Consider the following 57,671-nt stretch of genomic DNA (forward strand, 5'->3'; position numbering starts at 1 on the left):
GACCGACGCGCGCATCGAGAGCTTGCCGGCGATCGGCGTGGCCGTGAAGCCGGGGGTGCCGGTCGGCACGAGGAATCCGCGGACCGCCCGCCCGCCCTCGCCGTACGCGGGGTCGTCGACGCGCGCCCAGACGACGGCGACGTCGGCGAGCGACGCCAGCCCGATCCAGCGTTTGGCCCCGTCGATGACCCAGCCGTCCCCGTCGCGCCGGGCGGTGGTGGTCATCGCGGCAGGGTCGCTCCCGCCCTGGGGCTCGGTGAGCGCGAAGCAGCCGACGGCCTCGCCCGCGGCCATGGGCGGCAGCCACCGCTGCTTCTGCTCCTCGGAGCCGTACTTCGCGATCGCACTCATCGCGAGCGAGCCCTGCACCGACACGAAGGTGCGCCAGCCGCTGTCCGCCGCCTCCAGCTCCAGGCAGGCCAGCCCGTAGGAGACGGCGCCCGCGCCCGCGCAGCCGTATCCGCTGAGGTGCATGCCGAGGAAGCCCTGCGCCCCGAGCTCGGGGATGAGTTCGCGGCGGAAATGCGCGTCCTCGAAGTCCTGCTCGATGACCGGGACGATGCGCTCCTGGGCGAACCTCCGTGCGCGCTGCTGCCAGTCGCGCTCCTCGTCGCTGAGCAGTGCGTCGAAGTCGAACACGGTGTCGATGCGGGGGGCGTGCGTCATGGGAGTTCCTCTCCGGTGAGCCAGGCGGCGGGATGCGCGTCGTTCAGGTCTGGGGGTGCGGTGCGGTAGACGGCAGGGGTGACGCCGAGGCCGATCGGGTTCGCGATCGTGCGCGACGCGCCGAGCGTGACGACCGGGTCCAGTCCGAGCCGCTCGGCGAACGCGATGGCCTCGGCGATGTCGTTCACGAGACCTGCGGGGATGCCGGCGGCGCTGAGCCGCGCGATCCAATCGGCCGCGGGGGCCGCGGCGAGCCGGCTCTCGAGCAGCGCCGTGAGCTCGTCGCGGTGGGCGACCCGGTCGGCGTTCGTCGCGAAGCGCGGATCGGTCGCGAGCTCGGGCCGGTCGAGCGCCGTGGCCAGGGCGCGGAACTGCTTGTCGTTGCCGACCGCGATGACGAGGTCGCGGTCGGCGGCGCGGAACAGTGCGTACGGGGCGATGGACGGATGCTCGTTGCCGAGGCGCCGCGGGGCCGTGCCGGTGGCGAGCGTGGAGGCGGCCTGGTTGGTCAGCGCCGACAGCAGGCTGTGCAGCAGGTCGACCTCGATGCGCTGCCCGAGGCCGGTGCGGTCGCGCTCCCGCAGGGCGAGCAGGATCCCGGCCACGGCGTTCTGCCCGCAGAGCACGTCGACGAGGGCGACGCCCGCCTTGGCCGCGGGGCCGTCCGGGGCTCCGGTGATCGACATCAGACCGCCGGCGGCCTGCACGAGCAGGTCGTAGCCGGCGAGGGTCGCTCCGGCACCGCTGCCGAAGCCGGTGATCGAGCAGTACACGACGGCCGGGTTGCCCGCCCGAATGGTCTCGTAGTCCAGCCCGAAGCGCGCCATCACCCCCGGGCGGAAGTTCTCGACGACGACGTCGGCGGATGCGGCGAGCCGCTGCGCCCGCTCCCGGTCGGCGGCATCGGTGAGATCGAGGACGATGGAGCGCTTGTTGCGGTTCACGCTGCCGAAGTACGTCGCCATCCCTCGCGCGTCGACCGGGGGGAGCCAGTGCCGCGTGTCGTCGCCGAGCGGCGGCTCGATCTTCAGGACGTCCGCGCCGAAGTCGGCCAGCGTCATCGTGGCGTAGGGGCCGGCCAGCACGCGGGAGAAGTCCGCGACGCGCACGCCGTCGAGGACTCCCTGTCGTCCGGAGTGCGCCGAATCCGTCATCCTCATCCGCCTTCGCATGTCGGGTGCCGCGCGTGCAGCAAATTGATCCTATATCGAATCTTTCTTGCCTCTCAAACGCAGGGCCGCCCTTCCGCTCGGCTATCGTGAGGGCATGGCCTCGAACCTCGGACCGGGAGTGCGCGCGGCGGTGTTCGCCCAGCTCGCCGATGCCGGCCGCGCCGAGCAGGTGGCGCAGCGCCTCGCCGACGGCATCGCCCTCGGCGTGCTGGAGGCGGGGGAGCGGCTGCCGAGCGAGCCCGAGCTCGTGCGCCGGTTCGGGGTGGCGCTGATCACGGTCCGCGAGGCGCTCGGCATCCTCCGTGCCGCCGGCGTGCTGGAGACCCGCCGCGGGCGCGGGGGCGGAAGCTTCGTCGTCGGCCCGGGGCTCGACCAGGACGACCTGCTCGCCGCACGGGTGCGCCGGCTGAGCCCGATGGAGCTCGCGGACCTGGCGCTCTTCTTCGAGGCTCTCGCGTCGGCCGCGGCCGTGGCCGCCGCCGAGCGCGCCACCGAGGATGAAGTAGCCCGGGTGGCGCGCTGGCTGGACGCCGCCGACTACTCGACGGCCACGACCGCGCGCATGAACCAGGGCGGCTTCCACCTGGAGCTGGCCGTGCTCAGCCAGTCGCCGCGGCTCGTGCGCGAGCAGATCCGGCTCCAGGCGGAGTCGGGCTCGGTGCTGCTGGCCGGGCTGGAGGATCAGGCCACGCGCGCCGAGGTCGGCGCGGCCGACCGGCGGATCCTGCGCGCCCTGCAGCGACGCCATCCGCGCGCCGCCCGTGCGGCGGTGGGGGCGCTGGCGGACGTCCTGCTGCAGCGCGTGCTGGCGCAGCGCATCGCGGTCGCGCGCGACGGCCTGGCCGATGCGATCGCATCCGTGCCGGCGACGATCCCGGGGAGGGTGGCCGATGGATCCGCGCGCTGAGGCGGCGGTGCTTGTCGACGACCTCTTCGGCGGCGTCGTCCGGACCCTGCAGGACTGGCGGGCGTCCGCCGAACCGGTGCTGGCGGCCGGCGGGGATCGCCGGTCCGAGCTCGACGCGTGCATCGAGTCCCTGGTGGTGCCGGAGCTGGCCCGCGCGGATCCGCTCCTGATCGGCGCGGGAGCGATCGCCGACGACGCCTCCGAGAGCGGGGGCGGGATGCACTTCGCCTGGTGGCTGGGCGCGCTGAGCACGAATCCCGCGCTCCGTGCCACGACGGAGCCCGCGCCGCTGGACCTGTCCGCCCGCGGGTACGTCGAGTACCTGCGCGACTTCCGTGACCGGGAGTGGTATCGGGTGCCCGTGACCACGCGGCGCGCCCATGTCACAGGCCCGTACGTGGACCACCTCTGCACCTGCGACTGCATCGTCACCGTGACCATGCCGCTCTCCGCGGGCGGGACGGACGGCGGAGACGTCGCCGGCGTCGTCGGGGCCGACATCGCCGTGACCACGCTCGAGCGCGAGTTGCTGCCGGGGTTCGCGGCGTCCGCGACTCCGCTGGCGCTGGTCGGCGCCGGAGGGCGCGTCGTGCTCTCCACGGCATCGGATGTCGTGCCGGGGTCGCGTGCGCAGTGGGATCCGGCATCCGCTCGGGAATGCCGGAACACGCCGTTCCTCGTCGTCGCGGATCCGAGGCCGGCGTCCGCGCGTTCCTGACGCCCGCGTCGTCGCCTTAATCATCCGGTGTAGATTCTTTTCTCGGGCGGGTGCGCGGATCGAGCGCATCGCGTCGAGAACCCCGCATGGATCAAAGGAGCACCATGACGTATGCAGTGACCAACCCGACGACCGGCGTGATCGAGCGGACGTACGAGACCATCGGCGACGACGCCCTGCGACAGGCGATCGCCGACGGGGAGAACGCGCATCGCACGTGGAGCAGGTCGTCCACGGTGGCCGAGCGTGCCGCGCTGATGCGGCGCGTCGCCGAGCTGCACGCGGAGCGGGCGCAGGAGCTGGGCGAGATCATCGTCCGGGAGATGGGCAAGCCGATCGAGCAGGCCGTGGGCGAGGTCGAGTTCGCCAGCGCGATCTACGCGTACTACGCCGACAACGCCGAGACGCTCCTGGCCGACGAGACGATCGATCTGCTGGCCGGGGAAGGGACCGCGTTCGTGCGGCGCTCGTCGCTCGGGGTGCTGCTGGGCATCATGCCGTGGAACTTCCCGTACTACCAGGTCGCGCGGTTCGCCGGCCCCAACCTCGTGATCGGCAACCCGATCCTGCTCAAGCACGCCGAGCAGTGCCCCGAGTCGGCCGCCGCGATCGAGACGATCTTCCGGGACGCCGGGTTCCCGCAGGGCGCTTACGTCAACGTCTACGCCTCGCACGAGCAGATCGAGACCGTGATCGCCGACCCGCGCGTGCAGGGAGTCTCGCTCACCGGCTCCGAGCGCGCCGGTGCGAAGGTCGCGGAGATCGCGGGACGCCACCTGAAGAAGGTCGTCCTCGAGCTCGGCGGATCCGACCCGTTCATCCTGCTCTCCACCGACGACCTGGACGCCACGGTCGACGCGGCCGTGCTCGCCCGCGTCGACAACAACGGGCAGGCGTGCAACGCCGCCAAGCGCTTCATCGTGGTGGAGGAGCTCTACCAGCCGTTCCTGGATCGGTTCACGGCGGCGATGGACGCCGTCGCCGAGGGCGATCCGGCTCAGGAGGGCACCGCGCTCGGTCCGCTCTCGTCGGCTCGCGCTGCGGAGATCCTCGCCGAGCAGGTCGATCGCGCGGTGGCGCAGGGGGCGACCCTGCACTCCGGCGGCGCGCGGCGCGGCAACTACTACCCGGCGACGATCCTGACGGACGTGGTCCCCGGCAGTGACGCCTTCCACGAGGAGTTCTTCGGGCCGGTCGCCCAGGTGTTCCGGGTGGCCGACGAGGACGCCGCCGTCGCTCTCGCCAACGACACGCCCTTCGGGCTGGGATCGTACGTGTTCACCACCGACCCCGAGCAGGCGCTGCGCGTCGCGGACGGGATCGATGCCGGCATGGTCTTCGTCAACGTCGTCGCGGCCGACGGCGCCGAGCTGCCGTTCGGCGGGATCAAGCGCAGCGGCTCCGGCCGCGAGCTCGGCCGGTTCGGCGCCGACGAGTTCGTGAACAAGAAGATGATCCGCATCGGCTGACGGGCGGGGGAGCGCCCGGGGATCCGCCCGGGCGTCTCACCGTCCTGTGCGTGATGCGGGCGCCCGGAGGACGCCCGGTTCAGGCCTTCATCAGCCTCTCCGAGAGCTCCACGACACCCAGCGCCGCCGCCTGCGCGACATCGGCCCTCTGGTCGCGGATCGCCGCGAACAGCTCCTCGTGCCGGTCGGCGCTCGTGCCGACGGCCGTCATCGAGCCCTGAGCGTTGCCGGAGACGGCGTTGTGCAGCGAGGAGTCGAAGCTCGCGTAGATGCCCGCGAGCAGGCTGTTGTGGGATGCCGCCACCACGCCGAGGTGGAAGGCGACGTCGTGATCCGTGAACGCCGCGGCATCGTTCCGGCCGGCCGCTTCACGGCGGGCGCGCAAGGCGGCCTCGATGGCTCGCAGATCCGCGGCCGTGCGGTTCTCCGCGGCCTCGCCCGCCGCCAGCGCGTCGAGCGCACGCCGCACCCGCATGACCTCTCGCGCATCCGCGTCCCGCAGCGTGCGGCGCAGGGCGACCTCGGTCGGATCGCTCGCGATGACGTAGGTGCCGTCCCCGGGGCGGGTCTCCAGCAGGCCGAGCTGCACGAGCGCACGCACGCCCTCGCGGACCGAGGGTCGGCTGACGCCGAGCTGGGCGACGAGGGCCGCTTCCGCGGGGATGCGGCTCCCGACGTCCCAGATCCCCGAGACGATCTCGGACTGCAGGCGGTCGACGACGGTGTCGACCAGGGAGCGGCGTCGAATTGGTTCCATGGTTCCATTTTCGGTCAGGTTATGAGTAGGGTGATCAAACGTCATACCATCTGATGTCTGACCGAAGATCAACCCCGCAGGCGAAGAAGCCGGACGAGGAGCAGGACCCGACATGACCGATGTGCACCCGCGCACCGCTCGCCCCGCGACCGCCGAAGGCATGCTCGCCGCCGCAGGGCTCGTCGACGCCCACATCCACCCCGACAAGACGAGCTGGGGCGACCGCTGGATGGTGCGCCGTCCGGCGGTGACGCTCGACGACCTGATCCGGAACAACATCCTGGCGCTCGACGAGTACGGGGCGAGCGTCGAGGACCGCGCCTTCGCGCTGATGTCGAACGCCCTGCGCAACGGCACGCTCGGCATGCGCGCGCACGTCGACGTCAGCACCGAGATCGGCCTGGCCCACGTCGAGGGGGTGCGCGCCGCCGCCGAGCGCATCGGCCCCGGCCTCACCGTGCAGATCGTGTGCTTCCCGCAGTTCGGCCTGCTCACGAACCCCGGCACGCTGGACCTGATGGCGGCGTCCCTGCAGAACGGCGCCGACATCGTCGGCGGCATCGACCCGCTCGGCGTCGAGAGCGACGTCGCCGGGCACCTCGACGCCGTCTTCGGCCTCTCCGAGCGATCCGGCCGCGACCTCGACATCCACCTGCACGACGGCGGGGAGGACGGGCTGGCGCAGATCCGTGAGATCGCCGCCCGCACCCGCGCCGCCGGCATGCAGGGGCGGGTCACCGTCAGCCACGCCTTCGCCCTCTGCGACGGATCCCTGCCCTCGCTGCGCGCGACCCTCGACGAGGTCGCCGCCGCCGGACTGTGGATCACCACCTGCGCCCTCGGGCCCGACCCCGTCCCCGACCTCGACCTGTTCGCCTCGCACGGCGTGCAGCTCGCCGCCGGCTCCGACGGCGTCCGTGACAGCTGGAGCCCGTTCGGCACCGGCAGCATGGTCGACCGCGCGCACCTCCTCGGCTACCGCACCGGCGCCATCACCGACGCGGACCTCGACCGCTGCTACCGGATCGCCTCCACCGAAGGCGGCCGCATGCTCGGCATCCCGGATCTGACCCTCGAGGTGGACGCCACGAGCGCCACCCGCCTCGAGTTCGACAGCCCGACCATCGCACAGCTCGTGGTCGACCGTCCCTCGCCCGTCCGTGTCCTCAGGCACGGACAGGTGCTCTGAGCATCCCCCACCTCCCATCACGCAGCCGTGCCACCCGGGTACGGCCATGAGCGATGACGCATCCCCCAGCACTCATCACCCGCTCACAACCCGAAAACACAGGAGTTTCTCGTGGTACTTCGCAAGACAGCACTCGGTGCCGCCGCCCTCGTGACGGTCGCCGCACTGGCTCTGGCCGGATGCAGTGGTTCGACCAAGGGGCAGACATCCGGCCCTTCCGCACTCTCGCTCGACCTCAACAAGCTCGCCACCACCACGACGGCGGGCACCGCGCCCGTGGACCTGGTGAAGTGGAACCTGCCGTACGAGCCGTCCTCGATCGATCCGATCTTCACCTGGAACTACGCGGAGAACACGGTCGACGCCAACCTCTGCGAGAGCCTGGTGAAGATGAAGCCGGACCTCTCGACCGAGCAGGGGCTGGCCACCAAGGTCGACCAGCCGAACGACACGACGGTGGTCTACACCATCCGCGACGGCGTGAAGTTCTGGGACGGCAAGCCGCTCACCGCTGACGACGTCGCCTACTCGCTGCAGCGCCAGATCGGCGCCGACACCAAGAGCTACTGGTCCGACTACTTCAAGAACGTCGCCTCGGCCGAGGTCACCGGACCCCTGCAGGTCACCGTGAAGCTCTCGCAGCCGGACGTGCTGTTCACGCAGGCGATGGGCTCGGCCGCCGGCGCGATCGTCGAGAAGGCGGCTGCGGTGGCCGGAGGACAGGCGTTCGGCACGCCGAAGGGCGACCTCCAGTGCACCGGCCCCTACAAGCTCGACAAGTGGGACTCGGGCAAGAGCCTCACGATCTCGCGCAACGACGCGTACTGGGACTCGAAGGTCAAGCCGATGGTGAAGCAGATCAGCTTCAGCTTCATCGCGGACGAGTCGACCGCCGTCAACGCCCTGCGCACCGGTGACGTCGACGGTCAGTTCTTCTACCTGCCGCCCGCGGGCCTGTCCCAGCTGCAGAAGAGCAGCAGCGTCACGACCACGTTCGGGAAGTCCTTCGTGTTCTGGACGCTGGCCGCGATCAACAAGGGCGGCGCGCTCGGCGACGAGAAGATCCGTCAGGCGCTCTCGCTCGCGATCGACCGCACGGCTCTCACCAAGGTCGTCTTCCAGGGTGCCGCCATCCCGGCCCCGACGCTCGCCAACCCTGCGATGTGGGGTTACGGGAAGGACGTCTTCGCGAAGGCCTACAAGAACTACGGCGTCTCGGCCGACCTCGCGAAGGCGAAGAAGCTCGTCGAGGAGGCGGGTTCGCCCAAGACCCCGATCGTCCTCGCGGTCCAGGGCAGCTCCGCGGTCCACGAGCAGACGGCCAGCGTCATCCAGGCCGCAGGCCAGGCGATCGGCCTGAACGTGCAGACCAAGGTCATCCCGGTCGAGCAGTTCGGCAACCTGTACTTCGACAAGACGGCGCGCGTCGGCCTGGACGGGTTCTTCACCACGAACTACTCGGACTTCGCCGACCCGCTGAACGTGTACAGCTTCTTCCAGACCGGCAACTCCCACGACTACATCGACTGGAACGGTGCGGACAGCGAGATCGCCAAGGCGCTGCAGACGACCGACGAGGCGAAGCGCGCTCCGATCGTCACGGACATCGAGCAGAAGGTCACCAAGGGCCTGCCGTGGATCCCGCTGGCCTACGAGCCGACCACGCTGATCCAGAACAAGCGGATCTCCGGCGCCGTGCCGTCGTTCGCCTACCTGTACGCACCGTGGGCGGTCACGATCGGCGGGACGAAGTAGTCGAATGTCCTTCGCGTCCTATCTTCTGAGGCGCATCGGGGGGCTGCTCCTGGTACTGCTCGTGACCTCGTTCCTCGTGTTCGGGTTGCTGTACCTGGCTCCGGGCAGCCCCCTCGCCTTCATCCTCGGTCCGCGCGGCGGCAGCGCCGCGCAGATCGCGGCCGTCACTGCGCAGTACCACCTGAACGACCCGTTCGTCGTGCGCTACATCGCCTGGCTGGGCGATGTGCTGCACGGCGACCTCGGTCGCTCGATCGTGTACCGCCAGCCCGTGGCGGATCTGCTGGCATCGCGTGCGGGGACGACGACTGCGCTCGTCGCCCTCGCCGCGGTCATCATCGCGGTCGTCGGCATCATCGCCGGCACCATCGCCGCCCTGCGCGGCGGCTGGGTGGATCAGGTCGTCTCGACCCTGTCCGCGATCGGCCTGTCCACCCCGGTGTTCGTGATCGGCGTCGCGCTGATCAGCCTGTTCGCGGTCGGCCTCGGCTGGTTCCCCACCTTCGGCGTGGGCTCCGGCGGGCTCGACACGCTCTGGCACCTGTTCCTGCCCGCGGTCGCGCTGAGCGTCGCGAGCGCGGCCTACCTCGCCCGCATCACGCGCGCAGCGGTGAACGAGGAGAGCGTGCGCGAGCACGTGCAGACGGCCACCGTCCGCGGCCTCGCCAAGGGCGTCATCGTCCGCCGGCACGTGCTGCGCAACGCGCTCATCCCGATCACGACCGTGCTCGGGCTCACGATCGCGACCCTCATCGCGGGCGCCGTGGTCGTGGAGAACGTGTTCGCCCTGGACGGGCTGGGATCGCTGCTGGTCAAGGCGATCCTGCAGCGCGACTTCGCGGTCGTGCAGGCCGTCGTCCTGGTACTGGTCGTGGCTTTCGTGGTCGTCAACGCGATCGTCGACGTGCTGTACACGTTCATCGATCCGCGCATCACCCTGGGGAGCAAGCGATGAGTGCCGGAACGACGACGACCATCGCGGTCGCGAAGGACGCCTCGCTGCGCCGGGGGGACACCCTGCTGCGCCGGGCCTGGGACCGCCTCGGCGTGATCGGCTCGATCGCGGTCGTGGTGCTGACGATCATCGTGCTCGCCGCCGTGCTCGCCCCGTGGCTGGCACCCGCGGACCCGAACGCACCGGATCTGCTCTCCGCGCTCGCCGGCCCCGGCGTCGACCACCTGCTCGGCGCAGACGCGCTCGGCCGCGACATCCTGTCCCGGCTGATGTTCGGCGCTCAGGTGACGCTGGCCGGTCCGGGACTCGTGATCCTGCTCTCCACGATCGTCGGCACCGTGCTGGCGCTCGTGGCCGCATGGAGCGGCGGCCGCGTGGACGCGGTGATCGTGTGGGTGCTGGACATCCTGTTCGCCGTGCCCGGGATCGTGTTCGGCCTCATCGCCGTCGCGATCTGGGGTCCGAGCCTGTTCACCGTGGTCTGCGGCCTCGCGGTCGCGTACGTGCCGTACGTGGCGCGCGTGGTGCGCGGCGCGGCCCTGCGCGAGCGGAACCTGCCGTACGTGTCCGCAGCCTGGCTGCAGGGGCACTCCGGGTTCGGGATCACGACCACGCAGATCCTGCGCAACGTGCAGCCGATCGTGATCGCCCAGGCGGTCTCGTCCCTCGGCTTCGCGGTGATCGATCTGGCTGCGGTCTCCTTCCTCGGACTCGGCGTGCAGCCGCCGACCGCGGACCTCGGTCTGATGGTCAAGAGCGGCTTCGACTCGACGCTGCGCGGGTACCCGGGCGAGGCGATCGCCGCGGGCGCGCTCATCGTCCTGATCGTCTGGTGCGTCACCGTGATCGGCGACCGCCTCATCTCGAACGCAAGGAGCATGTGATGGCGAAACCGCTTCTTCGGCTCGACGACGTCAAGGCCACGCTGCAGCTGCGCCGCAGCCGGCAGACCCTGCTCAACGGCGTCTCCTTCGAGATCGGCGAGGGCGAGGCCCTCGGCCTCGTCGGCGAATCCGGATCGGGCAAGTCGCTCACCACGCGCGCGGTGACCCGCATGCTGGATCCCGCGTTCCGGGTCTCCGGGACGATCGAGTTCGACGGGACGTCGGTGCTGGACATGTCCTCCGCCGCGCTCCGCCGCTACCGGCAGACGGACGTCGGGATGATCTTCCAGGATCCCCGTGCGCACGTGAACCCGGTGCACACGGTCGGCGACTTCCTCACGGAGGCCCTCGTGCGCGACAGGGGCGTGGACCGCAAGGACGCCGAGCGTCGCGCGGTCGTGCTGTTGGACGAGGTCGGCGTGCGCAACGCCGAGGCTCGTCTGCGGCAGTACCCGCACGAGCTGTCCGGCGGCCTGCTGCAGCGCGTCATGATCGCGAGCGTTCTGCTCGCCGAGCCGCGGCTCATCCTCGCGGACGAGCCGACCACGGCCCTGGACGTCACGGCGCAGTCGGACGTGATGGCGATCCTGGAGGAGCAGCGCAAGGCGCGCGGCCTCGCCCTGCTGTTCATCACGCACGACCTGGAGCTCGCCGCAGCCTGCTGCGACCGACTCGCCGTGATGTACGCCGGTGAGATCGTGGAGCAGGGGCCGGATGTCTACGACCATCCGCAGCACCCGTACACGATCGAGCTGCTGGGCGCCCGCCCGAGCATCGAGGAGCGGGTGGACCGGCTCCCCGTCCTCGCCTACAACCGAGAGATCCACGAGCAGCTGAAGGCACACGCATGAGCGCCGTCGCAGAACCGATCATCGTCGCGCAGAACCTCCGCAAGGTCTTCCCGGCTCCGCGCGGCTCGAAGGGCGGGCCGATCGTCGCCGTCGACGACGTCTCGTTCGAGCTGTACCCGGACGAGTGCCTGGCGATCGTGGGGGAGTCCGGGTCCGGCAAGACCACGGTCGCCCGCATGCTCGTGGGGCTGGAGTCCGTCACCGGAGGCGAGCTCGCGGTGCGCGGGGAGCCCCGCACCAAGGGCGTGCGACGCCTCGCCGATCGCCGGCGCTGGGCCAGGGAGGTGCAGTACGTGTTCCAGGACCCGTACTCGTCGCTCAACGGCCGCCAGCGGATCGTCGAGATCATCGCCTCCTCGGTGGCGCTGCACGGAACGGCCAAGGCGGGCACGCCGCGGTCCGCCGCGCAGGACATCCTCTCGAGCGTCGGGCTGGGGGAGTCCTTCTGGACGAAGTTCCCCCACCAGCTCTCCGGCGGGCAGCGGCAGCGCGTCGCCATCGCGCGGGCGCTCGCCGCGGATCCGGGCGTGATCGTGCTCGACGAGGCGGTCGCCGCGCTCGACGTCTCGATCCAGGCGCAGATCCTGAACCTGCTCGCCGACATCAAGGCGGAGCGGAAGGTCAGCTACCTGTTCATCTCGCACGACCTGGCCGTGGTCAACCAGATCTCCGACCGCATGATCGTGATGGAGCAGGGCGTCGTCGTCGACCAGGGCGTCACGGCGGAGATCCTCGCCGACCCGGTGCAGCCGTACACGCGCGCACTGCGCGCAGCGGTGCCCCGCCCGGGGTGGAAGCCGATGCGCCGGGAGCGGCTCGCGTCGTGACCGGGCGTGCTCATGGGCGCGGCTCTGCCGGGGTCGCGCCCATGAGGACGCTGCTCACCGTCGGCTTCGAGCCGTCCGGATCGGCGCCGTGAAGGCCCCCCCTCGGGGAACAGCCGGGGCCGCGCGGACGTTGCATCCGGGCGTGGACATCCTCGACAGCATCGTGATCGGCGCCGGCCAGGCCGGCCTCTCGGCGTCGTACCACCTGCGCCGCCTGGGCGTGCGGCACGTCGTGCTGGACGGGGACGACGCGCCGGGCGGGGCCTGGCAGCACCGCTGGGACGCGCTGACCATGCGGGACGTGCACCGGGTCGCCGAGCTCCCGGGCGACGAGCCTCCCGCGCACACCACCGAGCGCGCCAACCAGGTCATCCCGGCCTACTTCGCCGCGTACGAGCGCGAGCACGACCTTCCGGTGATCCGTCCCGTGCGCGTCGACCGGGTGACGGAGGAGGACGGGATCCTCGCCGTGCACGCCGGCGACCGGGTCTGGCGGAGCAGGACGCTGGTCAACGCGACCGGCACCTGGACGCAGCCGTTCATCCCGCACTACCCCGGCATGGAGACCTTCGTCGGCGAGCAGCTCCACACCGTCGACTACCCGGGCCCGGAGCACTTCCGCGGCCAGCGCGTGCTCGTCGTCGGCGGGGGAGCGTCGGCCGTGCAGTTCCTCGGCGCGCTCGCGCCGATCACGGACACCCTGTGGGTCACCCGCCGGGAGCCCGTGTGGCGCACGGACGACTTCACACCCGAGGCCGGCGCCGCGGCGGTCGCACTCGTCGAGCAGCGCGTCGCGCGGGGGCTCGCGCCGCAGAGCGTGGTCAGCGTGACCGGGCTCGCATTGCGCGCGCAGGAGCAGGAGGCGGCTCGGCTCGGGGCGTACGACGCCCGCCGGGAGATGTTCCAGCGGATCGAGCCCGACGGCGTGCGCTGGGCGGACGGCTCCTCCGAACCCGTCGACGCGATCCTCTGGGCCACCGGGTTCCGGCCCGCGATCGGACACCTCGCCCCGCTGCACCTGCGCAGCGAGCTCGGCGGGATCCAGCTGGACCGGAACGGCCGGGGGACGACGGCGGTGAAGGATCCGCGGATCCAGCTCGTCGGATACGGTCCCTCGGCGAGCACGATCGGCGCCAACCGCGCCGGCCGCACCGCGGCGCGCGGTGTCCGCCAGTACCTCGTGCAGCATCCCGCGCCGGTGACGGTGGGCTGAGGCCGGCGTCGAGCGGCCCGGTCGGTCCTCGGACGTTTTGGGGCGCGTGCGGCCGTTTCGGGGCGCGTCACGCACGGTCGACGTGCGGTAACGCGCCCCAAAGGGAGGGGCAGGCCGCCGAGTGACCCGCCGCGGCCGGTCCCGGGTCAGCGGATGATCCGGATCGATCCCGTCGGCGTCGTGAGAGCGATCGGGCGGGTGATCCGCAGTGCGTCGGCGAGCAGCGCGCCGACCTTCGTGCCGATGCACAGGCTCACGAACACCAGGGGAGCGGCGGCCAGCGCCTGGGCGTCGAACGACGCGAGGGCGACGAGCCCGACAGTGCCGGGGACGAGCAGCAGGAACGCCGGCTGGAACGACACCGTGGCCGGCACCGCGAGGGTGACCCTCTCCAGGACGCGCGCGGCGAGGAACAGCAGCCCCGCCGTGATCCCGGTCGCCGCCGTGCTGCCCGTGAACGGGCTCAGCAGCAGGAGCGCCCCGTAGGTGCACATCATCACGATCACGGTCGCGATGGTGAGCCGGAATCCGGATCCGAAGCTCAGCCCGATCCCGATCGCGAGCACGACGACCCCGACCCAGGACAGCCACAGCGGCGGCACCGCCTCCCACCCCGAGTGCCCGATGACGAGAGAGGTCTCGCCGACGAGCGCTGCGGAGTGCGGATCGACGCGGAGGCCGGTCACCGCGGCGCCGGTGAAGATCCCCGCGGCCATGAAGCCGAGCATGATCAGGCCGTAGATGAGCCGGGAGGCGCCGGTGACGATGTCGGCCGCGGTGAGCTCGAGCAGCGCGTTCGTGATCAGCGCCCCCGGCACGAGGAGCGCGACCGGCGCGCACACCGCGAACAGCGGGACCGCGCCGAAGTCCAGCCGGTCCGCGACGACCCCGACGATGAGCGTCGAGACGAACGAGGCGACGAACGGGATCACGGCCGCCGCGGCGCGGACCCGGTCGGTCACGACGACGATCGCGGCCACGAGCGCGCCCACGAACAGGGCGAGGACGACCGCCCACCACGGGCAGCGGAACAGCAGTGCGAGGCCGGACGCGAGCAGCGCCCCGCCGAGGGCGCGCTGCAGCGCCGGGCGGCGGCGGGTCAGCCCACGGATGTGCGCGATGTGCCCGGGGGTCTGATCGAGCGGCACCCGGCCGGCCTCGAGGCGGCGGGCCAGCTGGGACGCATGCGCGGTCTGGCGGAATGTCAGGTCGGATCCGTCGCCGGAGGCGATCGTCGTCGCGCCGGGCACCCCGGGACGGCTGACCAGCACGTGCTCGGGGAGCACCGCGAACGCCAGATCCTCGCCCGGGGTCGCGGCGTCGCGGACGCGCTCGAGGGTTCCGCGCACGTCGGTGACGGACACGCCCGCGTCGAGCAGCAGGGCGCCGAGATCGCCGAGGGCGACGTCGGGGCTGACGGGTTCGGTGGGGGACATCACCTGAAAGCGTAGGACCTGGGCGGTCCCGTCCGCGCACCGGACCCGTCCAGGTCGCGAACCTACCCTGGAGGCATGCGGATCGGACGGAACGGAAAGACCACCCCGAAGCGCCGGATCCTCCTCCCGACGGCCGTCGCCGCGCTGGGGTGCGTCCTCGCGCTCGCGGCCTGCGGGCCGGTTCCGACGGGCGGATCCGCGTCCTCGCCGCACCCGTCGCCCTCCCCGTCCCGGCAGCGGGAGTCACAGGAGCAGGTCGTGCAGCGGATCGTCGGGCGTATGGACCTGCACCGGCAGGCGGCCGCCGTGGTCATGGGGAACACACCCGGCACCGATCCCGCGGCGCTGAAGCAGTACATGAGCGGCGGGTACGGCGGGTTCATCCTGATGGGCTCGAACGTGCCGGACACCGAGGTGGGCCTGCGCACGGTCACGAGCGCGCTCGTCGCGGACCCGGCGCTGCCGCCGCTGCTCGCGACCGACGAGGAGGGCGGCGACGTCGCCCGGCTGTCGTGGGACGACCTGCCCGCCGCGGACTCGCTCAAGTCCCGGCCCGCGTCTGAGGCGCAGGCCGCCTTCTCCGCGCGAGGGCAGATGCTGCAGCGCGGCGGCGTCACGGTCAACTTCGGCGTCATCGCCGACGTCGCATCGGGCCCGGGCTCGTTCATCTACGAGCGCTCGTTCGGCACGGATCAGGCGGCGGCGTCCGAGCGGGTGGCCGCCGCCGTGCGCGGCGAGGCGCCGTACGTGCGGAGCACCCTCAAGCACTTCCCGGGGCACGGCGCCGCCGAGGGCGACTCGCACCACACGATCCCGGCCACCGGGATGGATCTCGCGACCTGGCGCGCGCAGGTCGCTCCGCCTTTCGCCGCGGGGATCAGGGCCGGGGCGCCGGTCGTGATGATGGGGCACCTCGCGTATACCTCGGTGGATCCGGAGCCGGCCTCGCTCTCGCCGCGCTGGCACCAGATCCTCCGTCAGGACCTCGGCTTCCGCGGCGTCATCGTGACGGACGACCTGAACATGCTCACCGACTCCGGCGTGCCCGCCTACGCCGACGTCGTGGCCGACGCGGTGCGCTCCGTGGCCGCGGGCAGCGACCTGGTGCTCGCGATCGGCGGCGCCGGCCCCGACACCGCGCAGAAGATCGCCGACGGCCTCGTCGCCGCCGTGCAGCACGGCGACCTCCCCGCAGCGCGGCTGTCCGACGCCGTGTCGCGGGTGGTCGCGCTGCGGCTGCAGATCGCTGCGGACCAGGGACGCTGAGTCGGCGCCGGCTCCAGGGTCCCGGTTTCGAGGCTCCGGTCGTCGAGCATCCCTCCCCAGTCGCTGTACGAGCCTTCCCCCGGGTCGTTGAGCGTGCCCTGTCCTCGGTCGTTGACCGAGTCCTTCCCGCGGTCGTTGAGCGAGCCCTTCCCGCGGTCGTTGAGCGAGCACCGAGCGCAGCGAGGAGCGAGACGAAACGTGGCGTCCGCTCACGAGGGCCGATTCGGTCGGAAAGTTCTGGGAAAACACTAGAACAAATCTTCGATTGTTGGTAGGATCGGAGCATGTCCAGCAGCCTCGCCCCACTCCTCGAAGCGGTCGCGCTTGTGCAGGATTCGTGGGCGGACGCACAGGGCGGGGGCGACCTCTCCCGGGCTCAGTTGATCGCGGTGAACGACGCGATCGGCCTGCTGCGCCGGACCACGGACGCGGTGCACGCCGAGGTGGCCGCGGGCCTCGCGCACGAGTCGCGGCGAGAGCTGGGGCCGGAGAGCCTGGCCAAGCAGCAGGGGTTCCGCAGCTCGGCGCAGCTGATCGCGACGACGACAGGCACGTCGACGGGGGATGCGGCGCGGCTGGTGAAGCTCGGCGAGGCGACCGCGCCGCGCACGAACCTGCTCGGCGAGGTGCTGCCGGCGAAGTTCCCCGTCGTGCGGGACGCGATGTGCCGGGGGCGGATCGCGGCGGCAGCGGCCGACGCGATCGTGACGTTCCTGGACCGGATGATCCTGAAGGTCGGCCGTGTCGTGGCGGCCCAGGCCGAGGGACTCCTGGTGGAGAAGGCGGCCGGCTTGTCGCTGGACGAGGTGCGGAAGCTGATCACCCGCACCGAGGCGCACCTGGATCCCGACGGCGTCGCGCCACGCGAGGAGGAGCTGCGCGCGAGGACGTCGCTGACGATGTTCCTGCGGGACGGCATGCTCCACCTGAACGGCGCCTTCGCGCCGGACAAGGCCGCGCCGCTCCTCGCTGCTGTGCACGGGTACGTCTCGGCGGAGTTCGCTGCGAAGCGTGAGGGCCGCGACCCGGCCGCCCCCGATGCCGACCGGCGCACGGTCGCGCGGATCCAGGCGGATGCCCTGGTGCATCTCGCGGAGCATGCGCTCGGTTGCGAGAGCACGGAGTCGCTGAACGGCGCGACGGTGGTCGTGCGAGTCGATCTGGCAGATCTCGTGGACGGTACGGGATATGGACTCATTGACGGGATCGAGCAGCCCGTCAGCATCGGCACCGTCCGGCGGATGGCCGCCGACGGCGGGGTCATTCCGTGGGTGTGCCGAGACGGCAGCGAGATCCTCGACTGGGGGCGAGAGAAGCGGTTGTTCACTCCGGCCCAGCGTCTCGCGTTGCGGGAGCGGGACGGCGGGTGCGCGTTCTGCGGGCTGCCGCCGGAGATGACGAAGGCGCACCACATCCGCTGGTGGGCGAGGGATGCGGGCCCGACGGATCTCAGCAACGGCGTCCTGCTCTGCGAGACCTGCCACCATCTCGTGCATGACAACGGGTGGGACATCCGCATCGAGGGGATCGGAGTCAGAGCGAAGGTCTGGATCCTGCCACCCCCGCACGTCGACCCGAAACGCACCCCGAGGCTGGGCGGCCGCGCCCGCACCGAGCTCGTCGCGTGATGCGTACTTCTGGTCGTTGAACGAGCCCCGAGCTCAGCGAGGGGGAGCGACGAAACGGCGCGATCCCGCGAGGAACCGCGTTTCGTCTCGGTCGTCCGCTGCGCGGCCGTCCTCGCTCAACGACCGGACCCAAGAGCCGGAGTCCGCGGCCGTCCTCGCTCAACGACCGGACCCAAGAGCCGGAGTCCGCGGCCGCGCTCGCTCAGCAACCGAGGTGCGGAACGCGCGTCAGCCCGCGTCCTCGCCCAGCCACGCCTCGAGGATCCGCGCCCGCAGCGCGTTGCCGCGGTCGGCGAAGCCGCGCTGGCGGCGCACGTACTCGGCCTTGCCATCGGCAGTCTCGATCGGCACCGGCACGACGCCCCAGTCGGACAGGTCGTAGGGCGCCGCCTCCATGTCGAGGATCCGGATGTCGCGGGCCAGCTCGAAGGCGTCCAGCAGGATCTCGCCCGGCACGAGCGGGCCGAGCTTCATCGCCCACTTGTACACGTCCATGCCGGCGTGCAGGCAGCCCGGCTGCTCCAGCGCGGGCTGCGTCTCCCGGGTCGGGGTGAGCCGATTGCGCGGCACGGCGTCGGGGGTGAAGAACCGGAAGGCGTCGATGTGCGTGCAGCGCAGCTCATGCCCCTCGACCACGGCGTCGGTGCCGGCCTGGCCGAGCCGCAGCGGCACCGCGTGCCGGTGCTCCGGAGTGCGATAGACCATCGCCCACTCGTGCAGCCCGAAGCAGCCGAACTGGCCCGGCCGCGCGGCGGTGCGCCGCAGCATCGCCCGCACGAGCGTCGCGAGCTCGGGCTTCTCCGCGGCGAACGCGGCGCCGTCCGGCATGACCGAGCCCTCGACCGGTCCGGCCGAGTACCAGCGCCACGCCGCGCGCTCGGGCGCGTCCTCGAGCACGACGTCCGCGCCGGGGTGCCAGCGGCGCAGCTGTCCGGGCTTGTAGCCGTAATAGGTGAAGAGGAAGTCGTGTACCGGGTGCTTCTCGCGACGGGCCTGCCGCTCCCGGTGCTCGGCGGTGAGGGCGTCCGTGCGCGCCTCGTGCGCGGCGGCACGCGCCGTCCAGGTCGCACGGTCGAGACGCGCCGGCCCCGCGAGGACGGTCATGGCCTCAGCGGACGACGCCGGCGGCGATGAGCGTGTCGAGGATCCCGGCGCCGTCCTCGGCGCTGACCCACGGCACGGTCGCCACGGCGTCGCTCTCGCTGCGGGATCCGGCGCGGCTGCCGGCGAGGACCGCCTCCGCGGGCAGCAGCCGGCGGATCGCGACGGCCGCCACGGACTCCGGGTGCTCGGTGAGGAACTGCCCGTAGATGGCCTCGTCGTGCTGCCCGTCGTCGCCGATGAGCAGCCAGCGCACGTGCGGGAACTCCGCGGAGAGCCGGTCGAGGTTGGTCAGCTTGTGCTCCCGGCCGCTGCGGAACCAGCGGTCGTGCGTCGGACCCCAATCCGTGAGCAGCATGGATCCGGCCGGGAACAGATGCCGGGAGAGGAACCGGTTCAAAGTCGGCGCGACGTTCCACGCCCCGGTGGAGAGGTAGATCATCGGCGAGCCCGGGTTGTCCCGCATGAGCCGCTCGAGCAGCACCGCCATGCCGGGGACCGGGGTGCGGGCGTGCTCGTCCACGACGAACGAGTTCCACGCCGCGATGAGCGGGCGGGGGAGAGCGGTCACCATGACCGTGTCGTCGACGTCCGACACGACCCCGAAGCGCACGTCGTCGGCGACCACGAAGATCCGCGCCGGGATCGGATCCTGATCCTCCACCGACATCGTCACCTGCTGCCAGCCCGACGGCAGATCCGCCTCGATCCGGCTGTCGATGACGCCGCCGCGGTCCGCGGTCACCTCGTGCGTGCGCCCGCCGACGGTGATCGTCACGGTCGAGAAGCTCACCGGGATCCCCACGAAACTGCGCCAGCCGCGCACGCTCGCGTCCTTGCCGCGGCCGCGGGTCTTCGGCAGGATCAGGACCCGGCCGACCACGCGGATCCAGCCCGGGCCTCCGTAGCCGGGGAAGGGCACGATCGTCGCGCTGCGCCCGCGCCGGCGGGCTCGCCGCTCCCGCCACGCGTGGAATCGGTGCTCCAGACGGGCGAACCAGTGGATCCGTTCCGGACGGCGGGGGGACGGCTGCTGAGCGGAGGGCATATCGCGTCTAGTCTCCCATGCCTTCCGCGTGTCGTGCGGCCGGACCGTCGCGGATGAGGATCCGGACACCCAGGCGCCTGGGATAATCTGGGACTTCCCCTGTTCGGGGGATGTTCCTTCTGCTTGCCGCAAGAGAGTGGTCGCCTGTTGTCTGAGAACCCGTCGCACACCGCATCCCCGACGCCCGTCGTCGACGAGTCGCTGTCGGTGCACGAGCTTCAGGCCCACCAGATCCAGCGGCTTCAGGCGAAGTGGCAGAAGTACTGGGCCGAGAACGACACGTTCCGCGCCGGTGGCGCCGAGGACGTGCGCCCGCGCAAGTACGTGCTGGCGATGTTCCCGTACCCCTCCGGCGACCTGCACATGGGTCACGCCGAGAACTACCTCTACTCCGACATCGTCGCGCGCTTCTGGCGGCACCGCGGGCACAACGTGCTGAACCCGATCGGCTGGGACTCGTTCGGCCTGCCCGCCGAGAACGCCGCGATCCGCCGCGGCGCGGATCCGCGCGAGTGGACCTACCAGAACATCGACCAGCAGAAGGCCAGCTTCCAGACCTACGGGGTCTCCTTCGACTGGAGCCGCGAGCTGCACACCTCCGACGAGGAGTACTACCGCTGGAACCAGTGGCTGTTCCTGAAGCTGTACGAGCGGGGCCTGGCGTACCGCAAGAAGAGCCCGGTGAACTGGTGCCCGAACGACCAGACCGTGCTGGCGAACGAGCAGGTCGTCGACGGGCGCTGCGAGCGCTGCGGCGCCGAGGTCGTGAAGAAGAACCTCACCCAGTGGTACTTCCGGATCACCGACTACGCCGACCGCCTGCTGGACGACCTGAACCAGCTCGAGGGCTTCTGGCCGCACAAGGTGCTGCAGATGCAGCGCAACTGGATCGGCCGCTCGGTCGGCGCCGACGTGGACTTCGTGATCGAGGGCCGTGAGGGCGCCGTGACCGTGTTCTCCACGCGTCCGGACACCCTGCACGGCGCGACCTTCATGGTCGTCGCCCCCGACTCCGACCTGGCCGCCGAGCTCGCCGCCGGATCGTCCGAGGACGTGCGGATCCGCTTCGAGGACTACCTGACGCAGGTGCAGAAGACGAGCGAGATCGACCGGCAGTCCGCCGACCGCCCGAAGACCGGCGTGTTCCTGGACCGCTTCGCGATCAACCCGGTCAACGGCGAGCGGCTGCCGATCTGGGCCGCCGACTACGTGCTGGCCGACTACGGCCACGGTGCGGTCATGGCCGTGCCCGCGCACGACCAGCGCGACCTCGACTTCGCCCGCGCCTTCGACCTGCCCGTCCGGGTCGTCGTCGACACCACCGCCCCGATCACCGGCGCCCTGCCCGTCATCGAGCTCGATGAGGACGGCGTTCCGATCGAGCCGGTCGAGGGCCTGGACGACCTGCATCCCGCGAAGACGGGGATCGCGCTGACCGGCGACGGCCGGATGATCAACTCCGGCGAGCTGAACGGCCTGTCCAAGCGCAACGCGATCGCCCGCGCGATCGAGCAGCTGGAGGCGGCCGGCACCGGCCGCGCCGCGAAGAACTACCGCCTGCGCGACTGGCTGATCTCCCGTCAGCGGTTCTGGGGCACCCCGATCCCGATGCTGCGCACGCAGGACGGCGACATCGTGCCGGTCCCCGAGGACCAGCTGCCCGTGCGCCTGCCGAGCATCGAGGGCCTGGACCTCTCGCCGAAGGGCTCCAGCCCGCTGGGCGCCGCCGAGTCGTGGGTGCGCACGGTCGACCCCGCGACCGGGGAGCCGGCGCTGCGCGACCCGGACACCATGGACACGTTCGTGGACAGCTCTTGGTACTTCCTGCGCTTCCTGTCGCCGAACAGCTCCGAGGTCGCGTTCGACCTCGACGAGGCGCGTCGCTGGGCGCCGATCGACTCGTACATCGGCGGTGTCGAACACGCGATCCTGCACCTGCTGTACGCGCGGTTCATCACCAAGGTCCTCTTCGACATGGGCCTGATCGACTTCACGGAGCCGTTCTCCAGCCTGATCAACCAGGGCATGGTGATCCTCGACGGCGCAAAGATGTCCAAGAGCAAGGGCAACCTGGTGCTGTTCCAGGAGGAGCTGGACGCGTACGGCGCGGACGCCCTGCGCGTGGGCCTCGCCTTCGCCGGGCCGGTCGAGGACGACAAGGACTGGAAGGACGTCTCGACCACCGGGGCGCAGAAGTTCCTGGCCCGTGCGCTGCGCGTCGCGCACGAGGTGGACAGCCCCGTCGACGTCGTGTTCGACGGCGGAGACGCCGCGCTGCGCCGCGCCACGCACCGCCTGCTGGCCGACGCGCCCGCGCTCGTCGAGCAGACCAAGTTCAACGTGCTGGTCGCGCGTCTGATGGAGCTCGTCAACGCGATCCGCAAGACGATCGACACCGGCGCCGGCGGATCCGACCCGGCCGTCCGCGAGGCCGCCGAGACGCTCGCCGTGATGCTCGACCTCGTCGCCCCGCACACCGCGGAGGAGATCTGGGAGCTCCTCGGTCACGAGCCGTCCGTCGGACTCGTGACCTGGCGGCAGGCCGACCCGGTGCTGCTCGTCGAGGACACGATCACGTGCGCCGTGCAGGTCAACGGCAAGGTCCGCGCGACGCTCGAGGTGCCCGCGAAGATCGGCGACGCCGCCCTCGAGGCGCTCGTCCGCTCCGACGAGAAGGTGCAGCGCGCGCTCGAAGGCAAGGAGATCGTGCGGGTCATCGTGCGCGCTCCGAAGATCGTCAACTTCGCCGTCAAGGGCTGACCGACCCGGCGGTCGCCCCCGGGGGGAGCGGCGCGCTTTCCCGGGCCTGCGCTCCGCCTGATCCTGCACAGCCGACGGATCGCGCGGGTTCCGCACGGGTTGCGGTATGCGGCCTTCCCGGGCGGCACCCGCCGCCTAGCGTCGGGGCGTGGGCGAGGACGCGGACTCCGAGGAACGGGCACCGGTGCGGATGCCGCGCGCGCCGAGACGGATCCGTCTCGGCCTCGGCGCGGCCGTCGTGGTGGCGCTCGTGGCCGTCTCCGTGACCGTCGGGGTCGGGCTGCTCGTGCGGTCTCCGACGGCGCCGGAGAGCGTCCCCGTGAGCCCGAGGGCGACCGCGGGGCGATCCGGGATCAGCGCGGGATCGCTGTATGTGCACGTGCTCGGCCAGGTCGCGCGCCCCGGGCTGTACGTGCTCGACGACGGAGCCAGGGTCGCCGAGGCGCTGGCCGCGGCGGGAGGCACGCTTCCCGCGGCCGACATGGGTGCCGTGAACCTCGCCCGACCGCTCGTCGACGGCGAGCAGATCCTCGTTCCCGCGGCGGGGGAGACCGCTCCGGGCGCGGCGGCCGGCGGGGCGTCGGGAGCGGGCGGCGGGGCATCGGGAGCGGGCGGCGGATCAGGGAAGGCCGGCGGACTCATCGACCTGAACACCGCCGACCTCGCGACCCTCGACGAGCTGCCGCGGATCGGTCCCGCCCTCGCTCAGCGCATCATCGACTGGCGCACCGCGAACGGGCGGTTCACGAGCGTGGACGATCTGCTCGGCGTGCCGGGGATCGGCGACAAGATGCTCGCCTCGATCCGGGATCTGGTGCGGGTGTGAGCACGCCGTCGGGTCCGGTGCGGCGGGCGGAGGAGGCAGAGGACCCGCCGCGGCAGCGTCTCCGCGATGTGCGGATGGTGCCGGTGGCGATCACGGCGTGGTCGGTGGCGCTGCTGGTGTCGTTCGTCCCGGGGGTCGCCGGTGCCGTGCCGGTCGTCTCCGTGGTCGTCGTGGTCGGGCTGGTGCTGCTGCGGATCGCGGTCACCCGCCGGGGTCCGCGGGATCCGGATCCGCCGGGCCGGGTTCTGCGCGTGCTCGCGGGTGCGGCCCCGCTCGCCGTGGTCTGCCTCGCCGTCGCTGCGGCGATCGGGGCGACCGCGGGACTGTCGGCCGGAGCCCGTGACGAGGCCGCCGCGCTGCAGGGCCACGCGGTGACGGCCGAGGTGAGCGTGCGCTCCCTGCCGTCCGTCGGGGCCGACGGCCGGCTCTGGGCCGATGCCGACACGCTCCGCCTCGGGCCGGGGAAGGAGCCGCGGCGGCTGCGGGTGCCCGTGCGGATCGGCGTCCCGGCGGATGCGCGTTCCACGACTCTCGGGCCGGGGACCGTGCTGCGCCTCACCGCGCAGACGAAGGGGACCGATCCCGGCGAGCGGGCCGCGCTCGTGCTCTTCGCCCAGGGCGAGGTCGAGCACCTGTCCCGCGGCGGGCCGATCGAGGTGCTGGCCGGAGACGTGCGCGCGGCGTTCATCGCCCGGTCCCAGCGGCTCCCCGAGCCCGGGTCCGAGCTCCTCCCGGGTCTGGCGGTCGGCGATGTCCGGGCCGTGAGCCCCGACCTCGACACGGCGATGAAGGCGAGCGGGCTCAGCCACCTCACGGCGGTGTCCGGCAGCAACCTCGCGCTCGTCGCGGGCGCGGGCTTCGGCGTGGTGGCGCTGCTCGGCGGAGGGCGCCGAATCCGGGTCTTGGTCGCCGCGACGGCCCTCGCGGGCTTCGTCGTGCTGGTCACACCGCAGCCCAGCGTGGTGCGGGCGGCGGCGATGGCCGGGGTCGCGATGCTCGCCCTGCTGCTCGGCCGGCCCCGCGCCGGGCTCTCCGTGCTGCTGCTCGCGGTGACCGTGCTGCTCCTCGCCGACCCGCGGCTCGCCGCTGCACCGGGGTTCGCGCTGTCCGCGGCGGCGACGGCCGGGCTCATCGTGCTCGCCCCGCCGCTCGCCCGGGGGCTGGCCCGATGGGTGCCGCAGCCGGTCGCCCTCGCGATCGCGGTGCCGCTGTCCGCGCAGCTGGCCTGCGGCCCGATCATCGCGCTGTTCGCCGCGCAGCAGTCCGTCGTCGCCGTGCTCGCGAACCTCCTCGCCGAGCCGGCGTCTCCGATCGCGACCGTGCTCGGGCTGTTCGCCTGCCTGGCGATGCCGATCCCGCCGCTCGCCGACCTGTTCGCCGCGGCGGCCTGGCTGCCGTCCGCCTGGATCGCGCAGACCGCGACCACGACGGCCGCGCTGCCGCTCGCCACGATCGAGGCGCCCGCAGGGATCGGCACGGCCCTGGTCGTCACCGCGGTGAGCGCCGCCGTGTTCTGGCTGATCGTGCCGCATCCGCCGCTCCGCCCCTGGCTGCGGGTGCCGGCCGGCGGGCTGATCGCGGTCGCGGTCGGCGCGGCCGGGGGATGGGCGGTGCTCGCGGGGCCGGTGACGCTGCTGCAGAGGCCGTCGGACTGGTCGATCGCGGCGTGCGACGTGGGGCAGGGGGATGCGGTCCTCGTGCGCAGCGCCGGGCGGACGATGCTCATCGACACCGGGCCGGATCCGGATCCGCTCCGCCGATGCCTGGACGGTCTCGGCATCGCGCGGCTCGACGTGCTGCTGCTCACCCACTTCGACAAGGACCACGCCGGTGCGGCGGACGCGCTGATCGGCGGCGCGGACGTCGTGCTGCACGGTCCGCCGGGCACCGCGTCACACGAGCGTCTGCTCGGCCGACTCCGCGCCGGCGGATCCCGGGTCGTCGATGCCGCCGCGGGCATGACGGGCCGGCTCGGCGGCGCGGACTGGCGGGTGCTCTGGCCCCGCCGCGACGAGCGGGTGTTCCCGCCGGGAAACGACGTCGGGGTGATCGTCGAGGTCGAAGGCGGCGGCGTGCCCCGGTCGGTGTTCCTCGCCGATCTCTCCGCCGCGTCTCAAGGCATGCTGCGGCGGATCGCGCATCCGCATGCGTACGCCGTCGTCAAGGTCGCGCATCACGGCAGCGCCGACCAGGATCCGCAGCTCTACGCCGATCTGCGGCCGGCGCTCGCGCTCATCTCCGTCGGGGCCGGCAACGACTACGGCCATCCGCGGCAGAAGACGCTCGATCTGCTCCGCTCCCTCCGTACCCCGATCCTGCGCACCGACCGGCGCGGCACGATCCTCGTCGGCCAGCACGACGGATCCCTGCGGATCTGGACCGAGCGCCCCGATCCGGGACCCGATCGGTCACCGAGACCGTCGGCGTCGGCCCGTGCTCCCTGATGCCGGCGGGCGCCCGTGAACGTCCCCGGCCGCCGGTACGCTGGATCCATGCCCGCACCGCGCTCGTCCTCCGCCGCACGACGCGGGGGGAAGGCGTCGAACATCCCGCAGGTGCCGTGGCGCGAGCCCCGGCCGGCGCCGATCGTGCTGGTCTCCGGGCCCGAGGAGATCTGCGCCGAGCGGGCGATCGCCGGCATCCGCACGTACCTGCGCGCGGAGGATCCGGCCGTCGAGGTCAGCGACCTGCGCGCCGACGACTACGAGTCCGGGAGCCTGCTCGCGCTCGCCTCGCCCTCGCTGTTCGGCGAACCGAGGATGCTGCGCATCGCCGGCGTGGAGCGCTGCACCGACGCGTTCCTCGCCGAGGCGGTCGCCTACCTCGAGCACCCGCAGGACGGCGCGACGGTCGTGCTCCGGCACACCGGGGCGAGCGTGCGCGGCAAGAAGCTGCTCGACGCGATCCGCGCGGGCACCGGGGGCGGGATCGAGATCGCCTGCCCCGCGATCAAGCGCGACGACGAGAAGGCCGACTTCGCGGCGGGGGAGTTCCGCGCCGCCGGGCGGCGGATCGTCCCGCAGGCGCTGCGGGCCCTGGTCTCGGCGTTCTCCGACGACATCACCGAGCTCGCCGCCGCCTGTCAGCAGCTCATCAACGACGTCGAGGGCGATGTCACTCCCGAGATCGTCGAGCGCTACTACGGCGGCCGGGTCGAGGTCTCGGCCTTCGTCGTCGCCGACACCGCGATCGCCGGGCGGCTGGGCGAGGCGCTCGTCGCGCTCCGGCACGCGCTGGCCTCCGGGGCGGATCCGGTGCCGATGGTGGCCGCGTTCGCGATGAAGCTGCGGTCGATGGCGCGGGTCGCCGGATCCCGCGAGTCGAACGCGGCCCTCGCCGCGCGCCTCGGCATGAAGGACTGGCAGGTGGACCGCGCCCGGCGCGACCTGGCCGGCTGGAACGAGCGCAGCCTCGGCCTGGCGATCCAGGCGACCGCGCGGGCCGATGCGGACGTCAAGGGCGCCGCGCGCGACCCGATCTTCGCCCTCGAGCGGATGATCACCGTCATCGCCACGCGCGCCCCCTACGGCGAAGCCGGGCGCTGAGGCCAGCACCCCCGGGTTCGGGGCGCATCCGCGCGTTTCGGGGCGCGTCAGGTCGTCGGATCACGGCGTGGCGCGCCCCAAACGGGAAATGGCGCCCCAAAACGATCGCGGTCCACGAGGAGTGACCAGGGCGGCCCCGGGGGACGACGAAGGCCCGCCCCAGCGGGACGGGCCTTCGACAGGTGAGGCTCAGCGAGCTCAGAGAGCGGAGACCTGCTTCGCGATCGACGACTTGCGGTTCGCGGCCTGGTTGGAGTGGATGACGCCCTTGCTGACGGCCTTGTCGAGCTTCTTCGTCGCCGTCTTCAGCGCGGTCTCGGCAGCGGCCTTGTCGCCGGCGGCGATCGCCTTGCGGGTGTTGCGGACGGCGGTCTTCAGCTCGCTCTTGACGGCCTTGTTGCGCTCGTGCGCCTTCTCATTGGTCTTGTTGCGCTTGATCTGCGACTTGATGTTCGCCACGGGTGAAACCTTCGTTCGAGTGATGGATGGTTGTGCCGCTGGCGAGAGAGGGGCGCCGCACGGCGGTCGTGAGGGAAGAACCCACACGCAAGCCAATCACCGATCTTATCAGGTGACCGGGGTGTTCTCCGAACCCGCCCGTCGGCGATCCGCCCCGCGCGTCGCGGGTGACGACGGACGGATTCCGGTGCAAGCTGTGCGGAGGACCCGAAGGAGTCGTCCATGACCGAACCCGCTCCGTTCGATCGCGCTCTTCTGCGCCGGCTGCGCTTCTCCGCCGCCACCGCCGCGTTCCAGATCGAGGGGGCGAGGGAGGCCGACGGGCGCGGCCGGTCCATCTGGGACGACTTCGTCGACACGCCCGACCGGGTGCGCGACGGCAGCACGGCGGATCCGGGCCCGGACAGCTACCACCGTGCCGACGAGGACGTGGCGCTGCTGCGCCGGCTGGGCGTGGACCGGTACCGCTTCTCGATCTCCTGGGTGCGGGTGCTGCCGGACGGCAGACCGAACCCGGTGGGGATCGCCTACTACGACCGGCTCGTCGACCGGCTGCTCGCCGCCGGGGTGACGCCCGCGCCGACCCTGTACCACTGGGATCTGCCGTCGGTCCTGGAAGCGGAGGGAGGGGGGTGGCTGAACCGCGCCACCGCCGAGCGCTTCGCCGAGTACGTCGACGTCATGGCTGCCGTCCTCGGCGACCGCGTGCGGCACTGGTACACGATCAACGAGCCCGTCTCGACGACGCTGCAGGGCTATGCGATCGGCGAGCTCGCCCCGGGGCGCAGCCTGCTGTTCGACTCCCTGTCCACCGTGCATCACCAGCTCCTCGCGCACGGCCTCGCCGTCCCGATCCTGCGTGCCCACGGCGCCGAGCAGATCGGGATCGTGAACAACCACACCCCGGCGATCCCGGCGTCCGGATCCGCGGCCGACCAGCAGGCGGCGTACGTCTACGACCTCATCCACAACCGGGTGTTCGCGGACCCGATCCTGCTCGGCCGCTATCCCGACCTCGACGCGCTGGGCGTCCGGATGCCCGTGCAGGACGGCGACCTCGCCCTCATCGGCGCCCCGTGCGAGGTGTACGGCGTGAACTACTACAACCCGACGACGGTGGCGGCCTGCGACGGTCCGGTGCCGTTCGAGGTCGTGCCGACCCCGGGGGCGGAGACCACCGGCTTCGGCCCGCTCTGGCCGATCGTGCCGGAGGGGCTCACCGCCTTCCTCGTCGACGCGCGGGCGCGGTACGGCGATGCCCTCCCGCCGGTCGTCATCGCCGAGAACGGGGCGTCGTTCCCGGAGCCGGATCACGTGACCGCACGGATCGAGGATCCCGATCGGATCGCCTACCTGCGCGGGCACATCGGCGCCGTGCTGGACGCGGTCCGCGCCGGTGTCCGCGTCGACGAGTACACGGTGTGGTCGCTGCTGGACAACTTCGAGTGGGCGGACGGGTACACGCAGCGGTTCGGGCTCGTGCACGTGGACATGGACACGGGGGAGCGCACCCCGAAGGCGTCCTTCGACTGGTATCGCGCACTCATCGAGGAGGCACGGGCATGACCGGACGGCAGGGCGACGTCGCGGCGAAGCGGGTCGGCCCGCTCTGGATGACCCTGTTCACGCTCGCGTGGCTGGCGATCTGGACGGTGCAGCTCACCCCGGTGCAGCTGCTGCTGCCTCTCCAGCTCGACACGAACAGCCAGGGCGAGGACTGGATCGCCGGCGTCGTCTGGGCGGGCGTCGTGCTCAGCGCCGGCGGGCTCGTCGGCATCATCGCCGCGCCGCTGTCCGGACGCTTCTCCGACCGCACCCGCTCGCGCTGGGGACGGCGCCGCCCGTGGGCGATCGGCGGATCCCTGTTCTCGGCGATCGGGCTGGTGCTCACCGGGCAGGTCACCGGGCCGCTCGCGGTCGGGGCGTCGTGGGTCGTCGTGTCGGTCGGCGTCTCGGTCGCCTCGGCGGCGCTGACCGCCATGATCGCCGACCAGCTCAGCGAGCAGCGCGGCGCGGCGTCGGCGGCGGCGAGCTCGGCGCAGGCCGTCGGCATCGTGGTCGGCGTGGGGGCCGTGGTGCTCCTCGCGCTGAGCGTCGCCGCGTCGTACCTCCTGCTCGCCGGGATCATCGCCGTGGTCGGCGCGGGCACCGCGATCCTGCTGCCGGATGCGCCGTCGAACGACATGCCGGTGTTCGCGGCGGGGTCGTCGGGCCGGCCCGCCTCCTGGCGCGACCGCGACTTCCTCTGGCTGCTGATCAGCCGGCTCACGGTGAACGTCGGCAACGCCTTCGGCACGTCGCTGCTGCTCTTCTTCCTGCTCTACGGCGTGCGCGTGGCGTCCGGCGAGGCCCAGGACGACCTGCTCATCCTCATCGTCGTCTACACGGTGTTCGTCGTGATCGCCTCGATCGTCGCGGGGATCCTCTCCGACCGTCCGAGCGCGCATCCGCTCCGCCGGCGGCGCATGCTCACCGCGGTCTCCGCGGTCGTGCAGGCCGTCTCGGGCATTGTGATCCTGATCAGCCCGTCCCTCGTGATGACCGGGATCGCCGCCGCGATCATGGGCGCGGGATACGGCGCCTACATGGCGGTGAGTCTCGCGTTCGCGACCGATCTGCTGAAGGATCCGGACGACCACGCCCGCGACCTCGGCCTGGTGAACGTGTCCGCCCAGCTCGGTCAGCTGCTCGGGCCGCTGCTCGGTGCGGGCCTGGTCGCCCTCGTGGGCGGGTTCTGGCTGTTGTTCGCCGCGGCGGCGGTGCTCTCGCTCGTCGGCGCCGCGATGACCTACGCGGTCAGGGCGACGACTCCAGCGTCGCCAGTGCCAGCTCCAGTACCGCGTTGAACACGCGCGGCCGCATGGCCGTGACGAGGTGCGTGGTGCGCGGCACCACGATGAACTCGGCCTGCGGGGCGAGCCGGCGGTAGAGCGCCTCGTGCGTGCGCAGCTGGTCGAACTGGCCGTTCACGAACCAGGTCGGAATCGCGATCCGCCGCACCGCGGCCTCGAGGTCGAGTCCGGCGAGGGAGCGCAGCGCGGCGTCCTGCACCGCCAGCGCGTAGCCGCCCGCGCCGAAGTCGTCCCTCGTCTCCTCGGGCAGGGTCGCGTCGAGGACCTTCCCGCTCAGCCACAGACCGCGATCCGGCATCGAGTTCAGTGCGCCGGCGAGCACCCGGTAGGCGGCCAGGCCCGGGCCGCGGGGGAGGGCGGTGCAGCTCGCGCCGATGAACCCCGCGACCGGCGGCGCCGGATCCTCACCCAGGTACGCGGTCGAGAGCAGCCCGCCCATCGAGTGCCCGACGAGCAGCACCGGGCCGTCGGCGGCGCGGACCGCGGCGTCGATCGTGTGCATCGCCTCGTCCAGGGCGAACGGCTCGTCCCGGCGCGTGCCGTGCCCCGGAAGGTCGACGGCGAGGGCCGGGTTGCCGCGCGCGCGGAGGTGGTCGACCTGCGAGCGCCACATCGTCGCGGACGTGCGGATGCCGTGCACGAGGACGACGGAGACGGGCATGGCACGAGTCTAGGAAGGATTCCGGGCGGTCGGCCCGCCCGCCCGGGAACCGGGGGCCTCCGAGAGCGCGCGGGCTCTCCCGTAGAATCGATCAGATACCTCGAGACGCTCGGGGAACGCCCGATCCGAATCCCGGACCCACGCTCAGGACCACATGTCACCTCGCGCCCTCACTCCGCTGCAGCCGGCCTCGACGCCGCCCGCGCAGATCCGCAACTTCTGCATCATCGCCCACATCGACCACGGCAAGTCGACCCTGGCCGACCGTATGCTCCAGATCACCGGCGTCGTCTCCGACCGCGACATGCGCGCGCAGTACCTCGACCGCATGGACATCGAGCGCGAGCGCGGCATCACGATCAAGAGCCAGGCCGTGCGCATGCCCTGGCAGATCGGCGGCGAGACGTTCGCCCTGAACATGATCGACACTCCCGGGCACGTCGACTTCACGTACGAGGTGTCTCGCTCGCTCGCCGCGTGCGAGGGCGCGATCCTGCTCGTCGATGCGGCGCAGGGCATCGAGGCGCAGACCCTCGCGAACCTGTACCTCGCGCTCGAGAACGACCTCACGATCATCCCGGTCCTGAACAAGATCGATCTGCCCGCGGCCGAGCCGGAGAAGTACGCGAAGGAGCTCGCGGACCTGATCGGCGGGCGTCCGGAGGACGTGCTGCGCGTCTCCGGCAAGACCGGCGTGGGCGTCGAGGATCTCCTCGACCGCCTCGTGCAGGAGATCCCGGCCCCCGTCGGCGACGCCGAGGCCCCGGCCCGCGCGATGATCTTCGACTCCGTCTACGACGCCTACCGCGGCGTGGTCACCTACGTCCGCATGGTCGACGGCAAGCTGTCGCCGCGCGAGCGGATCCAGATGATGTCGACCGGCGCGAACCACGAGCTCCTCGAGATCGGCGTCTCCAGCCCCGAGCCCGTGCCGTCCAAGGGCCTCGGCGTCGGCGAGGTCGGCTACCTCATCACGGGGGTGAAGGACGTGCGCCAGTCGAAGGTCGGCGACACGATCACGAACGCCCGCAAGCCCGCGGCCGACGCGCTCGCCGGCTACACCGACCCGAAGCCGATGGTCTTCAGCGGCATCTACCCGATCGACGGCAGCGACTACGCGGAGCTCCGCGAGGCACTCGACAAGCTCAAGCTCTCCGACGCGTCGCTGCAGTACGAGCCGGAGACCTCGGTCGCGCTCGGCTTCGGCTTCCGCTGCGGTTTCCTCGGCCTGCTGCACCTCGAGATCATCACGGAGCGCCTGAGCCGCGAGTTCGGCCTCGACCTCATCACGACCGCGCCGAGCGTGATCTACCAGGTCGTCACGAGCGACACCGGCGAGACGGTCACGGTGACCAACCCGAGCGAGTACCCGGACGGGCGGATCGGATCCGTCTCCGAGCCGATGGTGAAGACCGCGATCCTGCTGCCCAAGGACTACGTCGGCACCGTGATGGAGCTCTGCCAGTCCCGCCGCGGCACGCTGCTGGGCATGGAGTACTTCTCCGAGGAGCGCGTCGAGCTGCGCTACAACATGCCGCTCGGCGAGATCGTGTTCGACTTCTTCGACCAGCTGAAGTCCAAGACCCAGGGCTACGCCTCGCTCGACTACGAGCCCTCCGGCTCCCAGGAGGCCGACCTGGTCAAGGTCGACATCCTGCTGCAGGGCGAGAAGGTCGACGCGTTCAGCTCGATCGTGCACCGCGACAAGGCCTACGCCTACGGCACGATGATGGCCGAGCGCCTGCGCAAGCTCATCCCGCGGCAGCAGTTCGAGGTGCCGATCCAGGCCGCGATCGGCGCACGGATCATCGCCCGCGAGACCATCCGCGCGATCCGCAAGGACGTGCTCGCCAAGTGCTACGGCGGTGACATCACCCGCAAGCGCAAGCTCCTCGAGAAGCAGAAGGAGGGCAAGAAGCGCATGAAGATGGTCGGCCGCGTCGAGGTCCCGCAGGAGGCGTTCATCGCCGCCCTGAGCGGGGACGTCGAGGGCAAGGACAAGAAGTAGGGCGGATCCGGTCGCTCACCTCCGACGCGCGCGACGTTCCTCGGTGCGCGCTGTCAGCGCCTTCCAGAACAGCCGTACGCGCCGTGACCGGAAGACGAAGACGACGACGTTGAGCCCGGTGAACGCGGGCAGGGCCTGCCACGGCGAGTCCCGGTCGAACGTCGAGCCGATCGCGATCAGGGCGGCGGTCGCGATCGCCAGGACGATCGCGGTGACATCTCCCCATACGCCGTATCCGCTTACCGTCTCGGGAACTCTACGCGCCGCGGGGAGGCGCGGGATCTGATCCGCGGCACGCTCCGGCAGCGCTATATGCCTGTCCGATGGGATCGACGCATCGAGGGTCGCGAGATGACTCGTCGTGAAGGTGGGAATGACTGCCGGCTCGATCGAGACCAGGAATCCGTCGGCAGTGACCAGGCGGCGGCCTCCGTCCGGGTACTTCAGCAGTCCGACGGTCTCCTCGTACCGGGCGGCGATCAGGCGCCCGTCGCGATGCTCCATGCTCACGCCGGTCGGCGAGACGAACAGCACTTCCCCGGATCCGTTGCGCAGGCGGTGCACCTCTCCGTACGCCGATTCCAGTGAGCTCTGAAGCGTCTGCGTGAGACCGAACTCGGCAGGAGGTTCGATCGGCAATTGCGCGAGCAGACCAGACCAGAACTGCACGGACGCGGCGATGAGGTCGTCGCGGGAAACGGCGCGCAGCTCCTGCTTCAGCTCGTCGATCGTCGCCAGCCTGCGACCCTGAATGGCTGTGACAGCCATGCCGACGAGTTCGCCGGGCGAAACATCGCTGTCATAGGCATGCAGGCGCCGACTGCGCTCGGCTTCGATGTCGGCATCGTCGATGACGCCCCCGCGCAGGTCTGACAGAGCCTGGAGAATGCCTGCGACGAGTTCATCTCGATGCTCCGGTCGCACGTCGGCTGTGATGCTGATCCGCGCTGAGTCCGCATCGATGGGGGCGTACTCGGCGGCTACGTGATAGGAGATGCCCTGCTCGGTACGTAGACGCCGGAACAGGATCCGCTGAATGATCCCGGCTACGAACGAGGCGGCGGTCGAGCGGGGCACTTCGGCATCGAGAAGCACGCCGCTCTGCGAGCCGATGAAGAAGCCTGGCAACTCGGAGGCTGCGAAGGTGCGGGGGCCGATCGGGCGGAGGTCTCCCCGCGGCAGGTCGATCGACAGGTCGTCGGGGAGTGCGTCTGCGGTGAGGACGGCTATTGCGTTGTTTCGCGTGAAGTATCGGGCCGCCCAGGACCTCACATCGTCGTCTCCGATCGTGTGCAGTCCGATCTCGCCCGCGTTCGCCAAGCCGGGGCCACGGACGCCGTACCGTTCCAGCGCCTGATGAAGCGCGGGGTGACCGGCGCGTCCCTGCCACTCGGTGCGCAGCACCTCCTTCTCGTGGTCGAGACGAATCATCGGCAGACTTCGGAGAGCGCTGGCGACGTTCGTCAGAAATCGGCTGGCAGCGCTGAGCGGTCCCTGGAAATGGAAGATCGTCAGATAGTCCTGAGTCTGCCCATTCGCATGCACGTCGGGGTCGTCGAGACCGAACAGAGCGAGGTGCTCGATCAGGTGCGTGATGCCGCTCGTGGCGAATGTCTCGTCTGCGAAGCCGACGCGGAAGATCAGGGCGCAGAAGACATCGCCGCCGGCCACGGTGCCATGCACGACCGGGATGCCATCGACGTCTCCGACTCGAAAACGGTCGGACGCGAACGTGCGGAGATCGAACGCCCACTGTGAGCCGGGCGGATCATTGGTTGCCATCGTGCTCGCTTCGAACAACGGGACCGGGTACTGGGCGCGATCATATCCCCGCGTCAGGGCCATGACCGTCATTGACCCTGATCGCAAGCACCCCAGCCTTGGCGGAACCTGGGTGAGGCCGACGACGTCGCCAAGTAGGGTGGTTGTCATGCGTCGCGGGACATTCCGAGAAGGAACGGTGGACTATGCCGCCGTGGGAGCGACCCACGCGCCGGATCTGATGCAGTATCCGCCGGAGCAGAGCGTGCCCGCGGAGGAGTCCTGGCGGCTCGGCAGCGGCGAGGAGCGGTTCCGCAACGCCGGCGACGCGCTGCTGTCCTGGACGGCGCAGCGCGCCGCGGGTCTGCAGCTCACCGACGTGCGCCCGGCGTCCAGTCCCGGCTACGCCGGCGTCAGCTTCGACGCCGCGGGCGCTCCGATCGCACCGAGCCAGGGCGAGGTCGAGCCGCGCTACGACGAGGACGGCACGCCGTGGGCGGGCCCCGGCATGACGCTGAAGCTGCACGGCCGGGTGTCCGGCCTGCGTGCCGACGCCGAGCTGCGGGTGATCTCGGTGACCGAGCAGTCGCGCCGGATCGGCTTCGTGCTGGGCACGGTCAGCGGATCCGTCGTGAGCGGCGAGGAGTCGTTCGACATCTACTGGCACGAGGACACCGACGAGGTCTGGTTCACGGTGCGCGCGTTCGACCGCCCGACCGGATTCCTGTACCGGACGCTGCCGTACCTGGTGAAGCGCCGTCGTCGCGAGCTGTTCGCCCGCTACCTCCGCGCGATCTCGCCGCTGTACGCGACGCCGCTGTGACCGTGGTGCTGTGATGGCCGGACCTCTGCCGCTGGGGGATCCGGCGCCCGCCGACGGCCGTCTGCCCGCCGATCTCGCGATCGACGGGGAATCCGCGTTCTCCGCCTATCTGCACGTGCCGTTCTGCCGCGTGCGCTGCGGCTACTGCGACTTCAACACGTACACCGCGTCCGAGCTGCGCGGTGCGAGCCAGGACGCCTACGCCGACACCCTGATCCGGGAGATCGCGCTGGCCCGCGACGTGCTCGCGGAGCGCGGTCCGCTCCGCGAGATGAGCACGGTGTTCTTCGGCGGCGGCACGCCCACGCTCCTGCCTGCCGGCGACCTCGCCCGCATGCTGGGCGCCGCCGTCGACGCGTTCGGGATCGCGGAGGGGGCCGAGGTCACCGTCGAGGCGAACCCCGATACGGTCACCCCCGCGGTCGCCGAGGAGCTCGCCGCCGCCGGCGTCACCCGGCTCTCGATCGGCATGCAGTCGGCGGTGCCGCACGTGCTCGCGGCCCTGGATCGCACGCACCGCCCGGAGAACGTCCGCACCGCCGTCGAGGCCGCCCGCGGCGCTGGGCTCGCCGTCAGCGTCGACCTCATCTACGGCGCGCCGGGGGAGTCTCTCGACGACTGGCGGGCGTCGCTCGACGCGGCGACCGCGCTCGCGCCCGATCACGTGTCCGCCTACGCGCTCATCATCGAGGACGGCACGAAGCTCGCTCGGCAGATCCGCCGCGGCGAGGTCCCCGCGCCCGACGACGACCTGCAGGCCGACATGTACGAGCTCGCCGATCGGGTGCTCGCCGACGCCGGGTTCTCTTGGTACGAGGTGAGCAACTGGGCGCGCACGCCGGATCAGCGCTCCCGGCACAACCTGGCCTACTGGCGGGGCACGGACTGGTGGGGCTTCGGCCCCGGCGCGCACAGCCACATCGCGGGTCTGCGGTTCTGGAACGTGAAGCACCCGGCGGCGTATGCGCAGCGGCTCGCCGCGGGTGAGTCGCCCGCCGCCGGCACCGAGCGTCCCGATGCGCAGGCGGTGACGCTCGAGCGGATCCTGCTCGGCTCCCGGCTCGCCGAGGGGCTGCCGCTCGACTTCCTCGCCGCAGGCGCCCGCCCGCGGGTCGCCGGGCTCATCGCGGACGGGCTCGTGGAGCCTGCCGCGGCCCTCCGGGGAACGCTCGTGCTGACCCTGCGCGGCCGCCTGCTCGCCGACGCGGTCGTGCGGACGCTCACCGACTGAGGCCGCTCCTCCGGGGTCGTTGAGCGAGCACCGGCGCAGCCGGGCCTCCCGGGGTCGTTGAGCGAGCGCCGGCGCAGCCGGGGCGAGACGAAACGCGGCGAGCCCGCTGAGGACCGCGTTTTGTCTCGGTCTCTGGGCGTCCTCGCTCAACGACCCCTCGGATCGGGTCCCTGAGCCTGTCGGAGCGCCCGACGCGATAGGATTGGCACTCAGGATGCACGAGTGCCAACCGTGAGGAGGAGCGATGGTCTCGGAACGCGGACTCCAGGTGCTCCGCGCCATCGTCGAGGACTACGTCGAGACGAATGAGCCGGTCGGCAGCAAGTCGATCGTGGAGCGGCACGCCTTCGGCGTCTCCGCCGCGACGATCCGCAACGACATGGCGCAGCTCGAGGACGAGGACCTCATCGCCGCGCCGCACACCTCCTCCGGCCGGGTGCCCACCGACAAGGGCTACCGGGTCTTCGTCGACCACCTCGCGCAGGTCCGGCCGCTCTCGGCGGCGCAGCGCAGCGCGATCACCGCGTTCCTCGCGGATCCGGCCGACCTCGACGACCTCATGGTGCGCACCGTCCGGGTGCTCACCCGGCTGACCGGCCAGGTCGCCCTCGCCCAGTACCCGTCGTTCGCGCGCGCGCACGTCACCCACGTCGAGCTGGTCGCGCTCGCCGCGAACCGGCTGCTGATCGTCCTCGTGACCGACGCCGGCGGCGTGTCGCAGCGGATCGTGCCGCTGCCCGTCGACCTCGACGAGGCCGAGGTCGTCCTGCTGCGCGCCTCGCTCACCGATCTGATCACCGGTCACTCCGTGCGGCGCGGCGCCGAGCGCGTCGAGACGGCGGGCGAGGCGCATCTCGCGCCGCGGCTCGCCGCGGCCCAGACCGCGCTGCTGCGGGCGGTCGCGGAGGAGCTCGCCGAGTTCCGCCAGGAGCGCCTGGTGATGGCGGGGGCGGCGACCCTGGCCCGGCGCGAGCACGACTTCCGCGGGAGCATCCACCCCCTCCTCGAGGCGATCGAGGAGCAGGTGACGCTGCTGCGGCTGATGAACGAGATGCACGTCGACGAGCACGGGCTCGCCGCGAGCATCGGCACGGAGAACGCCGCGTTCGGCCTCGGCGAGGCCTCGATCGTGGCGAGCGACTACATGACGCACGGCGGTACGGCCCGCGTGGGCGTGATGGGGCCGACCCGGATGGACTACCCGAGCAATCTCGCGGCGGCGCGGGCCGTGGCCCGCTACCTGTCGCGCCTGCTCGAAGAGGACGAGACCGGCCGCTGAGCGGCCGCAGACCACACGCGCCGCCCCGTGGCGGCCCGGAAAGGCGATGGTGACGGATCACTACGAGGTTCTCGGTGTCTCGCGTGACGCGAGCGAGGACGAGATCAAGAAGGCGTACCGACGGCTCGCGCGTCAGCTGCACCCGGACGTGAACCCGAGCGAGGAGGCCGCGGAGCGGTTCAAGTCGGTGACGCACGCGTACGACGTGCTGAGCGACCCCGAGTCCCGCCGCCGCTACGACATGGGCGGCGATCAGAACGGCAACGGCGGCTTCGGAGGGTTCGGCGGCTTCGGCGACATCTTCGAGACGTTCTTCGGCGGCGGGGGAGCCCGGGCCGCGCGACCCCGGTCCCGCCGGGAGCGCGGGCAGGATGCGCTGGTCCGCCTCACGCTCGACCTCGGCGACGTCGTCTTCGGCGTGCACCGCGACATCGAGGTGGACACCGCGGTGCTCTGCGAGACCTGCCAGGGCTCGTGCTGCCAGGCGGGCACCTCCCCGGTGACCTGCGACATCTGCGGCGGATCCGGCCACGTGCAGCAGCAGGTGCGGAGCCTGCTCGGCAACGTCATCACCACCGCGCCGTGTGGATCGTGCGAGGGCTTCGGCACCACGATCCCGTTCCCGTGCCAGACCTGCAACGGCCAGGGCCGGGTGCGCTCGCGCCGCACGGTCGGCCTGGACATCCCCGCCGGCGTCGAGACCGGGCTCCGCCTGCAGCTGCCCGGATCGGGCGAGGTCGGCCGTGCCGGGGGCCCGAACGGCGACCTGTACGTCGAGGTGACGGTCTCCCCGCACGCGCGGTTCAGCCGCGACGGCGACGACCTGCTGGCGACCCTCGAGGTCGCCATGACCGACGCGATCCTGGGCGCGACGACGACCATCGAGTCGCTCGACGGACCGGTGGATCTGGAGATCCGCCAGGGGCTGCAGTCCGGCGACGTGCTCACGATCAAGGGCCGCGGCGTCACGCCGCTGCGCGGGACCCAGCGCGGCGACCTCCGGGTGGGCGTGCAGGTGCTCACCCCGACCAAGCTCGACCACAAGGAGCGTCAGCTCATCGAGGACTTCGCGAAGCGCACGAAGGCGCCCGCACCGAAGCTCGCCGAGTTCCACCAGGGGCTGTTCTCCAAGCTGCGCGACCGTTTCCGGGGCTGAGCCGCGATGGCCCTGCACTTCGTCACGCCCGACGCGACCGCCGCCGAGGCCGGATCCTCCGTGCTGCTCGCCGGCGCCGAGGCCAAGCACGCCGCTGTCGTGCGCCGGGTGCGGATCGGCGAGCCGATCACCCTCGGCGACGGCGCCGGCGTCTGGCTCGAGGGCGAGGTCGTGGCGGCCGAGCCGACGCGCGTCGAGGTGCGGATCCTGACCCGCCGCGTCGACCCGCGCCCGGATCCGCGGATCCTGCTCGTGCAGGCCCTCGCGAAGGGCGACCGCGACGAGATGGCCGTGCAGGCGGCGTGCGAGCTCGGCGTCGACGAGATCGTGCCGTGGCAGGCCGCTCGCAGCGTGTCGCGCTGGGAGGGCGCCAAGGCCGCGAAGGGCAGGGAGCGCTGGGCGACGATCGTCCGAGAGGCGGCGAAGCAGGCGCACCGCAGCTGGGTGCCCGAGGTCGCGGCGGTCGAGTCGACGGCGGACCTCGCGCGTCGCGCCGGCACGCAGCGCGTGCTGATCCTGGATCCGACCGCGCCGCAGCGGCTGTCCGCGCTGACCGGCGACGACCGCGACATCGTCCTCGTCGTCGGCCCCGAGGGCGGCATCGCCCCCGACGAGATCGACCGCCTGGTCGCGGCCGGCGCCGAGCGCGTGCTGCTCGGCGACACCGTGCTGCGCACCTCCACCGCGGGCCCCGCCGCGATCGCGGTCCTGAACGTCGCCCGCGGGCGCTGGTAGGCGGCGAGCCGCACCCGTGGTCGGCCCGGCCCGCGGCCCGCTCGATAGACTGACCGCATGAGCGAACCTTCGATCTTCACGCGCATCCTGAAGGGGGAGATCCCCGCCGAGATCCTGCTGGAGACCGACAACGTCTTCGCGATCCGCGACATCAACCCCCAGGCTCCGCTGCACGTCCTCGTGATCCCCAAGTCCGAGGAGTATCGCAACGTCACCGAGCTCGCCGCCGGGGACCCGGCCCTGATGGCAGACCTCGTCGCCGCCGCCCAGCGGATCGCCGACGAGCACGCGAACGGCGAGTACCGCCTGATCTTCAACAACGGCGCGAGCGTCTCGCAGTCCGTCTTCCACGTGCACGCCCACGTGCTCGGCAACATCCCGGAGGGCAAGCTCATTGGCTTCTGACGAATCGGCGGAGAGCGCCCCCGCCCCGCAGAGGGAGACGTCGGCCCGCATCGAGGTGGACGGCATCGCGATGGTCCAGCTCCTCGGCCCACAGGACCGCCTCCTGCGCATGCTCGAGAAGCAGCACCCGGCCGTGGACGTGCTCGTCCGCGGCAACGAGGTCACGCTGACGGGCGAGCCCGACGCGGTCCGTGCGGCCCGCACGCTCGTGGACGAGCTCATCGAGATGACCCGCTCCGGGCACTCCCTGGCGCCCAGCGACGTGGCGCAGTCCGCGCGCATGCTGGAGCGCGAGGGGCTGCGGCCGAGCGAGGTGCTCGGCGAGGCGATCCTGTCCACGCGCGGGCGGGTGATCCGGCCGAAGACGCTCGGGCAGAAGGAGTACGTCGACGCGATCGACCAGAACACGATCGTGTTCGGGATCGGCCCGGCCGGCACCGGCAAGACCTACCTCGCGATGGCCAAGGCCGTGCAGGCGCTGCAGCGCAAGGAGGTCGAACGGATCATCCTGACCCGTCCGGCGGTCGAGGCGGGGGAGCGGCTCGGGTTCCTGCCCGGCACGCTCACCGACAAGATCGACCCGTACCTGCGCCCGCTCTACGACGCGCTGAACGAGATGATGGATCCGGAGCTCGTGCCGCGCCTGATGGCGAGCGGGACGATCGAGGTGGCCCCGCTCGCGTACATGCGCGGACGCACCCTGAACGACTCCTTCGTCGTGCTGGACGAGGCGCAGAACACCACGCCCGAGCAGATGAAGATGTTCCTGACCCGCCTCGGCTTCGGCACGAAGATGGTCGTCACCGGCGACATCACCCAGATCGACCTGCCGCTGGGCGCGTCCGGGCTGCGCGTCGTGACCCGGGTGCTGAAGGACATCGACGACATCCACTTCTCCCGCCTGACCAGCGACGACGTCGTCCGGCACTCGCTCGTCGGCCGCATCGTCGACGCGTACAGCGAGTACGACGAGCAGCGCACCGCCGCCCGCGCCGAGCGCGACCAGGCCAGCGAATTCGCCAACCGCGCCGACCGCCGGGCCGCGATGCGCCCCGGACCCCGCGACCGCATGCCGAAACGAGGCCTGAAGTGATCGAGATCAACAACGAGTCGGCCATCGCGATCGACGAGACCGTGCTGCTGCGCCTCACCGAGCGCAACCTCGCCCAGCTGAACGTCAGCGCCGACGCCGATGTCGCGATCGTGCTCGTCGACGAGGGCGCGATGGAGGCTCTGCACGTGCAGTGGATGGACGAGCCCGGCCCCACCGACGTGCTGAGCTTCCCGATGGACGAGCTGCGCCCCGGCACGATCGACCGGCCGACCCCGGCGGGGCTGCTCGGCGACATCGTGCTGTGCCCTCAGGTCGCCGAGACGCAGGCCGCCACGGCCAAGCACTCGCTCATGGACGAGCTCGTCCTGCTCACCACGCACGGTCTGCTGCACCTGCTCGGCTTCGACCACGCCGAGCCGGAGGACGAGCGGGAGATGTTCGGCCTGCAGCGCGAGCTCATCGCGGGCTTCGCGGCCGACGAGCGCAGTCACGGTCGATGACCGCAGTCCTCCTCCTGGCCGGAGCGGCGCTCCTGGTCGGCCTCGGCGGCCTGATGGCCGCGATCGACGCGGCACTGGCGGTGACCTCGCGCGCCGACCTGGAGGAGATGGGATCCGAGGGGCGCTACGCCCCCGCTCTCGCGCGGATCGCGGCGGATCCGGATCCGCATGCGAACGCGATCGCGTTCATCCGCGTGCTCGCGGAGACGGCCGCGGCGGTGCTCGTCACGGTCGCGCTGGTGCTGCTGTTCGACGGTCAGATCTGGTGGGCGATGCTCGTGGCCGCCGTCATCATGACCGGCACCACGTTCGTCCTCGTCGGGGCGAGCCCGCGTTCCTTCGGCCGGCAGCACGCCGACGCGATGCTGCGCGCCTGCGCCCCCCTGGTCCGCGCGCTGCGGGTGATCCTCGGTCCGATCCCGCAGGGGCTCGCCGTCTTCGGCAGACGGGTGACGCCCGGCACCGGCCGGAGCACGTTCGCGACCGAGACGCAGCTGCTGAGCATGGTCGACGAGGCCGCTTCGCACGATCTCATCGAGGCCGACGATCGCGAGCTGATCCACTCCGTGTTCGACTTCACCGACCAGTTCGTGCGGGCCGTCATGGTGCCGCGCACCGACATGGTGACGGTCGACGCGACCGCCACCACGTCCGAGGCGATGGATCTGTTCCTCACCCGGGGGATCTCCCGGGTGCCAGTCGTCGACGACGAGGCCGACGACGTCGTCGGCGTGCTGTACCTGAAGGACCTCGTCCAGTTCGCGTACCGCGACGACCGCAGCTGGCGGGCCGCCTCCGTGCGGCAGATCGCCCGCCCTGCCGTGTTCGTGCCCGAGTCCATGCGCGCCGAGACCCTGCTGCAGCAGATGAAGCGCGATGCCGTGCACGTGTGCATCGTCATCGACGAGCACGGCGGAATCGCGGGCCTGGTCACCCTGGAGGACCTCATCGAGGAACTCGTCGGCGAGATCTCCGACGAGTACGACCGGCCGATCGCGGAGGTCGTCGAGCTCGAGCCCGGCCACTACCGGGTGAGCGGGCGGCTCGGCCTGGAGGACGTCGGCGAGCTGTTCGGCGTCGAGCTCGAGGACGACGACGTCGACTCGATCGGCGGGCTCCTCGGCAAGGAGCTCGGCCGGATCCCCACCCCCGGCGCGACGGCCGTGGTGCGCGGGCTGCAGCTCACCGGCGGTGCCTCGCGGGGCCGGGGGCGCGGCATCGAATACGTCTTCGTGGAGCGGGCCGAGGAGCCCGACACGGAGGATCAGCACGACAAGGAGAACCACGATGAGCGATGACCTGAGCGCCGAGACCGGCGTGGACGACAGCGGGCACCGCAGCGGCTTCGTGACCTTCGTGGGCCGGCCGAACGTCGGCAAGTCCACGCTCACGAACGCCCTGGTCGGCGAGAAGATCGCGATCACCAGCGAGAAGCCGCAGACCACGCGCCGCGCGATCCGCGGCATCGTGAACCGGCCCGACGGGCAGCTCGTGATCGTGGACACCCCCGGGATCCACCGTCCGCGCACGCTCCTCGGCGAGCGGCTCAACGACCTCGTCGAGCAGGTCCTCGGCGACGTCGACGTGATCGGATTCTGCGTCCCGGCGACCGAGAAGGTCGGCCCGGGCGACCGGCGCATCGCGGCGTCCCTGGACGGCTACCCGCGCGCGAAGAAGATCGCGATCGTGACCAAGGTCGACATCGCCGAGCGCGACGAGATCACCGAGCGTCTGATGGAGGTCGACGCGCTGCGCGAGGACTGGGCCGCCGTGATCCCGCTCTCCGCCCTCACCCGCGTGCAGCTGGACGTGCTCGCCGACGAGGTGCTCGCGCTCATGCCGGAGGGCCCCGCGCTGTACGGCGACGACGTCGTCACCGACGAGACCACCGAGGACCGGATCGCGGAGATGATCCGCGAGGCCGCCCTCGAGGGCGTGCGCGACGAGCTGCCGCACTCGATCGCGGTCGTCATCGACGACATCGCGCCGCGGGAGGGATCCGACCTCACCGACGTGCACGCCTCGATCGTCGTGGAACGGGACAGCCAGAAGGCGATCATCATCGGCCGCAAGGGCGCCCGGCTCCGGGAGGTCGGCGCCACGGCGCGTGCCGGCATCGAGGAGCTGCTCGGCACGCGCGTGTTCCTCGGCCTGCACGTGAAGGTCGCCAAGGAGTGGCAGCGCGATCCGAAGCAGCTCGGGCGGCTGGGGTTCTGACGTGACGCTCGCGGCGCGGCGGTGGATCGCCACGGAGTGGGGCGGCCCGGAGCACTGGCGGCTGGTCGAGACCGAGGTCCCCGATCCGGGCCCGGGCGAGATCACGGTCGCGGTGCGCGCGGCCGGCATGAACCCCGCTGACCGCAAGCACGTCGCCGCGCCCCGCCCTGGCGTGAGGCTGCCGGATCCGATCGGCTACGAGATCTCCGGCGAGATCGTCGCGATCGGACCCGACACCCGGATCGGGTCCGGCGAGGCGGCCGTCGGCGACGATGTGATCGCGTTCCGCGTGAACGGCGGATACGCCACGGCGATGACGATCCCGGCCGCGAAGGCGTTCCGCAAGCCGGCGCCGCTGACCCACCCCGAGGCGGCGAACCTGCTGCTCGCCGGCACCACGGCCGCCGAGATGCTCGAGCGCGTGCACGCCGCGGCGGGGGAGACGATCCTGCTGCACGGCGCCTCCGGCGCGGTCGGCGTCATGGTGCTGCAGCTCGCCGCCCTGCGCGGTGTGCGGGTGATCGGCACCGCGAGCGCGGAGGGCGCCGAGCGGGTGCGCCGCTTCGGCGGGACCCCGATCCTCTACGGACCCGGCCTGCTCGACCGCGTCCGCGCGCTCGGCGCCCCGATCGCCGCGTCGCTCGATGCGGTGGGCACGGACGAGGCCGTCGACGTCTCGCTCGGACTCGTCCCTGACCGATCCCGGATCATCACGATCGCGGCGTTCGGCCGCGCCGCCGAGGACGGCATCGCCGCCATCGCCGGATCCCAGCCGGCGAGCGCCGTGTTCCGCGACGGGATCCGCGCAGAGCTCGCCCGCCTCGCCGACGAGGGCGAGCTCGTCGTCCCGGTGGCGCGGGTCTACCCGCTCGAAGAGGCGGTCGAGGCCACGCGCTTCCTCGCCGAGGGCCACCCCGGCGGCAAGCTCGCCCTCGTCCCGTAGCCCGGGAGCGTCGTCGCCGTCACTCGCCGAAGCGCCGGCCCTTCGCCACGGTGAGCACGGTCAGGCTCGGCTCCGCGCCGACGCTGCGGAACAGCGCGGGCGCCGCCGGCGGCTCGGCGCTCGCCCGCATCGCGTCCAGGGCCTGCCGGTCGCGCCACAGCGTCTGGATCCGCCACGTGCGGCCGTCCTCGGCATCCGATCCGCGCAGCAGCTCGGTCCGCAGCAGGCCGTCCGGCAGCGGCTGATCCAGCAGCGCGGCGAATCCCGCGATGAGGGCCGATTCGCGCTCCGCGGCGACCACCGCACTGACCTCGGTGAGAACGTGCTCGGGCATCACGGAACCTCCAGCGCAGGCCGATCCAGACCCTCAGTATGCGCCGCCACGAGCCCCGCCGCCAGGTACGCGAGAGGGCGGCCTCACCAGCCGCCGGAGGATCCGCCGCCGCCTCCGCCGCCGGAGAACCCGCCGCCGGACGATCCGCTGGACGACGAGCTTAGCGTCGGTGTTGCGCTCAGCGAGCTGTTCATCCCGGAGAGGCTGCCGACCAGGGCGCCCGCCGCGTAGCCGGCGTACCAGGTGGGCACGATGTTCTCCTGCTCGTACTGCACCGCGAGCACCTCGCCCCACTCGCGCTCCATGCCGAACAGCATCGCGTAGGGCAGCAGCCGCTCGTACAGCACCACGACGTCCGCGCTGCCGTCCTGACGGCGCTCGGCGCCGCGGTACGACTGCAGCATCCGGATCCGGTCCGCCTCCGCCAGCCGGATGTACTCCCTGACCCCGAGCAGGTACTCACGGGCCTCGGCCCCGGCCCCGGTCAGCACCCGGTAGCGCTGCAGCGCGGCGAGGAGGGCGATCAGCGCGACGACAGACAGGGCGATCGCGAGCACGAACGAGCCGATCGCGGCGGGGCGGCCCACGGCCATGCCGGGCACCGCGAGGATGATCGACGCGATCCCGGCGAGCAGGCCCGCCGCGCTCAGGATCAGCGCGGGCGCCGACCGCCGCCGGACGAGCAGACCGCGCTCCACCGCCGCAGCACCGGCTGCGGCGGGCAGCGTCTTGAGCCGCTTCACGAGCGCGTCGTCCGGCGCCGCGAGGTGCAGCAGGGTGCCGGGCGCGGGGTGGGGGAACAGCGCCGCGAGCGCGGCGGCGTCGAGCGGATCCGGGGGAGCGGCCGGGTCGGTCAGCTGCAGGATCGGCTTGGACGAGCCGTCCTGGATCCGGATCGCCTTACGGACCGCGAGGTGCACGATCTCGGCCGGGTTCGCGGCGTTCCTGCGCCCCTCCAGCACCGCGGCCAGAAGCGGGGGCAGGGTGGTCGGCACGTCGTACTGGGCGACGACGATCCCGCGGCCGCGCCGTCGGCCGGCGCGGCGCATCGCGCCGATCCCGAGGATCGCGCCGCCGAGCGCGAGCAGCGCACCGGCGCCCGCGGCGACCTTCGGGACGGTGTCCGTCATCGGATCCGGGATGCGCGCCGGCGCCGGCGCGAACGTGCCCTGCTTCATCGCGAACGCGACGGTGACGCCGAAGCCTGCGGGAAGGTCGTTCTTCGCGACGTCGAAGACGGTGGCGGAGGACGCATCGGGGGTGAGGTCGCACCGCGTCGTCGCGCCGGCCGGCCCGACGTAGCAGGCGCGGTCGCCGGTCATCGCGGCGGTCACGGCCGGGTCGAACATCATCACGGCCGTGAACTTCGCGATCGGCTGCGCGGAGTTCAGCGGCAGCAGGTTCCAGTACCACTCGTCGATCGCCTTGTCGGTGGGCCGGTGCACCACGTCGCGCATCGTGTACTGGATCCGGTACGTGGTGAGCCCGTGCCGGAAGACGTTCCCGTCGCCGATCTTGATCTGCCGCTCGCCGTTGTCGACGGTGCCGTCGTCGTACGGCAGGTCGTTGCCGTTCCCGTCGGTGACCGACACGATGCGCAGACTCAGCGGAGCGCCGTCGTACCACTCCGGCAGCCCGCGGATGATCCCGTGGTTCTGGTCGAAGTCCGGGAAGTCCGCGACGAGCGTCTCGGTGACCCGCAGCTCCGCGCGGCCCTGGTCGTCCCGGCCGAGCTGGAGCACGCTGTTCCACGACGCGTAGGAGAAGTCGTTCGCGTCGGCGTGCGCAGGGGACGCGACGAGCAGCGGGCCGACGACGAGAGCGGCGGCGCCCAGCAGGGCGAGAAGGCGTGAGCGCAGTCGACCCGTCATGCCAGTCAGGCTAGCGGCCCGCGACCGCGGCGGCGGGACCGGGCCGACGGACGGGCTCGGCGACCGATTCAGTGCAGCGCGCTCGCGGTGATGATCCCGCGCAGCACGGCCTCGTCGTTCGCGATCTCGACCACGCGCTGCGGAGCGGCGAGCAGCGCCTGCAGCTCGTCCGACAGCGGCAACTCGATCCCGAGCGCCTCGGTGATCGTCTCGCCGAACTTCTCCGGCTTCGCGGTCTCGAGCACGAGCATCGGGACGCCGTCCTCGACGAATTCCGCCGCGACCTTCACGCCGTCCGCGGTGTGCGGGTCGATGATCGTGCCGGACTGCGCGTGCACGGCGCGGATCGTCGCGAGGCGGTCCTCGTGGGTGCTCGTGCCGCTGACGATGCCGAACTCCTCGGCGAAGCGCGGCCGGTCGGCGGTGAAGTCGAAGCTGCCGGTCGCGGCGAGGTCGTTCCAGGCGGCGACCACGCGCTGCGGGTCGCGGCCGACGAGGTCGTAGATGAAGCGCTCCAGGTTCGACGCCTTGGAGATGTCCATCGACGGGCTGGACGTGGCCAGGGTCTGCGCCGCGCTGCGCGGGCGGTACACGCCGGTGCGGAAGAACTCGTCCAGGACGTTGTTCTCGTTCGCGGCGAGCACGAGGCGCCGGACCGGGAGCCCCATGCCGCGGGCGAAGAAGCCGGAGAGGATGTTGCCGAAGTTGCCGGACGGCACGGCGAAGGAGACCTCGAACCCGGTGCGCTCGGCCGCGGGCACGGCGTCGGTCGCCCGCAGCCACGCCCAGAAGTAGTAGACGACCTGCGCAGTGATGCGGGCGAGGTTGATCGAGTTCACCGCGCCGAGATGCTGCGCGCGCTTGAAGTCGAGGTCGCCGGCGAGGTCCTTGACCAGGTTCTGGCAGTCGTCGAAGACGCCCTCGACCGCGATGTTGTGCACGTTCGCGTCCTGCAGCGAGTACATCTGCGCGCGCTGGAACGGGCTCATCCGGCCCTGCGGCGAGAGCATGAACACCGACACGCGGTCCTTGCCGCGCAGGGCGTGCTCTGCGGCGGATCCGGTGTCGCCGGAGGTCGCACCCACGATGTTCAGCACGCCGCCGGTCCGCTCGAGCGCGTACTCGAGCGCCTGGCCGAGGAACTGCATGGCCATGTCCTTGAACGCGAGCGTCGGGCCCTCGGACAGGCCGACGAGCGTGATCCCGCCGCCGATCGGCCGCAGCGGCACCGCCGCGGCGAAGACGTCGGGGGAGTAGGCGGCCAGGCACAGCGCGGCGAGGTCGTCGCGCGGGATGTCGGTCGCGAACAGGCCGAGCACCTCGGTCGCGAGCTCGGGATAGGTCAGTGCGCGCCATCCCTCCAGCGTCGCGGCGTCGACCTCCGGCAGCTTCTCGGGCACGAGCAGGCCGCCGTCGGTGGCCAGGCCCTCCAGCAGCGCCTCGCTGTAGGTCTTCGGCTCCCCGCCACCGCGGGTGGAGATGTACTGCACGCGAAACTCCTCGGATCGTCTGCCGGCGTGCTTCGATTGTCGCAGGTCCGTCACAGCCCGGATGCCCGGATGACGCCGTGCTAGCATGGCCGCATGCGCGCAGGCGGTCTGCTCCTTCTTAGCTGCCGCGACGAGTCCCGATTCTGAGGGCCCCACTCGTCGCGGTGTTCGCGTTGGCCCGCCCCGCATCTGAAGCGACGAGAAGAGCAACCCCCTCATGAAGAACAACCAGCGCCCCACTGCGATGCCGATCCACAAGTACCGGCCGTTCCACGAGCAGATCCAGGTCGATCTGCCTGACCGCACCTGGCCGTCGAAGCGGATCACCGAGGCGCCCCGGTGGTGCGCGGTCGACCTGCGCGACGGCAACCAGGCCCTGATCGACCCGATGTCCCCCGAGCGCAAGCGGGTGATGTTCGAGCTGCTCGTGGGCATGGGCTACAAGGAGATCGAGGTCGGCTTCCCCTCCGCGAGCCAGACCGACTTCGACTTCGTCCGGCAGCTCATCGAAGAGGACCTGATCCCGGACGACGTCACGATCCAGGTCCTGACGCAATGCCGCGAGCACCTGATCGAGCGCACCTACGAGGCGATCGCCGGCGCGAAGCAGGCCATCGTGCACTTCTACAACTCCACCAGCGTGCTGCAGCGCGAGGTCGTGTTCCGCTCCGACCGCGAGGGCGTCAAGCAGATCGCGCTCGAGGGTGCGCGTCTGTGCCGCGAGTTCGAGAAGCGGATCCCCGACACCGAGGTCTACTACGAGTACTCCCCGGAGAGCTACACCGGCACCGAGCTGGAGTACGCCGTCGAGGTCTGCAACGAGGTGCTGGAGATCCTGCAGCCGACGCCCGGCCGCAAGGTCATCATCAACCTGCCCGCGACCGTCGAGATGGCGACCCCCAACGTCTACGCCGACTCGATCGAGTGGATGAGCCGCCACCTGAACCACCGCGAGAACGTCATCATCTCGCTGCACCCGCACAACGACCGCGGCACCGCGATCGCCGCGGCCGAGCTCGGCTACATGGCCGGTGCCGACCGCATCGAGGGATGCCTGTTCGGCAACGGCGAGCGCACCGGCAACGTCGACCTCGTCGCTCTCGGCATCAACCTGTTCACGCAGGGCATCGACCCGCAGATCGACTTCAGCGACATCGATCAGGTCAAGCGCACCGCCGAGTACTGCAACCAGCTGCCCGTGCCCGAGCGCAGCCCGTGGGCCGGCGACCTCGTCTTCACCGCGTTCAGCGGATCCCACCAGGACGCCATCAAGAAGGGCTTCGAGGCGATGGCCGCGAAGGCCGAGGCGCAGGGCGTCACGACCGACGACATCGAGTGGGGCGTGCCCTACCTGCCGGTCGACCCGAAGGACCTGGGCCGCTCCTACGAGGCGGTCATCCGCGTCAACTCGCAGTCCGGCAAGGGCGGCGTCGCCTACCTGCTGAAGACCGACCACGCGCTGGACCTGCCGCGCAAGCTGCAGATCGAGTTCTCCGGCGTGGTGCAGGCGAAGACCGACGCCGAGGGCGGCGAGGTCACCAGCGAGCAGATCTGGGAGATCTTCAACGACGAGTACCTGCCCGCCTCGGCGGACGACGCCAAGTGGGGCCGGTTCGAGCTGCTGGGCACCCGGACGAACAGCGACATGTCCGGCGAGGTCACCCTCGACGTCGTGCTGCGCGACGACGAGGAGCGCGCCGAGGCCTCCGGCACGGGCAACGGCCCGATCGCCGCGTTCATCGAGGTGCTCCGCGAGCGCGGCTTCGAGATCTCGCTGTACGACTACGTCGAGCACACGCTGTCCACCGGCGGCGACGCGCAGGCTGCGGCCTACGTCGAGCTGCAGGTCGGCGACCAGCGCCTGTGGGGCGTCGGCATCGACGGCGACATCTCGACCGCGTCGCTCAAGGCGATCGTGTCGTGCGTGAACCGCTCGATCCGCGCCCGCCAGGCCGAGTCCGAGCTCGTCGGGGCCTGACCCCGGACCCTCAGCGTCTCCGCGCCGCCACCCTGTGCGCGGAGCCCCCGTCTGCGGCGCAACCGTCCGCATGACCGCGACTGCTCCCCGAGACCGGCCCAACCGCCGCGCTCGGGGAGCAGTCGTCTTCCCACGAAGCTGCGAGGGCGTTGGCGACCGGTGACGGGGTCAGGGCTTGATGATCGGGATCATGCCGGTCTCGGCGGCCACCTTGCGGCGGTAGAGGCGACGCTGCTCGGGGAGGGACACGTCGAAGATCACGGCGAGCACGCGGATGATCGTCGTGATCACGATCGCGACGACGGCGGACGGCACGATCCCGAGCCCCAGCGTGTGCGCCACGACGATGAACGTGCAGCCGGCGCCCGCCGCGACCGCGTACAGCGATCCGACGTGCATGATCGACACCGGCAGCCCCATCAGCACGTCGCGGAGCACGCCGCCGCCGACGGCGGCGCACACGCCGATGAACACGGCGGGCACCTCGGGCACGCCGAAGGCGATCGCCTTGCTCGTGCCGAAGGCCCCGAACATGCCGATCACGACCGCGTCCAGCACGACGATGAACGTGTTGACCCGGTTCAGCACTCCGGCCAGCAGCATCCCGACCAGCGCGGCACCCGCGGCGGTGAGCAGGTACCAGTTGCTCTGCAGCGACGCGGGCGGCTGGCCGATCAGGATGTCGCGGATGAGGCCGCCGCCCATGCCGATCATGATCCCGATGATCGCGACCCCGAGCAGATCCAGCCGACGCTGCCCCTGGAAGCCGCTCGCGAACATGGCCCCCTGCACGCCGCCGAGCCCCACGCCCAGCAGATCGGCCCACAGCGGGATGGTGAAGGTCGGTTCGGTCACGCGTCCATTCTCTACGTCGAGTGGGATGATCGAGTAATGCCCACCTACCGAGACGAAGCGGTGATCCTGCGCACCCACAAGCTCGGCGAGGCGGACCGGATCGTCACGATGCTGTCGCGGCAGCACGGCAAGGTCCGGGCGGTGGCGAAGGGGGTGCGCCGTACCTCGTCGAAGTTCGGGTCGCGCCTGGAGCCGTTCATGGTGGCCGACGTGCAGCTGTACCAGGGGCGATCGCTCGACATCGTGCAGCAGGCGGAGTCGCTGGGCTCGTACGGCGCCGACATCGCGCTGCACTACGACCGCTACACCGCGGCGAACGCGATGGTGGAGACCGCCGATCGGCTGAACGACTCCGAGGCCACCCCCGACCAGTACCTGCTGCTCGTCGGCGGGCTGCGCGCCCTGGCCCGAGGCGAGCATGCCGCGCGGAGCATCCTGGACTCGTACCTGCTCCGCGTGATGGCGCTCTCCGGCTGGGCGCCCTCGTTCGACGACTGCGCGCGCTGCGCGAAGCCCGGCCCGCACACCGTGTTCGTCGCTCAGATGGGCGGCATCGTCTGCGACGACTGCGCCCCCGTCGGCAGCCCCCGGATCCCGGCGTCGGCGCTCGAGGTCCTGCGCGCGCTGATCGCGGGCGACTGGGAGCGCGTCGAGGCGGCCTCGCCACGCGACACCGCGGCGGCGTCCGGCGTGATCGCCGCATACACCCAATGGCATCTCGAGCGGGGGATCCGCTCGCTCCCGCTCGTGGAAGGACCCCGGTGAGCACCGCAGCGCACGCCCCCAAGCCGTACACCCACAAGGACGCCGTCCCGTACCGTCCGCTGGACTGGACCGGCGTGCAGCCTCCGGCGTTCCCGGCGGTCCCGGAACATGTCGCGATCGTGATGGACGGCAACGGCCGCTGGGCGAACCGTCGCGGGCTGAACCGGATCGAGGGGCACAAGGCGGGGGAGGAGGTGCTGCTCGATGTCGTCGCCGGGGCGATCCAGGCGGGCGTGAAGCACCTCAGCGTGTACGCGTTCTCGACGGAGAACTGGGCGCGCTCGCCCGAGGAGGTCCGCTTCCTCATGGGCTACAACCGTGACGTGCTGCACCGCCGCCGCGACCAGCTGAACGAATGGGGGGTGCGGATCCGCTGGGCGGGGCGCAAGCCGCGGCTGTGGGGATCCGTCATCAAGGAGCTGCAGGTCGCCGAGCAGCTCACCCGCGGCAACGACGTGCTCACCCTCACCATGTGCATCAACTACGGCGGCCGGGTCGAGCTCGTCGACGCCATGCGCGCGATCGCCGAGGATGTGAAGGCGGGCCGGATGCGGCCGGGGGCGATCACCGAGAAGGCGATCCGCCGGCACCTGTACATCCCGGACATGCCGGACGTCGACCTGTTCCTGCGCAGCTCGGGGGAGCAGCGCACGTCGAACTTCCTGCTCTGGCAGTCGGCGTACGCCGAGATGGTGTTCCTCGACACGCTGTGGCCCGACTTCTCCCGTGAGGAGCTGTGGCGCGCGATCGGGATCTACCTCTCCCGCGACCGCCGCTTCGGCGGTGCCGTGGACACCCCCGACGCTGCCGCCCCCGGTTCCTGAGCCGCGCCCGGTTCCTGAGCCGCGCCCGGTTCCTGAGCGCCCGGTCCCTGGCCAGCACCCGGCACCCGGCACCCGGGGCCCCGGGTGCCCGGAGCCTGCCGAGTGCCTGGCGAGGCCTGGGCCTGAAACGCCGGACCATCCGGCGCGCGCACTCCGCCAGGCCCTTCGCGCTCCCGATGGGGCACGTCAGGCGGCGGGGCGGAATCGTCTCGGTGGAGGATCGATGTCCCCCCAGGCATACCGGAGCGGAAGCCGATGGCGCAGCACGAGCGTTCGTCCGTCATGGCGGTGGAGCACGAAGTCTCCGGTCCCGTCCCGCGTGATCCGCCAACCACCGTGATGCAATTCCATGTGATGGAATCGGCAGAGCAGGATCCCGCGGTCGACGTCGGTGCGACCCCGGTCCCGCTCCCACTCGTCGATGTGATGGGCTTCGCAGTACGACGCGGGTCTGTCGCATCCGTCCCATCGGCACCCGCCATCGCGGACGGCCAGGGCGACGCGCTGCCGCGGCGTGAACAGCCGGGACTCCCGTCCGACATCGAGCGGATTGCCGCCGCAGTCCACGGACACCGACACTATCCCGGCCTCGCAGACGCGCCTTTCGCCGATCGCCGCCGGCAGCGCGGTCACCCCGTCTTCCGTGTGGACGAGCGGAGCGGCCGCGCCGTCGCGGTCGACGACCTGCACGAGCCGCAGCCCCGCCTGCCGCGTGCCGAAGACGGCTTCCGGCTCCGCGAGCGCGCCCGCCCGGATCAGATCCAGCAGCAGGTCGTAGGCCAGTTGGTCGTTCGTTCGCGGATCCGCGGTCAGGTCTTCGGCGACCGACTTCTCGTCCGGATCCACGAATCGCGGCCCACCACGGCGAGGGCGCAGCGCGGCGGCGAACATCGTGTCGACGAGCGCACCGCCCTCGTCATCGAAGGCGATCGACGCCCGTCGCATCCCGTCCTGATCCAGGTAGGTGCGGAACGAACGACGCTCGTATCGCGCCAGGAACCGGGTCTCGGCGCCCTCCGCGTCGATCAGATCACGGATCGTGCGGGCGTGCGCGAGCAGCTCCTCCACCGTGCGTCGCCCCGCCTCGACGGTCAGCTGATCCGCGGCCTGGGCCCACGCTTCCTCGGCGCCCTCGATCGGCTCGCCGAGTCCACGGCGGATCGAGTCGTGCTGAGCCGTCGAGATCAGCCCGTCGAGCAGCGCCCGCCCCAACGCCGCGTGCCACGGCGGCGCGGGATCGGCCGGGGCGTCGTCGACCCCGCCGACGCCCCGGGCATCGGGCGGCGTGTGCGCCACATCCCGCAGCGCCTCCCCGACACGCACCTGTCGCGCGGCTTCGATCTTCGTCACCCCGGTGAGATCCTGCACCAGAGCGACCGCGTTGCGATGCCCGCGTGACTGCGCCAGGCCCGCGTGCCCGCTCTCGCGGGAGGAGCGAGCGGCGACGAGCGCCGCGCCGACGACGCGGATCTGTTCACCGCATCGGATCAGCGCGGTCGCGGCCGAGATCGCCCGCAGGCTCTCGTCGTCGCTGAGGTTCTCCATCCGGGTGACCAACTCCGCCGGATCGATCGCATCACCGAGCAGCTCGCGCAGCACTCTCAGCTGCGCTTCGACTTCGGTGAAAAGTTCCATACTCGATTCTCTCCCAGGGCACCGACATTGGGAGATCTGATCCAGGATCGGTGGAGAACCCCGTGGGTTCCCGGTATGTGCGCGTCGATCGCCGCGCGTGGTGACTCGCACGCGGCTCCTTGAGACCGTCGAAGCGACGGCCTCCGGGCGGTGCCGTAGAATGGACCCCGCGAAGGGGAGTATCCCGACTTCACGCGATCGTCATCACGAGGCCCGTCGACGGGTCTCCGGGCGCGTGGCGCTTTCGAGCGGGGGAGAGACTTTCGGTCTTTGACCGACCCCTTCGAAAGGCCCTTTCGTGGACGTCCCCGTCTGGTTCGAAATCGTCTCCCTCGCCGTCCTGGTGCTGATCCTGATCGGCGACCTGCTGCTGGTGCGCCTGCGCCCGCACATCCCCTCCACGAAGGAGTCCACCCTGTGGGTGGTGTTCTACGTCGTGCTCGCGCTCGGCTTCGCCGGGCTCCTGCTCCTGGTGGGAGGGGCGGATCCGGCGGGGCAGTTCCTCACCGGATGGGCCCTCGAGTACAGCCTGTCGATCGACAACCTGTTCGTGTTCGTGCTGATCATGGCCCGGTTCACGGTGCCGCGCAGACTCCAGCAGCAGGTGCTCATGGTCGGCATCATCATCGCGCTCGTGCTGCGCGGCGGCTTCATCGTGCTCGGTGTGACGATCATCGAGAACTTCGCTCCCGTGTTCTACCTGTTCGGCGCCTTCCTCATCTGGACGGCGATCCGCCAGGCGATGCCGGAGAAGGAGCAGGAGGAGGACGCTGCCGCGAAGGAGGGCTTCGCCGTCCGCCTCGTCCGCCGCCTCGTCCCAGTCAGCGACGCGTTCGACGAGGGCCGGGTCCGCACGGTCGTCGACGGCCGGAGGATCTGGACGCCGATGATCGTCGTGTTCGTCACGATCGGCGTCACCGACCTGATGTTCGCGATCGACTCGATCCCCGCGATCTTCAGCATCACGCAGGACGGCTTCCTCGTCTTCACCGCGAACATCTTCGCCCTGATGGGCCTGCGCCAGCTCTACTTCCTGCTCGGCGATCTGCTCGACCGGCTGCGCTACCTGCACTACGGCATCGCCGTGATCCTCGGCTTCATCGGCGTCAAGCTCGTGCTGCACGCGATGCACCGGAACACCGTGCCCTTCATCAACCGCGGCCGGCCGATCGAGTGGGCTCCCGACGTGCCGATCTGGCTGTCGCTGGCGGTGATCGTCGTCGCGATGCTCGGCGCGACCACCGCCAGCCTGATCGCCTCGGGCCGGGAGAAGCGGCAGCAGGGCATCACGGCGGGCTGAGCCGGCGACGCCGGTGCCGGGATCGCACGCCGCGGCCGGGATCGCACGCCGCGGCCGGGATCGCACGCCGCGCCCGTACCCTTCGTTGCCTCGTGCCCGGGCATCTGTCATCCTCGAAGCACGTCAGCGCCGATGCTCCGGGCCGCGAAGCGACCCGCCCCACCGGTGTGGAACCGCCCGGAGGGGGATCGCATGTCGCAGACGGACGCCACGCAGACGCCGCGCTTCGAGGACGCGCACGGCGCCGAGCACGCCGCAGAGCAGGCCGGCTACAAGAAGACACTGAACCGCCGCCAGGTGCAGATGATCGCGATCGGCGGGGCGATCGGCACGGGCCTGTTCCTCGGATCCGCCTCCCGCCTGCACAGCAACGGCCCGGCGCTCGTGCTCAGTTACGCGTTCGTCGGCGTGATCGCCTATTTCCTCATGCGGGCGCTCGGGGAGCTCGTGCTGTACCGCACGACGTCCGGGGCCTTCGTGTCGTGGATGCGCGAGTTCTTCGGCGAGAAGGCGGCGTACTACACGGGCTGGATGTACTGGACCAACTGGGCCCTCACCGGAATCGCCGAGCTGAGCGCGGTCGGCCTGTACATCCAGTACTGGTGGCCGCAGATGCCGACCTGGGCGACCGTGCTCATCGCGCTCGCCGTCGTGCTGGTGGTGAACCTGCTGTCAGCGAAGGCCTTCGGCGAGTTCGAGTTCTGGGCGTCCGTGCTCAAGGTCGCCGCGATCATCGTCTTCCTCGTCGTCGGTCTCGTCGTCGTGGCGTTCAGCTTCGACGTCGGAGGGCATCGCGCCGGTGTGCAGAACCTCTGGTCCAATCCGGGCGGCTTCTGGCCGACGGGCGGCGGCTTCGCCTGGTACGGCCCGATCATCGTGATGTCGGGCGTCGTGTTCGCCTACGCGGCGATCGAGATGGTCGGCATCGCCGCCGGCGAGATGGAGGATCCGAAGCGCGAGGTGCCGAAGGCGGTGAACGCGGTCATCGTCCGGATCGGCGTGTTCTACTGCGGCGCGCTGCTGCTGCTGGTGTGCATCCTGCCGACGAGCGAGTTCACCGCGGGCATCAGCCCCTTCGTGACCGTGTTCGGCCGGATGGGCATGCCGTGGATGGCGAACGTGATCCAGGCGATCCTCATCGTCGCCGCGATGTCGTCGCTGAACTCCGGCCTGTACACGACGGGCCGGGTGCTGCGCAGCCTCGGCATGGCGAAGCAGGCGCCGGGGTTCACGCTCCGGATGAGCGCGTCGGGTGTGCCGTGGGCCGGGATCGTGATGACCGCCGTCGTCTACGTGTTCGGCTCCCTCCTGAACGCGGTGAGTCCCGACGCGTTCGAGATCGCCCTGGAGGCGGCGTCGATCGCGGTCGTGTTCACCTGGGGCACGATCTTCCTGTGCCAGCTCAGGCTGCGCAGGCTCACCGATCGTGGGGTGCTGCCGCCGAGCTCGTTCCGGGCGCCGGGCACGCCGTGGACGAGTTACCTGGGTCTCGCCTTCCTCCTGTTCGTGCTGGTCGGGATGGCCATCTCGGGCTGGCAGGCGTCGCCGTACTTCTGGCACAA

The 57,671-nt window shown here is 71.4% G+C and carries 49 protein-coding genes (2 of these 49 cut by a window edge); 35 read left to right on the forward strand and 14 right to left on the reverse strand.

All coding sequences use genetic code 11. The features are described 5' to 3' along the window. Together RBR11_RS04240 and RBR11_RS04245 are read right to left on the reverse strand one after the other, a co-directional pair. Nucleotides 1-666: the 5' portion of an acyl-CoA dehydrogenase family protein gene (locus tag RBR11_RS04240; RefSeq protein WP_308488058.1), read on the reverse strand. 525 nt of this gene lie to the left of the window's left edge; 666 of the gene's 1,191 nt are visible here — the first part of the coding sequence; it begins with the start codon at nt 664-666; its stop codon lies off the left edge, out of view. Beyond that, on the reverse strand, nt 663-1,820 hold the full coding sequence (locus RBR11_RS04245) for a CaiB/BaiF CoA transferase family protein (RefSeq protein ID WP_308488059.1): 1,158 nt from the start codon (nt 1,818-1,820) through the stop codon (nt 663-665). Before RBR11_RS04245 ends, RBR11_RS04240 begins: the two co-directional genes overlap by 4 nt. Before the next feature lie 112 nt (nt 1,821-1,932). Between RBR11_RS04245 and RBR11_RS04250 the strand changes: the two genes are divergently transcribed. The 3 genes from RBR11_RS04250 to RBR11_RS04260 all read left to right on the forward strand — a co-directional run bounded on the left by RBR11_RS04250 (nt 1,933) and on the right by RBR11_RS04260 (nt 4,932). Continuing rightward, the gene (locus RBR11_RS04250; RefSeq protein WP_308488060.1) at nt 1,933-2,745 is read left to right on the forward strand and encodes a GntR family transcriptional regulator; all 813 of its coding nucleotides are present in this window, start codon (nt 1,933-1,935) and stop codon (nt 2,743-2,745) included. After that, nucleotides 2,729-3,463 carry a cache domain-containing protein gene (locus RBR11_RS04255; RefSeq protein ID WP_308488061.1) on the forward strand — a complete coding sequence of 245 codons (735 nt, stop codon included), beginning with the start codon at nt 2,729-2,731 and terminating at the stop codon, nt 3,461-3,463. The genes RBR11_RS04250 and RBR11_RS04255 overlap by 17 nt, the downstream gene beginning before the upstream one ends. 104 nt (nt 3,464-3,567) lie before the next feature. Beyond that, nucleotides 3,568-4,932 carry an NAD-dependent succinate-semialdehyde dehydrogenase gene (locus tag RBR11_RS04260; protein WP_308488062.1) on the forward strand — a complete coding sequence of 455 codons (1,365 nt, stop codon included), beginning with the start codon at nt 3,568-3,570 and terminating at the stop codon, nt 4,930-4,932. 79 nt (nt 4,933-5,011) lie between these two features. On the opposite strand, the gene RBR11_RS04265 is transcribed toward RBR11_RS04260, so the two are convergent. After that, a complete protein-coding gene (locus tag RBR11_RS04265; RefSeq protein ID WP_308488063.1) occupies nt 5,012-5,689 on the reverse strand; it encodes a FadR/GntR family transcriptional regulator in 678 nt (225 codons plus the stop codon). A gap of 112 nt (nt 5,690-5,801) precedes the next feature. On the opposite strand from RBR11_RS04265, the gene RBR11_RS04270 reads away from it, so the two are divergent. The 7 genes from RBR11_RS04270 (at nt 5,802) to RBR11_RS04300 (ending at nt 13,363) form a co-directional block, all read left to right on the forward strand. Beyond that, complete coding sequence (locus tag RBR11_RS04270) at nt 5,802-6,878, forward strand: amidohydrolase family protein (protein WP_308488064.1); 1,077 nt, start codon at nt 5,802-5,804, stop codon at nt 6,876-6,878. A gap of 111 nt (nt 6,879-6,989) precedes the next feature. Continuing rightward, nucleotides 6,990-8,633 (forward strand): ABC transporter substrate-binding protein, encoded by a 1,644-nt coding sequence (locus RBR11_RS04275; RefSeq protein ID WP_308488065.1) that lies wholly within the window; start codon nt 6,990-6,992, stop codon nt 8,631-8,633. A gap of 4 nt (nt 8,634-8,637) precedes the next feature. After that, on the forward strand, nt 8,638-9,588 hold the full coding sequence (locus RBR11_RS04280) for an ABC transporter permease (protein ID WP_308488066.1): 951 nt from the start codon (nt 8,638-8,640) through the stop codon (nt 9,586-9,588). Beyond that, a complete protein-coding gene (locus tag RBR11_RS04285; RefSeq protein WP_308488067.1) occupies nt 9,585-10,472 on the forward strand; it encodes an ABC transporter permease in 888 nt (295 codons plus the stop codon). The genes RBR11_RS04280 and RBR11_RS04285 overlap by 4 nt, the downstream gene beginning before the upstream one ends. Further along, a complete protein-coding gene (locus RBR11_RS04290) occupies nt 10,472-11,323 on the forward strand; it encodes an ABC transporter ATP-binding protein (RefSeq protein ID WP_308488068.1) in 852 nt (283 codons plus the stop codon). The genes RBR11_RS04285 and RBR11_RS04290 overlap by 1 nt, the downstream gene beginning before the upstream one ends. Beyond that, nucleotides 11,320-12,150 (forward strand): ATP-binding cassette domain-containing protein, encoded by an 831-nt coding sequence (locus RBR11_RS04295; RefSeq protein ID WP_308488069.1) that lies wholly within the window; start codon nt 11,320-11,322, stop codon nt 12,148-12,150. The genes RBR11_RS04290 and RBR11_RS04295 overlap by 4 nt, the downstream gene beginning before the upstream one ends. 142 nt (nt 12,151-12,292) lie before the next feature. Further along, nucleotides 12,293-13,363 carry an NAD(P)-binding domain-containing protein gene (locus RBR11_RS04300; protein WP_308488070.1) on the forward strand — a complete coding sequence of 357 codons (1,071 nt, stop codon included), beginning with the start codon at nt 12,293-12,295 and terminating at the stop codon, nt 13,361-13,363. Between the two features lie 146 nt (nt 13,364-13,509). Here RBR11_RS04300 and RBR11_RS04305 read toward each other — a convergent pair whose 3' ends face one another. Then, the gene (locus RBR11_RS04305; RefSeq protein WP_308488071.1) at nt 13,510-14,799 is read right to left on the reverse strand and encodes a threonine/serine exporter family protein; all 1,290 of its coding nucleotides are present in this window, start codon (nt 14,797-14,799) and stop codon (nt 13,510-13,512) included. Nucleotides 14,800-14,874: 75 nt separating this feature from the next. On the opposite strand from RBR11_RS04305, the gene RBR11_RS04310 reads away from it, so the two are divergent. Together RBR11_RS04310 and RBR11_RS04315 are read left to right on the forward strand one after the other, a co-directional pair. Next, nucleotides 14,875-16,065, forward strand: a complete 1,191-nt coding sequence (locus tag RBR11_RS04310) for a glycoside hydrolase family 3 N-terminal domain-containing protein (protein WP_308488072.1) — start codon at nt 14,875-14,877, stop codon at nt 16,063-16,065. 284 nt (nt 16,066-16,349) lie between these two features. Beyond that, nucleotides 16,350-17,693, forward strand: a complete 1,344-nt coding sequence (locus RBR11_RS04315; RefSeq protein ID WP_308488073.1) for an HNH endonuclease — start codon at nt 16,350-16,352, stop codon at nt 17,691-17,693. 228 nt (nt 17,694-17,921) lie between these two features. On the opposite strand, the gene RBR11_RS04320 is transcribed toward RBR11_RS04315, so the two are convergent. Together RBR11_RS04320 and RBR11_RS04325 are read right to left on the reverse strand one after the other, a co-directional pair. After that, the gene (locus RBR11_RS04320; protein ID WP_308488074.1) at nt 17,922-18,797 is read right to left on the reverse strand and encodes a 3-methyladenine DNA glycosylase; all 876 of its coding nucleotides are present in this window, start codon (nt 18,795-18,797) and stop codon (nt 17,922-17,924) included. 4 nt (nt 18,798-18,801) lie between these two features. Continuing rightward, nucleotides 18,802-19,842: an App1 family protein gene (locus RBR11_RS04325; RefSeq protein WP_308488075.1), complete on the reverse strand. Its 1,041-nt coding sequence runs from the start codon at nt 19,840-19,842 to the stop codon at nt 18,802-18,804. A gap of 201 nt (nt 19,843-20,043) precedes the next feature. On the opposite strand from RBR11_RS04325, the gene leuS reads away from it, so the two are divergent. The 4 genes from leuS (at nt 20,044) to holA (ending at nt 26,973) form a co-directional block, all read left to right on the forward strand. Further along, nucleotides 20,044-22,602 carry a leucine--tRNA ligase gene (gene leuS / locus RBR11_RS04330; protein WP_373889770.1) on the forward strand — a complete coding sequence of 853 codons (2,559 nt, stop codon included), beginning with the start codon at nt 20,044-20,046 and terminating at the stop codon, nt 22,600-22,602. 148 nt (nt 22,603-22,750) lie between these two features. Then, on the forward strand, nt 22,751-23,428 hold the full coding sequence (locus RBR11_RS04335; RefSeq protein ID WP_373889762.1) for a ComEA family DNA-binding protein: 678 nt from the start codon (nt 22,751-22,753) through the stop codon (nt 23,426-23,428). Next, nucleotides 23,425-25,872, forward strand: a complete 2,448-nt coding sequence (locus RBR11_RS04340; protein WP_308488076.1) for a ComEC/Rec2 family competence protein — start codon at nt 23,425-23,427, stop codon at nt 25,870-25,872. The genes RBR11_RS04335 and RBR11_RS04340 overlap by 4 nt, the downstream gene beginning before the upstream one ends. 48 nt (nt 25,873-25,920) lie before the next feature. Continuing rightward, nucleotides 25,921-26,973 carry a DNA polymerase III subunit delta gene (gene holA, locus RBR11_RS04345; RefSeq protein WP_308488077.1) on the forward strand — a complete coding sequence of 351 codons (1,053 nt, stop codon included), beginning with the start codon at nt 25,921-25,923 and terminating at the stop codon, nt 26,971-26,973. 198 nt (nt 26,974-27,171) lie between these two features. Here holA and rpsT read toward each other — a convergent pair whose 3' ends face one another. Further along, a complete protein-coding gene (gene rpsT, locus RBR11_RS04350) occupies nt 27,172-27,432 on the reverse strand; it encodes a 30S ribosomal protein S20 (RefSeq protein WP_308488078.1) in 261 nt (86 codons plus the stop codon). Between the two features lie 222 nt (nt 27,433-27,654). Between rpsT and RBR11_RS04355 the strand changes: the two genes are divergently transcribed. After that, on the forward strand, nt 27,655-28,998 hold the full coding sequence (locus tag RBR11_RS04355) for a GH1 family beta-glucosidase (RefSeq protein ID WP_308488079.1): 1,344 nt from the start codon (nt 27,655-27,657) through the stop codon (nt 28,996-28,998). Then, a complete protein-coding gene (locus RBR11_RS04360; protein WP_308488080.1) occupies nt 28,995-30,278 on the forward strand; it encodes an MFS transporter in 1,284 nt (427 codons plus the stop codon). Before RBR11_RS04355 ends, RBR11_RS04360 begins: the two co-directional genes overlap by 4 nt. Here the strand turns inward: RBR11_RS04360 and RBR11_RS04365 are convergent. After that, on the reverse strand, nt 30,229-30,945 hold the full coding sequence (locus RBR11_RS04365; protein WP_308488081.1) for an alpha/beta fold hydrolase: 717 nt from the start codon (nt 30,943-30,945) through the stop codon (nt 30,229-30,231). The two genes, RBR11_RS04360 and RBR11_RS04365, sit on opposite strands and share 50 nt — an antisense overlap. A gap of 154 nt (nt 30,946-31,099) precedes the next feature. Between RBR11_RS04365 and lepA the strand changes: the two genes are divergently transcribed. Beyond that, entirely contained in the window at nt 31,100-32,953 is a 1,854-nt protein-coding gene (lepA, locus tag RBR11_RS04370) for a translation elongation factor 4 (protein ID WP_308488082.1), read from the forward strand. Nucleotides 32,954-32,968: 15 nt separating this feature from the next. Here lepA and RBR11_RS04375 read toward each other — a convergent pair whose 3' ends face one another. After that, nucleotides 32,969-34,735 (reverse strand): insulinase family protein, encoded by a 1,767-nt coding sequence (locus tag RBR11_RS04375; RefSeq protein WP_308488083.1) that lies wholly within the window; start codon nt 34,733-34,735, stop codon nt 32,969-32,971. A 148-nt stretch (nt 34,736-34,883) separates the two neighbouring features. Between RBR11_RS04375 and RBR11_RS04380 the strand changes: the two genes are divergently transcribed. From RBR11_RS04380 to RBR11_RS04430, 11 genes are all read left to right on the forward strand, one after another. Beyond that, nucleotides 34,884-35,537: a DUF1990 family protein gene (locus RBR11_RS04380; protein ID WP_308488084.1), complete on the forward strand. Its 654-nt coding sequence runs from the start codon at nt 34,884-34,886 to the stop codon at nt 35,535-35,537. A gap of 13 nt (nt 35,538-35,550) precedes the next feature. Then, a complete protein-coding gene (gene hemW / locus RBR11_RS04385; RefSeq protein WP_308488085.1) occupies nt 35,551-36,768 on the forward strand; it encodes a radical SAM family heme chaperone HemW in 1,218 nt (405 codons plus the stop codon). A 244-nt stretch (nt 36,769-37,012) separates the two neighbouring features. Next, entirely contained in the window at nt 37,013-38,047 is a 1,035-nt protein-coding gene (hrcA, locus tag RBR11_RS04390) for a heat-inducible transcriptional repressor HrcA (RefSeq protein WP_308488086.1), read from the forward strand. Nucleotides 38,048-38,096: 49 nt separating this feature from the next. Then, nucleotides 38,097-39,203 (forward strand): molecular chaperone DnaJ, encoded by a 1,107-nt coding sequence (gene dnaJ / locus RBR11_RS04395; RefSeq protein ID WP_308488298.1) that lies wholly within the window; start codon nt 38,097-38,099, stop codon nt 39,201-39,203. A 6-nt stretch (nt 39,204-39,209) separates the two neighbouring features. Next, nucleotides 39,210-39,938: a 16S rRNA (uracil(1498)-N(3))-methyltransferase gene (locus tag RBR11_RS04400; RefSeq protein ID WP_308488087.1), complete on the forward strand. Its 729-nt coding sequence runs from the start codon at nt 39,210-39,212 to the stop codon at nt 39,936-39,938. 57 nt (nt 39,939-39,995) lie between these two features. After that, complete coding sequence (locus RBR11_RS04405) at nt 39,996-40,343, forward strand: HIT domain-containing protein (protein ID WP_308488088.1); 348 nt, start codon at nt 39,996-39,998, stop codon at nt 40,341-40,343. A 70-nt stretch (nt 40,344-40,413) separates the two neighbouring features. Then, the gene (locus tag RBR11_RS04410; RefSeq protein WP_308488299.1) at nt 40,414-41,436 is read left to right on the forward strand and encodes a PhoH family protein; all 1,023 of its coding nucleotides are present in this window, start codon (nt 40,414-40,416) and stop codon (nt 41,434-41,436) included. Further along, nucleotides 41,433-41,897 (forward strand): rRNA maturation RNase YbeY, encoded by a 465-nt coding sequence (gene ybeY / locus RBR11_RS04415; protein ID WP_308488089.1) that lies wholly within the window; start codon nt 41,433-41,435, stop codon nt 41,895-41,897. Before RBR11_RS04410 ends, ybeY begins: the two co-directional genes overlap by 4 nt. Continuing rightward, nucleotides 41,894-43,195, forward strand: coding sequence for a hemolysin family protein (locus RBR11_RS04420; RefSeq protein WP_308488090.1), 1,302 nt, complete (start codon nt 41,894-41,896; stop codon nt 43,193-43,195). The genes ybeY and RBR11_RS04420 overlap by 4 nt, the downstream gene beginning before the upstream one ends. Beyond that, complete coding sequence (gene era, locus RBR11_RS04425) at nt 43,185-44,114, forward strand: GTPase Era (protein ID WP_308488091.1); 930 nt, start codon at nt 43,185-43,187, stop codon at nt 44,112-44,114. Before RBR11_RS04420 ends, era begins: the two co-directional genes overlap by 11 nt. Nucleotide 44,115: 1 nt before the next feature. Further along, nucleotides 44,116-45,057, forward strand: a complete 942-nt coding sequence (locus RBR11_RS04430) for an NADP-dependent oxidoreductase (protein ID WP_308488092.1) — start codon at nt 44,116-44,118, stop codon at nt 45,055-45,057. Nucleotides 45,058-45,076: 19 nt separating this feature from the next. Here RBR11_RS04430 and RBR11_RS04435 read toward each other — a convergent pair whose 3' ends face one another. The 3 genes from RBR11_RS04435 to thrC form a co-directional block, all read right to left on the reverse strand. Next, nucleotides 45,077-45,391, reverse strand: coding sequence for an antibiotic biosynthesis monooxygenase (locus RBR11_RS04435; RefSeq protein ID WP_308488093.1), 315 nt, complete (start codon nt 45,389-45,391; stop codon nt 45,077-45,079). Nucleotides 45,392-45,474: 83 nt separating this feature from the next. Continuing rightward, nucleotides 45,475-47,262 (reverse strand): DUF2207 family protein, encoded by a 1,788-nt coding sequence (locus tag RBR11_RS04440; RefSeq protein ID WP_308488094.1) that lies wholly within the window; start codon nt 47,260-47,262, stop codon nt 45,475-45,477. A gap of 68 nt (nt 47,263-47,330) precedes the next feature. Continuing rightward, entirely contained in the window at nt 47,331-48,752 is a 1,422-nt protein-coding gene (thrC, locus tag RBR11_RS04445; RefSeq protein WP_308488095.1) for a threonine synthase, read from the reverse strand. A 217-nt stretch (nt 48,753-48,969) separates the two neighbouring features. Between thrC and leuA the strand changes: the two genes are divergently transcribed. Then, on the forward strand, nt 48,970-50,730 hold the full coding sequence (gene leuA, locus RBR11_RS04450; RefSeq protein WP_308488096.1) for a 2-isopropylmalate synthase: 1,761 nt from the start codon (nt 48,970-48,972) through the stop codon (nt 50,728-50,730). Nucleotides 50,731-50,898: 168 nt separating this feature from the next. Here the strand turns inward: leuA and RBR11_RS04455 are convergent, their stop codons facing one another. Further along, complete coding sequence (locus RBR11_RS04455) at nt 50,899-51,585, reverse strand: trimeric intracellular cation channel family protein (RefSeq protein WP_308488097.1); 687 nt, start codon at nt 51,583-51,585, stop codon at nt 50,899-50,901. A gap of 36 nt (nt 51,586-51,621) precedes the next feature. Between RBR11_RS04455 and recO the strand changes: the two genes are divergently transcribed. Both recO and RBR11_RS04465 read left to right on the forward strand, forming a co-directional pair. Next, entirely contained in the window at nt 51,622-52,350 is a 729-nt protein-coding gene (gene recO / locus RBR11_RS04460) for a DNA repair protein RecO (RefSeq protein ID WP_308488098.1), read from the forward strand. Then, nucleotides 52,347-53,174: an isoprenyl transferase gene (locus RBR11_RS04465; RefSeq protein WP_308488099.1), complete on the forward strand. Its 828-nt coding sequence runs from the start codon at nt 52,347-52,349 to the stop codon at nt 53,172-53,174. Before recO ends, RBR11_RS04465 begins: the two co-directional genes overlap by 4 nt. Nucleotides 53,175-53,360: 186 nt before the next feature. On the opposite strand, the gene RBR11_RS04470 is transcribed toward RBR11_RS04465, so the two are convergent. After that, complete coding sequence (locus tag RBR11_RS04470) at nt 53,361-54,809, reverse strand: HNH endonuclease signature motif containing protein (RefSeq protein ID WP_308488100.1); 1,449 nt, start codon at nt 54,807-54,809, stop codon at nt 53,361-53,363. A 298-nt stretch (nt 54,810-55,107) separates the two neighbouring features. Here RBR11_RS04470 and RBR11_RS04475 point away from each other — a divergent pair, with 298 nt between their 5' ends. Together RBR11_RS04475 and RBR11_RS04480 are read left to right on the forward strand one after the other, a co-directional pair. Beyond that, the gene (locus tag RBR11_RS04475; RefSeq protein ID WP_308488101.1) at nt 55,108-56,109 is read left to right on the forward strand and encodes a TerC/Alx family metal homeostasis membrane protein; all 1,002 of its coding nucleotides are present in this window, start codon (nt 55,108-55,110) and stop codon (nt 56,107-56,109) included. A 192-nt stretch (nt 56,110-56,301) separates the two neighbouring features. After that, nucleotides 56,302-57,671 carry the 5' portion of an amino acid permease gene (locus tag RBR11_RS04480; RefSeq protein ID WP_308488102.1) on the forward strand. 367 nt of this gene lie beyond the right edge of the window, so only the first 1,370 of its 1,737 coding nucleotides appear in the window; it begins with the start codon at nt 56,302-56,304; the stop codon falls past the right edge of the window.

It is taken from the genome of Microbacterium capsulatum (assembly GCF_030865425.1).
Classification (GTDB): domain Bacteria; phylum Actinomycetota; class Actinomycetes; order Actinomycetales; family Microbacteriaceae; genus Microbacterium; species Microbacterium capsulatum.

Coding starts and splice junctions, on each gene's coding strand:
- RBR11_RS04360 (WP_308488080.1), top strand. CDS start 28,995: ATGACCGGACGGCAGGGCGACGTCGCGGCGAAGCGGGTCGGCCCGCTC.
- RBR11_RS04245 (WP_308488059.1), bottom strand. CDS start 1,820: ATGACGGATTCGGCGCACTCCGGACGACAGGGAGTCCTCGACGGCGTG.
- RBR11_RS04270 (WP_308488064.1), top strand. CDS start 5,802: ATGACCGATGTGCACCCGCGCACCGCTCGCCCCGCGACCGCCGAAGGC.
- RBR11_RS04470 (WP_308488100.1), bottom strand. CDS start 54,809: ATGGAACTTTTCACCGAAGTCGAAGCGCAGCTGAGAGTGCTGCGCGAG.
- RBR11_RS04260 (WP_308488062.1), top strand. CDS start 3,568: ATGACGTATGCAGTGACCAACCCGACGACCGGCGTGATCGAGCGGACG.
- RBR11_RS04435 (WP_308488093.1), bottom strand. CDS start 45,391: ATGCCCGAGCACGTTCTCACCGAGGTCAGTGCGGTGGTCGCCGCGGAG.
- RBR11_RS04295 (WP_308488069.1), top strand. CDS start 11,320: ATGAGCGCCGTCGCAGAACCGATCATCGTCGCGCAGAACCTCCGCAAG.
- hemW (WP_308488085.1), top strand. CDS start 35,551: ATGGCCGGACCTCTGCCGCTGGGGGATCCGGCGCCCGCCGACGGCCGT.
- RBR11_RS04365 (WP_308488081.1), bottom strand. CDS start 30,945: ATGCCCGTCTCCGTCGTCCTCGTGCACGGCATCCGCACGTCCGCGACG.
- RBR11_RS04420 (WP_308488090.1), top strand. CDS start 41,894: ATGACCGCAGTCCTCCTCCTGGCCGGAGCGGCGCTCCTGGTCGGCCTC.
- RBR11_RS04280 (WP_308488066.1), top strand. CDS start 8,638: ATGTCCTTCGCGTCCTATCTTCTGAGGCGCATCGGGGGGCTGCTCCTG.
- RBR11_RS04400 (WP_308488087.1), top strand. CDS start 39,210: ATGGCCCTGCACTTCGTCACGCCCGACGCGACCGCCGCCGAGGCCGGA.
- RBR11_RS04440 (WP_308488094.1), bottom strand. CDS start 47,262: ATGACGGGTCGACTGCGCTCACGCCTTCTCGCCCTGCTGGGCGCCGCC.
- RBR11_RS04310 (WP_308488072.1), top strand. CDS start 14,875: ATGCGGATCGGACGGAACGGAAAGACCACCCCGAAGCGCCGGATCCTC.
- era (WP_308488091.1), top strand. CDS start 43,185: ATGAGCGATGACCTGAGCGCCGAGACCGGCGTGGACGACAGCGGGCAC.
- RBR11_RS04380 (WP_308488084.1), top strand. CDS start 34,884: ATGCGTCGCGGGACATTCCGAGAAGGAACGGTGGACTATGCCGCCGTG.
- RBR11_RS04405 (WP_308488088.1), top strand. CDS start 39,996: ATGAGCGAACCTTCGATCTTCACGCGCATCCTGAAGGGGGAGATCCCC.
- lepA (WP_308488082.1), top strand. CDS start 31,100: ATGTCACCTCGCGCCCTCACTCCGCTGCAGCCGGCCTCGACGCCGCCC.
- RBR11_RS04305 (WP_308488071.1), bottom strand. CDS start 14,799: ATGTCCCCCACCGAACCCGTCAGCCCCGACGTCGCCCTCGGCGATCTC.
- RBR11_RS04320 (WP_308488074.1), bottom strand. CDS start 18,797: ATGACCGTCCTCGCGGGGCCGGCGCGTCTCGACCGTGCGACCTGGACG.
- leuA (WP_308488096.1), top strand. CDS start 48,970: ATGAAGAACAACCAGCGCCCCACTGCGATGCCGATCCACAAGTACCGG.
- RBR11_RS04355 (WP_308488079.1), top strand. CDS start 27,655: ATGACCGAACCCGCTCCGTTCGATCGCGCTCTTCTGCGCCGGCTGCGC.
- RBR11_RS04315 (WP_308488073.1), top strand. CDS start 16,350: ATGTCCAGCAGCCTCGCCCCACTCCTCGAAGCGGTCGCGCTTGTGCAG.
- RBR11_RS04325 (WP_308488075.1), bottom strand. CDS start 19,842: ATGCCCTCCGCTCAGCAGCCGTCCCCCCGCCGTCCGGAACGGATCCAC.
- RBR11_RS04255 (WP_308488061.1), top strand. CDS start 2,729: ATGGATCCGCGCGCTGAGGCGGCGGTGCTTGTCGACGACCTCTTCGGC.
- RBR11_RS04410 (WP_308488299.1), top strand. CDS start 40,414: ATGGTCCAGCTCCTCGGCCCACAGGACCGCCTCCTGCGCATGCTCGAG.
- RBR11_RS04285 (WP_308488067.1), top strand. CDS start 9,585: ATGAGTGCCGGAACGACGACGACCATCGCGGTCGCGAAGGACGCCTCG.
- hrcA (WP_308488086.1), top strand. CDS start 37,013: ATGGTCTCGGAACGCGGACTCCAGGTGCTCCGCGCCATCGTCGAGGAC.
- RBR11_RS04375 (WP_308488083.1), bottom strand. CDS start 34,735: ATGGCAACCAATGATCCGCCCGGCTCACAGTGGGCGTTCGATCTCCGC.
- recO (WP_308488098.1), top strand. CDS start 51,622: ATGCCCACCTACCGAGACGAAGCGGTGATCCTGCGCACCCACAAGCTC.
- RBR11_RS04290 (WP_308488068.1), top strand. CDS start 10,472: ATGGCGAAACCGCTTCTTCGGCTCGACGACGTCAAGGCCACGCTGCAG.
- holA (WP_308488077.1), top strand. CDS start 25,921: ATGCCCGCACCGCGCTCGTCCTCCGCCGCACGACGCGGGGGGAAGGCG.
- RBR11_RS04265 (WP_308488063.1), bottom strand. CDS start 5,689: ATGGAACCAATTCGACGCCGCTCCCTGGTCGACACCGTCGTCGACCGC.
- RBR11_RS04250 (WP_308488060.1), top strand. CDS start 1,933: ATGGCCTCGAACCTCGGACCGGGAGTGCGCGCGGCGGTGTTCGCCCAG.